This is a genomic window from Marinobacter sp. B-21 (assembly GCF_056857895.1).
This window is the reverse complement of sequence record NZ_JBSXNZ010000080.1, coordinates 1-57,671: the sequence shown is the minus strand read 5'-3', so window position 1 is coordinate 57,671 and position 57,671 is coordinate 1. Positions and strand designations below refer to the sequence as shown.

Below are 57,671 nucleotides of genomic sequence, written 5' to 3'. Positions count from 1 at the left end.
GGTGGGCGGAACCCGATCCACGGTCATCAACCAGGCGATCCTGTGGACCAGGACCCGGGTTTTGCCACTACCTGCGCCCGCTAGCACCAGCAGGTGGTCGTTTTGGGCGGTGACAGCTTCGCGCTGGGCATCGTTCAACGGATCGATGATGTGGGAGACGTCCATAAAGAATCGGTTCGCTACTGGTTAAATAAACAGGTTTGTGAGTATAACAGGAGAAAAGCGGGATTTGTGTTGGGCTTGGGTTAGCCCTCTTCTTTCGGAGGCGTAGCACGAGGGCGGGCCCCTGTTCAGGACACGCTACGAGCACATCCATGTGCGCTTGGCTGTGGCCATCCATGGCCACAGACAGTCCTGAACAGGGGCCCGCCCCCGTACTTATCTTGCTTGGGAGAAAGCTTTTCTATCAGAAACCTCTGGGGACCGTCTGAGCTTCTACAAACTCAAATAGCCCTTCAAGGCCGCCCTCCCGGCCGATGCCGGACGCCTTCATGCCACCGAACGGCGCTTCCGGCGTCGGGCCGGTGCCGGTGTTCCAGCCGCAGTGGCCGAAACGGAGGCCGGCGGCAACACGCTGGGCGCGCTCGGCATCGCTGGTGAACACATAGGATGCCAGGCCGAACTCCGTATCGTTACCGGCTTCGATGACCTCTTCTTCCGTGCGGAACAGGGCCATGGGCACCAGCGGGCCGAAGGTTTCTTCCCGATAGCAAAGCATATCCCGGTTCACGCCATGCACCACCGTGGGCGGGAAGAACAGACTCTCGTCGAGTTCGCCGGGCTGCTTGCCTGCAACCAGTTTCGCGCCTTTGTCGAGAGCATCTTCCAGGTGACGCTTCACTTTGTCGAAGCCGGCCTGGTTGATCAGCGGGCCGAGATCGACATCACCGTTGATGCCATCACCCACGGTCATCCTGTTCACGCGCTCAGCAAGCTTCTGGCCAAAGGCATCGGCCACTTTCTCGTGCACGAAGATGCGGTTGGCACAGACGCAGGTCTGGCCGCCGCCACGAAATTTGTTGGCGATCAGGTTATCGGCGGCGGCGTCCAGATCGGCGTCGTCAAAGACAATAAACGGCGCGTTGCCACCCAGTTCCAGAGCCAGCTTCTTGACCTGATCGGCGGTATCGAGGATCAGCTTGCGACCCACTTCGGTGGAGCCGGTGAAGCTGAGCATGGGCACGTCCGGGCTTTCGCACAGCACCTTGCCGATCACGCTGGCCTTGCCCATCACGAGGTTAACCATGCCATCGGGCAAATCGGTGTGTTTGTCCATCAGGGTGAACAGGGCAATCATGGTCAGCGGGGTTTCGCTGGCCGGTTTGATCACCGACGGGCAGCCTGCTGCCAGGGCTGCAGAGAGTTTCTTGGCGATCATGCCGATGGGAAAGTTCCAGGGCGTGATCAGGCCGGTAACACCAATCGGCCGGTAGTGGACGGTCCAGGTGCAGTCTTTCGGCTTTTCCGGGATGGTGTGGGCATCCAGGGCCTGGATGTGCTTCGAGCAGTAATCGAAGAAGCCTGCGGCGTAATCCACTTCGCCCTGGGCTTCCTGCAGCGGTTTGCCGTGCTCCATGCACAGAATCCGACCAACCTCTTCCTTATTGGCCTTGAGCGCATCCCGGATGTCTTCCAGCCATTTTCGGCGGGTTTCGATCGGGTAGGGACTGGTCAGTTTCAGGGCCGACTTGCCGGCGGCCACGGCCGCCAGAATGTCCTGCTCCGGCATTGACGGCACTTGCGCGATGACTTTACCGGTGGCGGGATTGTAGACATCAAAGGTGTTGCCGTCGGCGTTGTCTGTCCAGCGACCGCCAATGTAGCCAGTCATCTTTTTCAACAGGGGTGACTCGATCATCTTGGCTCCTTTTCGGTAGTTGGCGGCGTCCCTTACGGGACGGCATTGCGTCAGTAGCTTAGGTCTTTCATAGTGAGTGTTGTAGCGCAGCCTGTAAAGTCAAGGGCGGACTATTGATCATCCTCCGACTGTGCCTATACTCGGAGAACCAGACATTCAGGAGGCCGGACAATGAAAGCATTTTTCCATCCCGCACAGGACCAGCACATTCCACAGACTTACTTTACCCGGGGCCAGATGCGTCAGCCCCAGGAAGTGCCGGATCGTACCGGGCAGATGCTGGATGGCCTGAAGGAGATGGGCGTGTCAGTGCTTCAGCCGGCGGATCAGGGCGCCGGCCCAATCTCGAAGGTTCACGATCTGGGTTACCTCCGCTTTCTGGAATCCGCCCATCGTCGCTGGAAACAGATGGATGACTGGGGCGACGAGGTCATCTCCAATATATTCGTCCGCGCTCCCAATCACCTGACCGGCATTCTCGCCGAAGCAGCCCGTTACCAGGCCGATGGCAGCTGTCCGATTGGCGAGCATACCTGGCATGCCGCCTACTGGTCCGCCCAAAGTGCCCTCGGAGCGGCCGATGCCCTGATTGCGGGTGATCGTACCTCCTACGCCGTGTGTCGCCCACCCGGCCATCACGCGCGGAGGGATGCCGCAGGCGGCTTCTGCTACCTGAACAATGCCGCCATTGCCGCCGAGCACATGAAAACCCGGTTCCCGAAGATCGTGATTCTCGATACCGACATGCACCACGGCCAAGGCATTCAGGAGATCTTCTACGATCGCAGCGACGTGCTCTATATCTCGATCCACGGCGACCCCACCAATTTCTATCCGGTGGTCACCGGCTTCGGGACCGAGCGGGGCGAAGGCGAAGGCTTCGGTTACAACATCAATATGCCAATGCCCCACGGTTCATCCGAGGACGATTTCTTTGCGAAGCTGGACGAAGCCCTGACCGCCATCAAACTGTTCCAGCCGGATGCCCTGATCCTCGCCCTTGGCTTTGATATCTACAAGAACGACCCCCAGGCCAAGGTATCTGTGTCGTCAGAAGGCTTCTGCAAGCTCAGTACCCACGTGCGAAAGCTGGGGCTGCCGACGCTGGTGGTTCAGGAAGGGGGCTATGATCTGGACACGCTCAGCGAGAATGTCCAGCAGTTCTTCAAAGGCCTGGAGGGCTGAAATTTCAGACGGCGGGCGCGTAAACCTTCACGTTTTCGTGCCCTTCGGCTTTCAGGTGCCCCGCGTGCATGCGGCTCATGGTGCCGCGATCGCAGTACAGCAGATACTGTCGATTCCCCGGCAGGTCCGCCATCTGCCGGTTAAGTTCGTAGAACGGAATCTGCAGGATTTCATTGCTGGTCAGTTCCAGGGGTGCCTGCTCCCCCTCTGAGGGATGGCGCACGTCGATAATCACGTCATCCACTGCCGGCGTCTGCACCAGCTCGACCTCCTCCGGCGTAACGGTCGTTTCCAGCAGGCGGTTTACCGGGGTTTCCTCCCGGGCGTCAATGGCATTCGCCAGAACGGCCGCGTTCATCTGGGCTTCATCTTCTTCCACCCGGTGCAGTTTGGCGCGGGTTGCAGGCTTCCGGGAGATAACGCCGCAGTATTCCGGCATGGTGCGGGCGTAGGATTCGGTGCCAATTTCCCGGGCAATCCGGATGATGGATTCCTTGTCCATGGACACCAGCGGGCGCAGGACCACTTCGTCAGTGGCACGGTCCACTACATTCAGATTGCTCAGGGTCTGACTGGACACCTGGGCCACGGCATCGCCGGTCACCAGGCCAATGGCATTGTTCTTCCGGGCAATCTCGGCTGCGGCCACCAGCATCTGCCGCTTCAGTACCACACCCCAGTGTCGCTGGCTGACCGAACGCATGATCTCGGCCACCACACCCTCAAACGGCACGGCGATAAACTTGGCGCTGTGGGAGGCGCCGTAGCGGTCCCAGAGGTAATGCACCACCTGGCGCACGCCAACTTCGTGGGCGGTACCACCCAGACTGAAAAACAGAAAGTGATTGCGAAGCCCCCGCCGCATCATCAGGTAGGCCGCGACCGAGGAGTCGTAACCACCCGAGATCAGGGTCAGAACGTTCTCGACACTGCCCAGCGGGTAGCCACCCAGGCCCCGATGCTTGCGGTGGGCAATATGGAACTGATCGCCCTGAACTTCGATGCGCACCTCAACCTGGGGTGACTTCAGATCAACCCCGGTGGCGCCGGATGCCTGCATGAGTGCAGCGCCGACCATCCGCTCCAGGTCAATGGAGCGGAAGCTGTGCTCGCCATGGCGACGGGCCCTGACTGCGAAGGTCTTGCCATTCAGGCGCCCGGAGAAGGCCTCAACGGCCTTTTCGGCAACATCCTCAAGGCTGACAAGCGGAAACGCCCCGATTTCCTGGATGGTGGAGATGCCCGGAATGCGCAGAAGCGCTTCAACTACCGGGCCGGACAGACGGCGACCATCCGGCACCTCCACGTCGACCCGGTCCCAGCTGCCTTCCACCCGGATTTCCGGATCCACCCGGACAAGGAGCTTGCGTATGTTCTGCCTCAGATGACGCATCTGTTGGCGGCGGACGGGCTTGCTTTTGATGGCTACTTCCGGGGCGGGACGAATCAACAGTTTCATAAATCGGAATTTTGTCGGGTGGCGTATGAAAGGGAAAGCGCTTAGTGTACCGTTTTGACTCCGTGCCTCAAAATCAGGCATTGCCGCAACATTCAGGAGCTTCACCGTTAATGCAGGAAATGACCATCAATGCCCTGGTCTCCCCCGAGGGCAGCCTTGAAATTCTTTCCAATCACGAGGTCAACCGGCTCAAGGACCGCAGCGAAGGCGGCCTGTATCGCTTGTTCCGCCAGTGCGCACTGGCGGTTCTGAACACCGGCATAGAAACCGATGACTGCAAGGCCCTGATGGAATCCCATGCGGAGTTTGACGTCCGGCTGGTACCGCAACCACGTGGCCTGAAGCTGGAGCTGATCAATGCCCCTGCCCACGCCTTTGTCGACGGCCAGATGCTCAGGGCAATCCGGGAGCATCTGTTTTCCGTTCTGAGGGATATTATCTATTCACACTCGATCCCCCAGTCCGCCGCCGGTTTTCGCCGGGACGATCCTGAAGACCTCACCAATTACGTATTCCACATCCTGCGGAACGCCCGCGTCATGCAGGCGGGGCGGCAGCCGGATCTTGTCGTTTGCTGGGGCGGCCACTCCATCAGCCACGCGGAATACCAGTACAGCAAGGAAGTGGGCCATCAGTTGGGCCTGAGAGCCCTGAGCATCTGCACCGGTTGCGGGCCAGGCGCCATGAAGGGTCCGATGAAGGGTGCCACCATCGGCCATGCCAAGCAGCGGGTAAAAAACGGCCGCTATATTGGCATCACCGAGCCCGGGATCATTGGGGCAGAGGCGCCGAACCCCATCGTCAACGAACTGGTGATCATGCCGGACATCGAGAAACGTCTGGAGGCGTTTGTCCGCTGTGGCCACGGAGTGATTGTGTTCCCGGGCGGTGTCGGCACCGCCGAGGAAATTCTCTACCTGCTGGGCATCCTGCTGCACCCGGACAACGCCGACCTGCCCTTCCCGGTGGTGTTCACCGGCCAGCAGGAGAATGCCGAATATTTCGAGATGATCGACAAGTTCATCCGCCACGCCCTGGGCGATGAAGCGGCGAGCAAGTATGAAATCATCATCGACGATCCGGTGCGTGTGGCGCAGACCATGAAAACAGGCATGAAGGAGGTGGAAACCTTCCGGCGCGCCATGCAGGACGCCTATTATTTCAACTGGATGCTGAAAATCGACCCGGTGTTCCAGTTACCCTTCGAGCCGAATCACGACAACATGCGCGCCCTTGAGCTGCACCGGGACCAACCGGTACATCTGATTGCCGCCAATCTGCGTAAGGCTTTCAGCGGTATCGTTGCCGGGAACGTCAAGGAGGGAGGAATCCGTCAGGTTCAGGAGAAGGGACCGTTCGAAATTGCCGGCGACCCGAGCCTGATCAAGCCACTTGAAGCGATGCTGGAACAATTCGTGGCGCAGAACCGGATGAAGTTGCCGGGCTCTTCGGCCTATCGACCCAGCTATCGGATTGTCAGCGGGGCGGCCTGAGCCGCACCGCTGACGCGGCAGATGGCTTACTTGCCGCCGTCCGACGGCAGGCTGGAGAAGTATGCCGCCAGGTTTGCGATGTCCGTATCGCTCAGGGCCGCAGCCTGGCCCTGCATAATGGCCGCCTGACCACCAGAGCGTTCCTTGTTCTTGTAGGCCTTCAGTGCCGAGACAAGGTATTGCTCGTTCTGGCCCGCCAGGTTCGGATAGGTCGGGATCTGTGCCAGGCCGTTCTGGCCGTGACACGCAGCACAGACTGCCGCCTTGGCCTTGCCTGCCGCGGCGTCTGCCGCAGAAACCACAGCAGGAACTGCAGCGCTGAACGCAAAGATTCCCACAATAGCGTAGTGTTTCAGATTCATTGCCATTACCCTCTCATCATCGTTTTCGGATTTTCGACCGGCACCTTGAACCGGACGGTAAACTGACTAGCATTTATAGCACAGAGCCCCGGAACCTCAAATGTGATAGATCAAGGGCCTTCCTCCGACGTTGGTCCTCTTTACCTGTCCTGGCTATTTAGGTGACAGTACGACCGATTCCGTGCCAAGGATTATTTTCATTTTCCGGAGATACCCTCAATGTCTGTAGAGGCCCAGGAACTTGCCTGTCGCGAAGGCCACATCGGCCTGCTGACACTGAATTCACCCGGCACCCTCAATGCGCTTTCCGACAGCATGATTGAGCAGGCCCAGAGCACCCTGGACCGCTGGGCCGGGGACGACCGGATCTGCCTTGTTGTCCTGCAGGGCACCGGTAACCGGGCGTTCTGTGCCGGCGGGGATATCCGGCAGCTCTACGATGCCATCATTGATCCCACCGATCCCGAAAAGCCGGCCCGCTTCTTTACCCGCGAATACCGGCTGGATTACAGCCTTCACCGCTTCCCGAAACCGGTGGTTGGCATTGCCCAGGGCGTGGTTATGGGCGGCGGCCTTGGCCTGTTTTCCGGCTGCCGTTATCGTCTGGTTACTCCGGACATTACGCTGGCCATGCCGGAAATCGCCATTGGCCTGTTCCCGGACGTGGGCGCCAGCTGGTTTCTGAACCGGCTTCCCGGACGCCTCGGCCTGTTCATGGGATTGACCGGCGCTCGCCTGAATGCCACGGACACCCTCCGCGTCGGCCTCGCCGATCTGGCAATCCGGCCGGAGGACCGTGACAACCTGATGGCGCGGCTACAGGAAGAACGCTGGACCGGCAAGGCCGCCGCCAATGACAACCGCCTGTTCCGGCTGCTCAGCCGGGTCCAGACCCCCGATTACCGGGCGCTGCCGGTCAGCCAGTTGGAGCAGCATGAGCAATACATCGCCCGGCTGAGTTCCGGCGACGAACTGCCGGAGATCGTCGATCAGCTGTTGTCGGCAGAGGTCGGCAGTGAGTGGTGGAATACCTGTATGAAAACCCTCAGGACTGGCTGCCCGGTGTCGGCATGGCTGGTGTGGACACAGCTGAAGAAGGCCCAGCAGATGTCACTCAGGGATATTTTCCGGATGGAGCTGGCGATGGCATCGGAGTGCACCCGCAGACCTGATCTGAAAGAGGGCATCCGGGCCCTGGCCATCGACAAGGACCGCAACCCACGGTGGTCCTATGAGCGGATTGCCGATGTGCCCGAGGAGGTGGTTGCGGCCCATTTCATGCCGGAATGGAACGATGAAACCGATCCGATGGGGCTGGAATAGTCCTGCGGGACATCGACTAGAGCGTAGCGCCCGCCTGTACCAGCAGCATCTCCAGATCCCGGTTGTTGGTGGCGCGGGCAATGTCCAGCGCCGTCTTGCCGCTGTCAGCCCGGTAATTCACATCGGCGCCGGCGGCCACCAGCATTTCAGCCGTCAGCAAATCACCCCTGGCGACAATCTTCATGAGCAGGGATTCTCCACCCTGGCTGACATTGACATTGGCACCGGCCGACAGCAACACCTTGACCACAGACAGATGCCCGTTCTCAGCGGCGCGCATCACCGGGGTATAGCCCTCACGATCGCTGGTGTTCACATTGGCACCGGCCGACAGCAACAACTGTACACGCCTTTTTTCGCCATTACCGGCGGCTGAAACCAGAAGCACATCGGCCTCGGCCAGGGCCTGCTGGGTGAGATTTACCGGCTGGCTTTGGGAAGCGCAGGCAGATAAAAAAGTGAACAGCGTGAGCAAAATCAGCAAAGAGCGGGGAGAGCCGGTTCCCTTGGCCATAACAAACAATCTCGGTGGAAGGATAGGTGCGCCTATTCTGGGCAGCCAACGCCGGGAATTAAATCGAGCGGTTCACAACTCCGGCCCGTTTTCCATAAGATCGTGAACCAGTTGCCGCAAACGGTCTTCGCCATCCTTTTGCCCCCGGCAAAGCTTCTCAGCCTGAAGTGAGGACCATGGCCGGCCCTGGAGTACCGCCCGACACCACAAGGCCAGTGGCTCCTGATCTGCCAGCCACGCCATGATCCCCGGTGTCCGGCTCAGTTTCCGCAACACCGGGACGGTCATCTGGAATCCCCGATGACCGTTGGCGAAGTTGTGCAAATCCCGCAGGTCGTCGTTATCGGGCGGCGGCCCCGGTGGCAGATCGGCGCTGATGCCGGCGAGCAACCGCGGTTCAAACTCCGGCCAGTTTGCCGGCACCAGCGTCAGCCAGTGCCCTCCCAGCCGCTGACGGATACGCTCCGCCAATTCCGAGCCTGCCGGGCTGGTACCCCGGATCATCTGCAAGGGGTATTCACCGCTTGACGCCTCCTGCTGCAGGCCCGCCCGCACCACCTGCAAGCCACAACTCTGCCAGAAGGCCAGCAGATCGGTGCTACCACCAAAACTGGTGCCGAGATAATCCCGTCCCTGCTCGCTGGCAAAAGCCTTTGCTGCCTCAACCAGACGGTTCCCGATACCCAGCCGCCTCGACTCGTCCGATACCGCGATACGGACCACCCGGAGACACCCCAGAGAGGCTGCTTCCGGATAACCGCTATGACTGGCCAGTGACTGGGGCAACAGATGGCCGCGGATACGACGGGTACCGAGGCTGACCTGTTCCGCCAGTGCCGGCTCAAGCCCGCCTTCCAGTGCACACCAGAGCACGCCCACCGTCTGGTCGCCAATTCGTGCCCGCCAACTGCGGGCCGCCGGGTCGTCCAGCCATTGCCGGAGATCGGCCGGGGCAGTCCGGTAATGGGCATCCACCAGCAGGCCGAAGGCATCAGACAGCTCCGGATCATGTGCCTCTGCCGGCTGCCACGGCTGAATGATCAGTTCGTCCGAACTGGCAGCAGGACCTGGGGATTTACCACCACCGTCCGCCGCCAGCATGAACAATTCTGAGACCAGGGCTTCCAGCGGATCGCCCTGGGCCCAGCGCACCGGCTCGGTCAGGCTGAGGGATTGCCAGTGGGGCGCTGACTGCTCCAGCACCTGACGGAAACGTATGGAAAACCCCCTTCCTGCCCCCTCATAGCCGTGAACCGTGGTGGAAAACGCCACCCGGGGCCAGCCCAGGAGAACGGCCTTGAGCAGGGGGGCGGGAATGGCGGCGGCCTCATCCACCATGACCACCTCGGCCTCCGGGCGCGAGGCCAGCAGTTCCCGGATCGGGAGGTACCTGAGGCGCCCTCCGCCGCGGGTCGTCAGTTCCCCGGATCTGGCGCTGGCCAGTTGATCCCCCAGTGCTTCGCGGGCATGTCGAAACAGGGTTTCCACGCTCTGTTCCGACGGGGCAGAAACAAGGATGTCCTGTCTGCCGTGTTGCAGCAGTTGCGCCGCTGCCATACCCAGGGCCGCGGATTTACCCCGACCCCGGTCCGCAGTCACGATCACCGGTCGGCGTCGGCGGCCGAGGCCAAAGCGAACCAGACGCTGGATCAGTTGTTCCTGATCGGGCGTGGTTTTAATGGTAAAGGCAGTCTCCGGAATGGTTAGAGAGGGTAAAAGCGAGGAGGACGCACCGTCCGGCGTGATTCGGATCGCCGCCTCGTGATTCCTCAGAATTCTGGCCATGCGGGCAGCAAAGATGTGCCCGCCCTCATGGTCCAGGCCAGTTCTGGAATAGTCCGGATCTGCAAATTGGCGCCACTGCTCAAGGGGCGGCATCAGCCAGAACAGCAAACCGCCCGCGGTAAGTGCTCCGGAAAGCGCGGCGAAGGCATCCGGCGGATTGCCCTGCCAGCCGTCCCAGACAATCACCGGGAGTTCACGGCCCAGCCATTTCCGGGCCGCTGATGGTGCAAGCCGGGGCAGGCGATTGTCGGGAGTGTCCGCAGCCGGACCGGTCCAGACGCCGGTCTGGAAGTCCAGGCCTGGCAGCAAGCCGGCCAGCCACCGGATCGCGGCATCACGGGTGCCTTCCAGCAAAACAAGCCGGCGTTCGCCGCGGGCAGCGAGGCTTTGCTGGAGGTTGCGCCAGGCTTTTGTGCACGGCGCGGTGTTGATGCCGGTATGGCTCATCAGCTGAGGTCAGTGCCCTGGGTCTTGAGGTCGTCGAGGGCGCACTTTTCCAGGGCGGCCTGGTGGGTGGCCCGCAGGCGCACTCTTGGTGCGCAGCCGGCGTCGAAGGCTTCCTGCCAGCGGGCGGCGCACAGGCACCAGCTGTCTCCGGCTTTGAGGCCTTCGAAGCCGAATTCGGGTCTGGGGGTGCTGAGGTCGTTGCCACGGGCTTTGGAGAATTCGAGGAATTCGTCGGTTACTACGGCGCAGACGGCGTGGAGGCCGAAGTCATCTGGGCCTACGTTGCAGCAGCCATCACGGTAGAAGCCGGTGATCGGGTCTTTGCCGCAGGTTTCCAGTTTTTCGCCTAGTACGTTTATGGATTCTGACATTTGCATCTTTATCTGGGCCTTCTAACTTTGGAGTTAGCGGGACATTGGGGGCAGCCAGTTGGTGAGGGGCCTTCCAAAACACGCTCCTTGCGGCACATCCCTGTGGCGCTTGGGCTCCGCCATCCATGGCTCCGCACAGTTTTGGAAGGCCCCTCACCAACTGGCTGTCATACCTGGGAGTTAACGTCCTCACACCTCGAACTTTGTCAATTATGCGGTAGCGGTATCCGCTCTACCAGCAGCCCGTTACAATACCGGCCATGCCGACCGAATCCCAAATCCCTGATACCCCCAACCTTCCGGATTATCTCACCGATGAGCAGCGGGCGATTATTACTGCCGGCTATGAACATGCGGTGATCACCGCCGTGGCCGGGAGCGGCAAGACGTCGACGCTGGCGTGGCGGATACGATATCTGCTTGAACAGGGGCATGACCCGGACCGGATGCTGGTGTTGATGTTCAATCGCAGTGCCCGGGTGGATTTCGAGCGGAAGTTGCAGGAGGTGGGCGGTCAGAGCGGGCTGGCGTTGCCGGAGATCCGGACCTATCACGCCATGGGGCTGCGTTTGTACAGGCGGTTTGTCCGGGAGGGGTACCTGCCGGGGTTTTCGGAGAAGATCCTGACGGATCAGGAGATCAGTTTTCAGGCTTGGCAGCTGACGCGGCGGCTGGCGCCGGAGGATCTGGCGGACGAGATCCGGCGGAGCAAGAAGGATTTTGTGGAGACGGCGACGGGCTTTATTGACCTGGTGAAGACGACGCTGTCGCCGGCGGAGGTTGTGTTTGAGGAGTTGGGGTATTCGGACAAGCACCGGTATCTGATTGATCTGTTCCACAGCTTCGAGCAGTGGCGTAAGGGCCAGGGGCGGATCAGTTATGCGGATATGCTGTATGAGCCGGTGATGGCGATCCATCAGAATCCGCCGTTGCAGCGGCTGGTGGGCAACAAGATGGATCTGATTCTGGTGGATGAGTACCAGGACACCAATGAGGTCCAGCATCTGTTGCTGCGCTATGTGGCCGGGGACCGGGCCCGGGTGACGGTGGTGGGGGATCCGGACCAGACGATTTACGAGTTCCGGGGCGCCAGGCCGGAGTTTATTCTCAAGCGCTTCAGCGATGAGTTCGAGAGCCCGCTGGAGCAGACGCTGAGTTACACCTTCCGCTACGGTCACCGGGTGGCCCTGCTGGCGAATCATCTGATCTGTCACAACACCGGTCGCAAGGATGTGCTGTGCCATTCCCACCCGTCCACGCCTCAGACGGAGATTACCCTGCACCGGGTGGAGAGCGATGCCGATACGGTGTTGCAGATTCTGCAAAACCAGACCGAGCCGGCTTTGGCAGGCTCCGCCATTCTGTTCCGGGTGTGGAGCCAGAGTGTGCCGATCGAGCTGAAGCTGCTGGCACAGCGGATTCCCTACCGGATTGATGCCGGCAAGGGCGCCCTGTTCAGCCGGGAGGTGCAGGCCATTACTGCGCTGTTGATGGTGGTGACCGGGAAGCTCGAAAACCTTCCGGACGAAGACCGGCTGGAGCAGGCCCGGCAGTTGTTGCGGTTTCCCCATATTGGCCTGAAAGAGCCGGAGCTGGAGCAGCTGGCGCGGTTTCTTTCGGGCTTTTCCAGCGGCTGGCACGAGCGGTTGCTGGCGATGGATTTTGACGCCCTGGCGCCGATGGCGGCGCGCAAACTGCGGAAACTGGGCGAAGTACTCGCGCAGCTGCGCAGTTACGGCGGGCCGGTGGCGGGGCTGATCAGCGTCTACGCCGAACATACGGACCTCTATGAGGGTATCCGGAGCCTGGCGCTGACCCATGAAGGTGCCGAGGAACGGATCGATACTATCCAGGGTTTCCGGCAGTACCTGAAAAGTCTGGACGTAACCGCCGAGGGCGCCCTGGCGCACCTGAAGGCCCTGAAGCAACAGGCCGGCGCGAAACAGCAAGATGGTGTTCTGTTGTCTACCATTCACCGCACCAAGGGGCTGGAATGGCCCACGGTGATCATTCCCGGCCTGCAGGAAAAGTACCTGCCCTACAGCCCGCGGCCCCAGGACGATGCCCGAGGGTTTCTGGAAAGTGAGCGGCGACTGCTGTACGTGGCCATGACCCGTACCCGCCAGCACCTTCACCTGATCACCCGGCCTGCCAGCGCACAACCGCACCTGGACGGCGATCAGGGCCCCAGCCGGTTTGTGGGGGAGTGCTGTTTCGAGCTGGCCGGGGAATTCGGGCGATGGCTCGATGAGCGCAGCCCGGCCGGAACCGGCACTATCCGGCTGACCGCCCCTCTTACGCCGGTCAGCCAGCGCTATGCCACCCGGGAGAACGTCACTCTGGAAGGTCAGGCCGCACAATCGGCGAGTTCGACGGAACCGCTCTGGCACCACAGGCGCCTGAGCCACGCGATTTTTGGCACCGGCTCCGTGGTTGCCGAGGATGAAAGCTCGTTTGAGGTGCATTTCGACAATGGTGAAACCCTGAATTTCAGCAAGAAAAGTGCGCACCTGTATTTCACTGCTCTGGTCTGAACCGACTTCCGGCACGTAAACGTCAGCCAGGTACAGTTGCTGACGTAACAACTTGTATCATTATTTTGTCTTTTTTGGCCTACTGGCCTAAATTCCGAGTATACAAGCACTTTTCATGGGAAAGTGTGGTACCACAACGACAATGAACAGGAGGTTCTGCATGAACATCATGCGTCCGGTTACCGTGGCCGCCCTGGCCACTGTTCTGGCAACCCCGGCCCTGGCCGATCGCCAGGAAACCGTCTACATCAACCCGTTTGCCGGCTTTCAGCTGTTTGACGACAAGCGTGATCTGAGCGAAACCGGCACTTTGGGTGTCGGCGTGGAATACCGCTTCCAGCCCCACTGGTCCGTGGAAGCGCTGTACTCCAGAGCCGATGCTGACCGCAAGTACGTACCCGGCGAGTCGGAGTTTGAGGAAGTACGGGTGGATGGCACCTATTACTTTGCAGGTCCGGACGAAGCCTGGAACCCGTATGTGTCCCTCGGTGCCGGCTATGCAGATTTCGGCACTGATACAAGCGGCGTACGAACGGCCGGCAGCAATCACGATGAAACCCGGGTCAACGTGGGTACCGGTTTCCGCTACAACGTCAGTGACACGGTTTCTTTGCGCGGAGACCTCCGTGAGTTCCACGGCATTGATGAAAGTACCTTCGATACCCAGGTTTCTCTGGGGATCAGCTTTGCCTTTACCCGGACCATTGCCCAGGCAGCTCCTGAACCCGTGGATTCCGACGGTGACGGTGTTCCCGATTCCCGGGATCAGTGCCCGGGCACGCCCGCAGGCACGACCGTTGACAGCACCGGCTGTGAACCGGATGCCGATCGCGATGGCGTTGTCGATAGTCGCGACGATTGCCCGAACACGCCTCCCGGTGCCGAGGTGGACAGCCGTGGTTGCGAACTGGACAGTGATAACGACGGCATCGTCAACAGCCAGGACCTGTGCCCGAACACTGCCGCCGGCGCCGAAGTTGACGAGACCGGTTGTGAGGGTGTCGTCGAGACTATCGAGACCTTCACCATCGAAGTACAGTTCCCGACCAACAGCTCTGTTATCGGTAATGCCTTCGATTCAGAGATCCGCCGGGTGGCCGATTTCCTGAAGGCAAACCCTGAAACCATCGTGGAAATTGCCGGCCATTCCGACAGCCGCGGTACTGCCGACTACAACCGTGCGCTTTCCCAGCGCCGGGCTGAAGCCGTTGCCGGCCGCCTGACCGGACCTCTGGGTGTTGATCCGTCCCGGGTAAACGCCGTAGGTTATGGTGAAGAGGCCCCGATCGCTTCCAACGACACTGTGGATGGCCGTGCCGCTAACCGTCGGGTAGAGGCGCGTATTCAGATTCGCCGTTAAGTACCGGTCGAAATCTTAGTGGATGGAAAAGGCGCCTGCATGAACGGGCCTACGTGTATTTCAGGGAAGGCTGTGTTGAACGGGTGGAGTACCGGGAACCCTGACGGCATCGATCAGCAGGTTGCGGGGTGTCAGTGCCCGTTCACAGAAATGGCCCAGCCGTACCCGATAGCCCTGCTCTTCCAGGAAAATCGCGTAATCCAGAACTACCCACAGTTCCAGCGGGCGCCGGAACAGATGCCGCACCAGATCATGGCGGCGAACCTGCGCCAGGCGCTGCGCACCAAGGTCCAGCCAGGCATCAAAATCCGTATTCCCGGGCAAAGCCAGCTGTTTCCTGTCCGCCGCCCAGCGGCAGAAGGCCGCAAACCCTTCGTTCATCAGCCGGGCCGGATGGGAAGGCACCGGGAGATATTCGTCGCACCCTCGCAGGTGGCGCTGCAAGCCATCAAAACCCAGGCGCCACTGGCTCACCAGCCGGGTCTGTTCACGCACTCGTGCCGGAGCCGTGACGGTTTCCTGAACCGCCAGCCGCAAGTCAATCCGGCTCGGTTGAAGCAGCGTGTCATGGCCGGTCGCTCGCTCCGAAAGCGGTCGATAAAGGTCTTCGCCGGTCAGATGGTAGCAGCAGGGTGACACGCTCAACCTGGGCAGCCCCATTTCGCTGCCTCGGCGCAGTAACTGCCGGTGCAGATCCCCACACGCATGCAGGGCAACGCCGTGGAGATTGTCTGGAAGCGTGAGTTCCGAAGCCATGACATCCTGGCATGAGATCGACACCGGGTCCCCGAACTGCCGGGCCAGGCGATTGCCGTCGCGGACCAGTTCCGGATTCCATTCGTAACCCTGTGTCCCAGGGCAAAACGGTGCCAGTGTCCGTGACAGATGCCCCTTGCCGCAGCACCAGTCAAGGGCCGGATATTCCAGAGGCGCCAGTGAGGCTGCAAAGGCGCCGGACTGGAGCCGCTTTCGACCCGGCATATCGGTTGCCCGGACTTCCGGAAGAGTCGCTTCTGCCACCTTGTCCCCGGAGGGCGAGAGCTGCGGCACCTGGACCAGTTCGGCATAACCTGTCAGCGACGGCACAAACCGGGATGCCTGCCTCGCCAGTTCATCCGGGGCCTCATCCAGATGTTCGCAGTCGCTATCAGAAAGCCCCGCCACCATGGCGGCCAGTTCCGGATAACGCCGGGTCCAGGCCGGTTCCGGATTCATGAACGGGGCCGGTTGCCAGAACTCGCGGTGCTGCAACAGCCAGTCGTTCAGCTGTTGCCATCGCTGGTAAAAAGATGCCGCGCCGTGGTGTAAACTCGCCGCCGGAGGTAACGTCATGCAACTGGCCTTTGTACTTGTTGAACCCAAGGTTCCGGAAAATGTCGGAGCGGCCGCCCGGGCCCTTTGCACCATGGGCTTCGGCGAGCTCTGGCTGGTCAACTCCGACCTGCACACCCGGCCGGAGGCCCACTGGCTGGCCCATGGCAGCGATCATATCCTGGACAGTGCGCGCATTTTCCCCGATCTGGCCGCGGTAAGAAACTCCGTGGACCTGCTGATGGGCACCTCCGCCAAGCCAAGGCACCAGCGGCGGGACTGGCACGCGCCCGCGCAACTGCGGGAGCTTCTGGCCAGCAAGGGCACCTCTGTTGCCCGGGCCGCACTGGTGTTTGGCCGTGAGGACCGGGGGCTGTCCAATGAGGAACTGGCGCTCTGCGACCTGCTGACCGGCATTCCCATGAAGGTGGCCTACCCCTCCCTGAACCTCGCCCAGTCGGTGATGCTCTATGCCTGGGAAATGTCGGGGCTTTCCGAGGCCTATGGTGTCCAGCACGAACACGCCGAAGAAAGCCGTCTCGGTGCGCTCAGGAGCCGGCTTGAGTCGTTACTGCCGAAGCTGGACACGCCGCCTGAGGGAAAACTGTCCCACTGGGTTTTCGAACGGCTGCCGTTGTTGTCCGATCGGGATATCGGGTTTGTTCATACGCTGTGCTCTAACGTCGAGCGCGCGCTTGGCTCTCAGGCGCGCTCAGCTTCTGAGAAGAAGCCAGCCGGATAAGCCCTCCCGGGCCTTTTGCGCGCACCGATTTATTGAAACTACTCCTGGAATCTTCCTGGGCGGAAGGCATCCAGACAGATGGCTGGTTCCTCGCCCTCGATTACCTGGGCGATGACATCTGCACTGCCGGCGGACAGGGTCCAACCGAACGTGCCGTGGCCGGTGTTGAGGTAGAGGTTGTCTCGGGGACCTCGTCCAATGATCGCCGGGCCGTCCGGCGTCATGGGGCGAAAGCCGGTCCAGGTTTCTGCGGCGTCGAGGTCGGCGCAGCCGGGGAACCGGGATTCGACCGACTTTCTGATAGTTGCCAGTCGGGCTTCGGGAATATCCCGGTTGAAATCGGCCAGCTCGACAAAGCCGGTGGCGCGTAAACGATTCCCCAGACGGGTGGACACCACTTTGTAGTTGTCGTCATGAATGGTGGAGGCCGGGCCTCGTTCCGGGTCTTTCAACGGAACCGTCAGGCTGTAACCTTTCACCGGATAGATGGGCAGTTCCAGGCCCATGGGCTGAACCAGATGATTGGACCAGCATCCGGCGCTGATCACAACGGCATCCGCTTCCAGGGTTTCCATACCCCCATCGCTTGTCCTGACTGAAACTGCACTGACCTTGTGGTCATCGGCGATCAGCTTTTCCGCTTCCACGTTGTAGCGAACGACCACCCCCTTTTCCTCACAGGCTTTCGCCAGCTCCCGGGCGAACAGGTGGCAATCGCCGGTGCCATCGGTGTCGTAGCTCAGGGCGCCGTAGAGGGGGCCGTTGCCGGCCATGCCGGGTTCCGCTTCACGGACCTGCTCGGGAGTAAGCAAACGGGATGGGATGCCCAGCTCGTTCAGCAAATCGTGGGTGGCCCGGTAGCCTTCCAGTGCCTCCGGCGTACTGGCCAGGTGCAGCAGACCCTGGTGGGCGCCGTCGAACGCCAGACCGAGCTCCCTCTCCAGTGTCAGAAAACGTTCACGGCTGTGGATACCGAGGCGTAGCATGGCGCGCCGGTTCAGCCCGAACAGCCCCGGAGACCAGGCGTAACGAAGGGTGGCGAACAGGAATCTGAGTGTTTCCACCGAAGGTGGCACCCGCAGTTTCAGGGGGCCATCCTGCTTGAATAGCCAGGGCAGCGCCTTGAATACCATGGCGGGATCTGCCCAGGGGTAGACCACACCGTAGGAACGCTGGGCCGCGTTGCCCTTGCTGGTTTCGTTTCCCGCAATGCTGTGGCGCTCCAGTACCGTAACCTTGTGACCCCGGCGATTCAGCTCATAGGCGGTGGTCATTCCCACTACGCCGCCACCGACAACAACAATGTGCATGTGCCTCTCCGTCTTGTTTACTTCACGCCGTTTTTGGCCAACAGGCGGCGGTATTCGTCCAGCACGCCCTCGTCTTCTTTCGGGTATTCCGGAGCCAGCCGCTGCAACTGTTCCGCCAGCACGGCTGCAACGACGGCCCGGGCCTGGGGTTTCCTGTCACCGGGCACGATGAACCAAGGCGCTTTCCCGGTGTGGGTCGCGGCCATGGCTTCTTCGGCAAAGGCCTCGTATTGGCCCCGCTTCTCCCAGCCATCGATATCCGACTTATCGAACTTCCAGCGTTTGCGGGGTTTGTCGAGACGTTTTAGAAGCCGTTGGCGATGCTCGTCTTCGGACAGGTTGAGCCAGATTTTGATCAGCGTGGTGCCCTCCTCCACCAGGTGGCCCTCGAAGTTCCGGATGGAGTGGTACCGGTTCTGCCAGTTGTAGCTTTCCGGCTCGTGAACCGGCCACACCCTTTCGGCGATGACCGCCTCGTGATGGCTACGATTGAACGCCACCATCTCGCCGAAGCCCGGTAAAAATGGCATTACCCGCCAGAGAAAATCATGGCGGGTTTCCGCGCCCTGGGGCCGGCTGAACGACCAGGCGTGAAAACCGGCAGGATCCGCGTAGGTTGCCAGTGTACGGATCAGGCTGTCCTTGCCACTGGTGTCGGGGCCGTGTGCAACCAGTAGTAAGGCCCTTGCCCGATTGGCCCACAACCGGCGCTGGTATTCACCAATCTGCTCCAGGCTGGTTTCCAGCGCGGGAAGGTTCTCGCCATCATCCAATAGCGTCGGGTAATCCCGGAACCTGGGTTTGTTGGCGTCAAAAAGAAAGGAACGGGCAAACGCCGATAACGTCATCAAGATGCTCCGTGGAACTCCCTATCAATCTAATGCAGGCCGGCAATCGTACAAGCTGGTAAACTTGCGTGAGCCAATTCTCAGAATAGCAGCCTTAGCACCGGTTGTGATGGAGTGTAGTGCCCGGTAATGAGTAAAAAACGTCGTGAGATTCCCGTATTTGGTCACCCGATCATCGAGACCCACTGCCATCTGGATTATCTCAGGGAACGCCCCCTGGAGGAGACCCTGGAGCAGACGCAACAGGTCAACATCGAGAAAGTGATCACCATTGCCGTGTCCCCGGACAACCTTGCCCGTGTTCGTGAGCTCAGCCAGATTGCCGCCTGGGTCTATGGCACGCAAGGCATTCATCCCCATGACGCCGAAAGCTATTCTGATGAGGTGGAGGCCGAAATCCGCGCCCATGCCGGTGACGAGAAAATCGTGGCGATTGGTGAAATCGGACTGGATTACTTCTATGACAACGCCGACCGGGAAGTTCAGCGCCAGGTGTTCCGGCGCCAGCTTCAGATTGCCTGCGATACCGACCGCCCTGTGGTCATTCACAGCCGGGAGGCAGACGAGGACACCATCGCCATCCTCAGTGAGTTCGAGGCCAGCCTCAAACGCCGTGGCGTGATTCACAGCTTTACCTCCGGGCCAGGCCTGGCACGATACGCGCTGGATCAGGGCTGGTGCCTCGGTTTCAACGGCATCACCACCTTCAACAAGGCGGAAAACGTGCGAGACATTGTCCGCATGGCGCCCCTGGATCAGATCCTGCTGGAAACCGACTCACCGTTTCTCACCCCGGTCCCTTACCGTGGCAAAGAAAACGCGCCTTTTTACCTGCCGTTTGTCGCGGAAAAAATCGCAGAGGTGAAACACCTGCCGCTGGATGACGTGATTACCCGGACCTACAAAAACAGCCTGCAGACGTTTTTCCCCGGACAATGATCAAACGCATTCCTATCTCGGCATTGAAGGTCGGCATGTACATCAGCGACCTGAACAATGACTGGATTCCTCATAACACCCAGCGCAAGCGCGGCGTGATCAAAAAGGAGGAAACCATTGAGAAAATCCGCCGGATGGGGGTGCAGTTTGTCTATATCGACGCCTCTAAAGGTGCCGACACCCAGGACTCCGAAACCGCCTCCGAAGTGGATCGCCGAAACGAATCCGCCCTCCAGCGTGCGGGCGAGCAGGCGCCGGGTCTGCGTCCGCATGTTCCGCTTACTGAAGAAATTGTGATTGCCCGGAAAATTCACAGCCAGGCCCAGGGGCTGGTGGGCGATTTCATGAATAACGTCAAGATGAGCGCCGCCATCGACATTGCCCCGATCCACCAGTTGGCGGATGAACTCCAGCGTTCGGTTTTTCGGAATGCCAACGCCCTGAGCTGTCTCGGTCGCATTCGGGAGAAGGACAATTACCTCCTGGAACACTCGGTCAATCTGAGTGTTCTGATGTCACTGTTCGGAAATTACCGTGGCCTGCCAGCCGACGTTCTGCACCAGACCATTGTTGGCGCGCTGCTCCACGACCTGGGCAAGATCCTCACGCCAGATGAGATACTGCATAAACCCGGGCGCCTGACCCCTGAAGAATTCGAGGTCATGAAACTGCACGCACGGCATTCACGGGATATTCTCGCCGCCACCGAGGGCATTGGCGAACTGACTGTCATAACCGCCGCCCAGCATCATGAACGTATTGACGGCACTGGCTATCCCGAAGGACTGAAGGATAGTGAAATCTCGGAATATGGTCGAATGGTCGCCATCAGCGATGTCTATGACGCCATTACCGCTGACCGGGTCTACCATAAGGGCATGACGCCAACCCAGGGCATGAAGAAGCTTCTGGAGTGGAGCGGCGACCACCTGGATCCCGAGCTGGTAAAGCAGTTCATCCGCTGCATCGGTCTCTATCCGGTGGGCTCTATGGTGCTTCTGGAAAGTGGCCGTCTGGGCGTGGTGGTGGAAACCAGCGAAAGTGACCAGAGGCTGCCGACCGTCAGGGTTATGTTCCACACCAGGTTCCGTATGCCGATCCCCGTTGAAACCATTGACCTCGCCAAACCCGGTATCCAGGACCGCATACTGCGGTCTGTCGACCCGGACGAATATAAGATTGATATCCGGAAATTTCTTGTCTGACCACCGTTTAAATCCACGGAAGCTCTGCTAAGCTCAGCACAACGTCACTTTTAACGCAAATACCCGGAAATGACCGCAACCCTTTTCCAGATTCTGGGCGGCCTCGCCCTGTTCCTGCTGGCCATGGAAATGATGACCAACGGCCTGAAAAGCGCTGCGGGACAGCAGTTGCGCCACATGCTCGGCCACTGGACCAAGACGCCACTAAGAGGGTTCGCGGCAGGCGTTCTAATCACCGGGATCGTTCAGTCTTCCAGCGCCGTCACGGTTGCCACCATCGGGTTTGTCAACGCCGGCTTACTGAGCCTTGCGCAATCACTTGGCGTTGTCTTTGGCGCAAACGTCGGCACCACTATGACCGGCTGGCTGGTAAGCCTGGTGGGGTTTGGCTTCAAGATTGAGGCTTTTGCCATGCCTCTTCTGGCCGCCGGGATGGCGATGAAATTACTGGGCCGAGAACAGCGAAACCGGTCCCTGGGGGAAGCACTGGCGGGGTTCGCGCTGTTTTTCCTGGGGCTCTCGATACTCAAGGAATCCCTCGGCCAGTTAACCCTCGGCTTTGACAGCACAGAGGTCCTCGACAGTGGTTTCGGCCTGCCACTTTTCATTCTCTTCGGGTTTCTCGCCACCGTTCTGATGCAATCCTCAAGCGCAGCCCTGGCCATCATACTCAGTGCGGCAGCCAGCGACCTCTTATCACTACAGGACGCTGCCGCTGCCGTCATCGGAGCCAATCTCGGCACCACTTCCACCGCGGCCATTGCCGTTCTCAAGGCAACAGCCAACGCCAGACGCCTTGCCCTGGGCCACGTTATTTTCAATCTGGTAACCGGCACTATTGCGGTGCTGATTCTACCGCTGATGCTTTGGCTGGTGACCACCGTTACAATCTGGCTGGCACTCGACACCAACGCCGCCATGTCCCTTGCCATTTTTCACACCCTTTTCAATCTGCTTGGCGCTGCCATCATGCTTCCGCTGTTGCCGAGGTTTGCGCGGATTCTTGGCCGCCGGTTTCGGAGCCGGGAGGAAGATAGCGCCGAACCTCGCTTCCTGGACAATACCCTGATAACAACGCCTGAGTTGGCTGTTGGCGCGGTAGACCAGGAAATGAAGCGTCTGCTGGGCATGAGCCGGGGATTGTTGCGGGTATGCCTGGACCGGGAAGATCTGATGCCGGATCAGATCCGCGCCAAGTCAGAAGCCGTTCTGAGTCTTAACAACGCGATTACCGAGTATGTCTCCCGGCTGCGCGCTGAAAAAATGCTGCCATTAACCGTGGATACCCTGACCCAGACCATTCGCACCTGTCGGTATCTCGCCGAGGCCACGAATCTGGCTCCGGCACTCCTCCAGTTGCGGCGCGCCTGGAAACTGCCGCAGTTAACCCCGCTCTCGGCAGAAACGGAACGTTTTATGGGGCTGCTCCGGGATATGGTAGCCTCGGAGGCAGTATCAGCGGAGACGTTCGGGGAAACCGAAAAGGTCTACCACGTACTCAAATCCCGAATGCTTGCCATGATCGTGACACGGGAATTACCTGCGATTGCCGGGGAGCGAACCCTGGACGATCTGAGCTCGGTGCGGCGGCTCTTTGATCAGTGGTACAAGTCCCAGGCCTGGCGCCCTTCGTCCGTTCTGCTCAACGGCGATTTTCAGTCAGAGGGACCGGAAAACCGGACGTAACAGTTACGCCCCCTCTGTTTGGCCTGGTACATGGCCTGATCCGCCTGGCGCAAAAGCTGGTCACCTTCCAGATCAGCGGCTTGCGAGAATAGTGTGTAGCCAATACTGCCCGATACTTCCACGCTGTGATCCATCACCCACGTGGGCTCCGCTATCCGGCCAAGCAGACGTACCAGCAAACCCTGTAGCGCTGCCTCATCCTGGACATTCATGACGATGGCCGCGAACTCGTCACCTCCCAATCGGGCCAGGGTGTCCTCTTCCCTGAGCACAGCGCGCATTCGTGAGGCAATCTCAACCAGCAACTGGTCGCCTGCCTCGTGGCCGAAAGCATCATTGACCGGCTTGAACTCGTCAAGATCAATATAGATCACCGCAAGTTTGCCACTCTGCCGGCGAGTCAGGGCCATGGCCTGCTGCAGGCGGTCGGAAAACAGCACCCGGTTTGGCAGCCCCGTCAGGGCATCGTAGTGGGCCATGATCCGAAGTTTCCGCTCCTGCTCCTTCAGGCGCGTAATATCGCTGAAGATTCCGACAAAATGGGAGACTTTGCCGTGATCGTCACGAACGCTGCTGATCGTCATCGAAAGGACCAGGGGCTCACCGCTGTGACGCCTGGCGGCAAACTCACCGGACCAGAACCCCTGTGCACAGGCACTGGAAAAAACGCCACTGCCCTCATCCAGCGGCAAGGGTGGTAAACGCTGAATGGTCCGCTTCCGTGGGCGACCTGTGATGGCAAGATAGGCATCGTTGGTATCGATCACCATACCGTGGCTGTCCGTAATGAAGATCGCCTCACGGGCGTATTCAAACACACTCGCGGCAAGGCGCTGACGCTGCTCGGCCTGTTTCCTCGTTGTGATGTTGTACCAGGAGCAAAGGATAAAGGTTTCCTGCTCACCCTCACCGTGAACCGGCGCCATGGTGACATCCACCCAGACCTCAGAACCGTCGGAGCGGTGGAGCAGCCACTCAAACTGCTCTACATGGCCATCACCCACCCGGGTATTTATCTGCTCCATTTTCTGCCGGGATATCTGCCCATCAGGCTGAAATTCGGGAGAGAAGACCGCAAGATCCTTCCCGTACAGTGAAACGCTTGTGGTGTACCCCAGCAGATCGGCCGCTGCACGGTTGGTATCGACAAAGACACCCCCCTTTATAAGCAACGCCGGCTGTGGCCAACCAGAAATCAGCCGTCTCAGACGTTTCTGTTCCGACGCGAGCCGACGCTTGCTCTTGCCGAGCCATAAGGAGCTGGCAAGCAACAGAATAACCAGAACCGCAACCGTGAAAACCCAGAGACGATACTGGTGCAGAACATCCAGCCAGGTGACCCGTGGCATCTGGTCGTAGGGTGCCACGCGCAGCGTTCGGGCCAGGTATTCCACGGACTGATAATCCGCGGGCGGGGAAAACCCGGTAATGCCGGCCGCCACCGCAACTTCGTCTTCCGGCTCAATGGCAAACAGCGCCGATGCAACCCGGCGGACAACTCGTTCGTCTACGTGGGGCAAAGCCACCAGCGGCCACTCCGGGTAGAGGCGTGTGGAGACAACGTAGGGAAAACCCGCCAATTCCTGCCGATTCAGGATTTTGATTTGCGTAAAAAGATCGGGGTTGGCTTTCGCCATTTGCTCCAGAATGCCGGTGCGCACAAAACCGACATCCGCATCGCCTGCCAATACCGCCCGGACCACCCTGTCGTGAGTACCGAGAAACCGAACCAGATTCACCTTGCGGATATCAATGCCGTTATCCTGCAATTCCAGAACCTGAGCCTGGTATCCACCCAGAAAATGCATCCCCGGCGCGGCAATGCTTTTGCTCCGCAGATCCTCAAGGCTGTTGATGTCCTGGTGCCGAGCGCCGGTGAAAATGACGCCGCCAAGGCTGGAAGTGGAACGGTTTCCGGAACGTCGGACGAGAGTAGCCAATACGCCGGTCAGGCTGCGTTCACTGCGGATCAACAGGAAGTGACTCGGATTGGTCAGAAAAAAGTCCAGCTCGTTCGCGGCAACTGCGCGATTCATATTGCCCTGACTGAGCACTTCCAACCTTACCTCTGAGCCCACCTCGCCGGAGAGGTAACGGGCCAGAGGCTCAAAGCGCTCACGGATAATGTTGTCGGGCCGATAGGCAAAGATACCGAATGTCAGTGTTTCCCGGGCACTGGCAACGGTGGCGGTCAGGCACCCGGTGGCAACCAGTAGCATCGGGATCAGCGAACAGCGGCGAGCCTTCAAGGCAGACTCCTGGGGAGAAAAGACGGGTCACTCAAACGCTCAAAGCCGGGCTCGTTCCGGATCATTCCCGTTCTGAGCATCAGCTTCGACAGAGAACGGGCCATGGTTTCCACCCGCCCTCCCTGGGAAAGATAACGCTGGTTCGCTGCGAGGTCCGGCAGCATCACAGTCGCCAGCGCACTCTGAACATCCTCCGGTCGTATACCCTGATGGTCTGCAACCCGATACACCGCATCGTGCATGCTACGAACCAGATGCCGTAACCCTCTGAAGTGGGCCATGACAAGATCCCGAACGGCATCCGGGTTTCCGTCCGCTGTTTCCCGGGTGACCACCAACAGATCAAAAATGGTTTCCGGAATATCACTGCTGTCAAAAAGCCGGATCCCACCTTCCCGCTCCAGTCGGGTCGCAGTCGGCTCATAAGATACCGATGCGTCGACATCACCCCGGGACCAGGCCTCCGCATGCTCGCTGACAGGCAAATCGACCGGGACGACATCGCTCCGGCCAAGACCTGCCAGCTCAAGAATTTTCAGCAACATGATGCCGGAGACTCCATTGACTTCAACGGCGATCCGTTTACCCCGGAGTTCCGCCAGCCCGGTAATAGAAGGCCGGGTAATCAGGGCATCCGCACCGGCAGACACATCGGTTACGGCAACAACAACCAGCTCGGTACCTTCCGACCAGACCCGGATGGTCTCATCCAGCGTTAGCGCTGCGCCATGGAGCTTGCCTGACAATAGTCCGGCCATGGAATCCTTGGAGGAGGCGCCGGAACTCAGAACCACAGACCCCGGCATCCAGCCGAAGTCCCGGGCCAGATACAACGGTTCGTACCCAATCCATGGATGGACCCCGAAGGCCAGGGGATCGGACCTGTGGCAACCGGACAGTCCGGTCGCAAAGAGACCGGCGGCTATCGATAAACCAAGAAAGTCACGGCGCAGCATCGGGTTTCCGGGCAAAGTGGAGACAGTTAACTTTTGTCGATGGACGGTAGTTTACTGTGTGACATATTACCGGCAAAACCGCAACTTGCCTTGCAACGTGTCAATTTATCCCAGAGCCAGAAACACCCCCATCAGCACTGGCGACAGAAACGAGAGCAGAAAGCCGGAGGCAATGGCCACTGGAACGCAGGCCAGGCCACCGCTGCTTCGGATCACCGGTAATGTGAAATCCATGGCTGTTGCACCGCCGTAGCCAATCGCCATTGCCGGCCGGCCGGCAATCAGCAGGGGAATGATGGCGAGTGCGACAATCTCCCTGAGAACGTCATTCAGGAAAGCAACACCGCCCCAGGCCGGACCCAGGGCATCGCCAATCACGATACCGGACAGCGAATACCAGCCGAAACCGGACACCAGGGCCAGGGTATCGTGCCAGGACAGGCCCAGCCACGGCATCAGCGCAACTCCTGCCACCAGTGAGCTTAGCGTCAGAGTAAGCGCGATACCCAGACCCTGGCGGTTCATCAGCAGCTTGCGCAGTGACAGGCCGGCGTTGCGCAACTGGAGCCCGATGAGAAAAAGCAGCAGCATCAGAGCCCAGGTGGCTACCTGTTCCGCCATCGGCATGTCCGGCAACAGGTAATATCCGGCAAGCAGGCCGGCCATCACCGCCAGCAAGGGTTTCAGGCCGGCGAGAAACAGCCGGCGGTAACCCGGACTGACATCGCCCTCCGGACGCTCAACCGCCATCGGCTGCCAGCGGTGGAACAGCCAAAGACCAACCATGTTTGCGACAAACAGGACCAGCACCAGTGCCAAAACCTGTGTTGCCATGCCACCAAGCTGGGCCGCCAGGCCCTCCATCTGGCCGAGGCCAAGGCCGAGCAGCGCCAGGATGAAACAGACCAGTGTCTCGACCGTATAATGAATCACCGTCATGAGCCTGCGATTTTCAAGGGAAAGGGCAAACCCCAGGAACAGGGGCGCCAGGATAAGCAATGCTCCGGTCAGCATGGTGTCCTCGAAAGGGGGAAAGGAGGCTATCAGGCCAGGGGATCGAACTGGTCGGAATCGGCGTCAGGTCTGCCTGCCTGCTCGCCCCCGGCCGTCCCGATCCTTCGGGCCAATCGCTGGGCAGTAACGGACCAGACGGCATAATCGCCAGGGCGGGGCTCATAACCCTTGCCCATCATAGTGCCCGCGACACTGCGCAATACCGATTCGGCACGGGCCTGGGTTTTCCAGGGGCCACGGCAGAATTGGCCGTCGGGGCGACCCTGGTCTGGCCCTGCCAAAGCCACCAGCCCCCAGAGACCGTTGCCGACAGGGCGGATGTGCAGCTCTATACGATGGCCATCCCTGACCATCACAAGCTCCCTGAGCGGGCCGCGACCGTGAAAATAGTGGAGTTTCATGGTGCCGGCCGATCAGTGCAGAACATGGCCGGACCGTTCCTGAACCAGCACCCAGGGCGCGACAACCACCGCCCATAGTTCGGCATTGCGGTCGTACCAGGCTTGCGCGATGTCAGGCGCAACCTCGCCAACCTGGCCCTCAGTCATCCACTGTTCAAAACGGGGCTTGTTGTCGGCTGCCAGTTCGGTAGCGACCTTCAGCAGATCCAGCTCCGGGGCCACCATCACCACCTGGCCCCGGGCAAAATAGGTTTGCAGGTCATGCCAGTGGATGCGGGAGGTCTCGAGATTCAGTTTCGCTTTCAGTTCGTCCCGGGACGGGGAGGATGACATAATTACCTCTTTCATCAAACGATGGAAACGATGGCTCAGACCGGCCAGACTACCGGAAATTGTCCCCTGCCGCATCTGCCAGAATCTCGGCGATCTGTTCTGCCAGGGTCATGGGGTCGAATGGCTTGGGATCTGGCCGCTGCCCCAAGCTCCGGCAAGCCAAAAGTGCCCGCCGAACCAGAGAGCCGAGACATCGCCGCTTATCTGTGAAGCGAAGCCAAATCAATTCTCCTGATGAAGGTGTTTTGCCACACATGCAAAATCCACTATTCTCCGCCCAATGAAACCAGGTTTGTGCCCGCCCGGATCTGACTGGAGCCGGCACCGGTCTTGGCCTGGCCATTACCCGGGAGCTGGCCACGCTGATGGATGGCGAGGTGGGCTACTATTATCAGCAGGGCGCGCACTTCCGGGTGGAGCTGCCCGTAACGGATACTGAAACGCCGGAAAGCGGAGGCCACCATGAAAACGCCTGATCTGCCGCACGATGAAGCGCATCGCCTGTCAGCCCTTGATGAGCTTGCGCTTCTCGATACACCGCCGGAGGAGCGATTTGATCGGCTTACCCGGCTTGCGGCCCGGACTTTCGGCGTTCCGGTCGCCCTGGTGTCGCTGGTCGACCGTAACCGACAATGGTTCAAGTCACGGTATGGACTGGAAACCCCGGAAACCGCCCGGGATATTTCCTTTTGCGGCCATGCCATTCTTCGCGAGGAACCCCTGGTTATCGAAAACGCCCTGAACGATGAGCGGTTCGCCGATAACCCATTGGTGACAGGGAATCCGAACATCCGATTCTACGCCGGTGCTCCGCTGCACGACCGGCACGGTCACCGGGTAGGCACCCTGTGCGTAATCGATAACAGACCGAGGACCTTCACCGGGGGCGATAAAGCCACCCTGCGGGATCTGGCCGATCTGGTTGAACGCGAATTCGGGCTCGGGGAACTGGGCAACTACTACGAAGAGCGCAATCGGGCCCTGAACATTCTGACCGAGGTCGCCCTGGATACGGAGGGCGATGCCGGCCAGAGAGCCACCAGAGCATTGGAAATTGCCTGCGACTACCTAGGCCTTGAGACCGGGATCGTCAGCCGGATTACCGGCCGCGCTAACACCGTTCACTGGCATTTCACGCGCCTGGAAGGAACCCTTGCCAATGGCAACACGCTTCCCCTGGAGCGCACTTATTGCTCGCTGATGCTGGAAACCGGACAGGTTCTCGCCATAGACAACATGGGCCAGTCGCCTTATCACGCTCACACGTGCTATCAGGTCTTCGGCCTGGAAAGCTACCTGGCTGCGCCCGTCTGGATTGACGGCGAAATTTTCGGGACCATCAACTTCTCCGCCCGGCACCCCAGAAGCCGGCCGTTCAGTGCCACCGAGAAAATGTTCGTCACCCTGCTGGCACGCTGGGTTGCCGATACCATCTATCAGCAGCAGCATTCGGAAACCCTGAACAAGCTGGTAACCCAGACACCCGGCATGCTTTACCAATACCGGCTCTGGCCCGGCGGCCACAGCACCTTTCCCTACACCAGCCCCGGCATTCAGGACATTTATGACGTCACTGCGGAGGAAGCCGCGACAGATGCAGCTCCAGTATTCGGGCGAATTCACCCGGAGGACCTTGCCGGCGTTTCAGAATCCATTCGGGTCTCCGCTGAAACCCTCGGTAACTGGCAACATCAATACCGCATACGCTGGAAAACCGGGGGCTGGCACTGGGTTGAAGATCAGGCCAAGCCCGAAAAGCTGCCCGACGGCAGCGTCCTCTGGCACGGCTACATTGCCGACATTAACGAGCGCCACAAGATCGATGAAATGAAAAACCAGTTCATCTCCACCGTGAGTCATGAACTGCGGACACCGCTTACTTCGATTTCAGGATCACTGGATCTGATTCTGGGCGGTGTCACCGGGCCGCTGACCGAAAAAACCATCCAGATGCTGGACATTGTCCGGCGCAACAGCGATCAGCTCAGACACCTGATAGACGACCTGCCCGATATCGAAAAGCTGTGGAGGTGAGGCATCAGGGGCCCGGTGTGCCGGAGAATAATGTCCGGGACCGGGCATTCCAGAAGTTTGCCCAGGCGAACGCTGCCGGTTTTTTGTAAGCCAGCCAATCTTCAGGCTGGCTTACGCTCAGGCAGACTTGAGCATTTCCCGCACCACATAGTGCAGGATACCGCCATGCCGGTAATATACCGCCTCGTTGGCGGTATCGATCCGTGACTTCAGCTCACAGGTCTCGGTTGAACCATCCTTGTATTCCACGGTCATCTTCAGGGTCTGGCCCGGCTTGATATCGCCCGACAAGCCTTCGATGCTGATGGTCTCCTCACCGGTCAGTTTCAGGCTCTTGCGGTCCGTGCCTTCGGGGAACTGCAACGGCATTACGCCCATCCCGATCAGGTTGGAGCGGTGGATGCGCTCATAGGATTCGGCCACTACGGCTTTCACGCCCAACAGGCGAGTGCCCTTGGCGGCCCAGTCCCGGCTGGAACCGGTGCCGTATTCCTTGCCGGCAATCACCACCAGCGGCGTACCCTGCTCCAGGTACTTCATGGCAGCGTCGTAGATCGGCATTTGATCGCCGGTGGGCACGAATTTGGTGAAACCGCCTTCCACGCCATCGAGCATCTCATTCCGGATCCGTACGTTGGCGAAGGTGCCACGCATCATGACTTCGTGGTTGCCCCGGCGGGAACCGTAGGAGTTGAAGTCTTTCGGCTCGACGCCATGCTCCTGCAGGTATTTACCGGCAGGGGTGTCCGGCTTGAAGGAACCGGCCGGCGAGATGTGGTCGGTGGTTACCGAATCGCCCAGCAGCGCCAGGATGTTGGCGTTCCTGATATCCTCGATGGCTTCCGGCTCTTCACCCAGGCCTTCGAAGAACGGCGGATGCTGGATGTAGGTGGACTTGTCGGACCACTCATACACCTTGCTTTCCGGCACCTTGATCGATTTCCAGGTGGCGTCGCCGTCGAAGACTTCCGCATACTCCTTGCGGAACATGTCGGTTTTCACCTTCTCCACGGCCTCGGCAATCTCCTGCTGGCTGGGCCAGAGGTCTTTCAGGTACACCGGATTGCCGTCCTTGTCCGTGCCCAGGGAATCCTTCGACAGATCCAGACGGACGTTGCCGGCCAGCGCATAGGCCACCACCAGGGGCGGCGAGGCCAGCCAGTTGGTCTTCACCAGCGGATGCACCCGGCCCTCGAAGTTGCGGTTGCCGGAAAGCACCGAGGCCACGGTCAGGTTGCCATCGTCAATCGCCTGCTCCACTTCCTCGGGCAGCGGCCCCGAGTTACCGATACAGGTGGTGCAGCCGTAACCCACCAGGTTGAACCCCAGTTTGTCCAGATCGTCTTGGAACCCCCCTACCCGAAGGTAGTCGGTGACCACCTTGGAACCGGGTGCCAGTGAGGTCTTCACCCAGGGCTTGGTGCTCAGACCTTTCTCGACGGCTTTCTGGGCGATGAGGCCCGCGGCCATCATCACGCTCGGATTGGAGGTGTTGGTACAGGAGGTAATAGCGGCAATCACCACCGCGCCCGGGTCCAGCCGGAACTTTTCCCCGTTCATGTGAAGCGGCTGACTGGACGGGTGCTCAAAGTAAGCGTCCTGGGCGCCAACGGCTGTTCCACCGCCCTCGGACTCAAGATTGGCCTCACGGTTCTCGGCAGGCCCTTCGGCAGTCTCCATCAGCAGCTCGAAAGACGATTTCATATTCTTCAGGGCGACCCGGTCCTGGGGCCGCTTGGGCCCGGCAAGGCTGGCCTCCACCTCGCCCATGTCGAGCTCCAGGCTGTCGGTGTACACCGGCTCATGGCCCGGCTCTCGCCACAGCCCCTGGGCCTTGGCGTAGGCTTCCACCAACTCGAGCTGGTCGTCCTCACGGCCGGTCAGACGCATGTACTTGATGGTTTGCTCATCCACCGGGAAAAAACCGCAGGTGGCGCCATATTCCGGAGCCATGTTGGCAATGGTGGCCCGGTCTGCCACCGGCATGTCTTTCAGGCCGTCGCCGTAGAATTCCACAAACTTGCCCACCACGCCTTTCTTGCGCAGCATTTCAGTCACGGTGAGCACCAGATCGGTGGCGGTGATGCCTTCACGCAGCTTGCCGGTGACCTTGAAGCCCACCACTTCCGGAATCAGCATGGAGACCGGCTGGCCCAGCATGGCCGCTTCGGCTTCGATACCGCCGACACCCCAGCCGAGGATGCCGAGGCCGTTGATCATGGTGGTGTGCGAGTCAGTTCCCACCAGGGTATCCGGGTAGGCAATGGTCTTGCCACCCTGCTCATTGTGCCACACGGTCTTGCCAAGGTATTCCAGGTTTACCTGGTGACAGATACCCGTACCCGGCGGCACCACACGGAAGTTGTCAAAGGCCTGCTGTCCCCAGCGCAGGAACTCGTAGCGTTCCTGGTTGCGCTCCATTTCGATGGCCACGTTGTCCCTGAACGAGGACGCATCACCAAACCTGTCCACCATCACCGAATGGTCGATCACCAGATCCACCGGCGACAGCGGGTTAATCATGGCCGGGTCCTTGCCCGCGGCCTTAACCGCTTCCCGCATGGCGGCCAGGTCGACAACCCCGGGCACGCCGGTGAAATCCTGCATCAGGACACGGGCCGGCCGGAACTGGATTTCGGTCTCGGAATGGCGGTCTTTAAGCCACTGCACCATGGCATCGATGTGGCTCCGGTCGACCGTAGTACCGTCTTCGTTGCGCAGCAGGTTCTCCATCAGCACTTTCAGGGAAAAAGGCAGACGGTTGAGATCGCCTAGGGTGTCCGCTGCCTTGGGCAGGCTGTAGTAGTGGAAGGTCTTACCGCCAGCATCGAGGCTGGAAAGGGTATTCAGGCTGTCTTTGCTGAGACTTTCATTCGACATGTGGTGCCTCCTTTTTCGTCGTTGTCCGCGCACTCCGGAAGGCTTGTTGAGAAGCCCTTTCATCAGCGTCCCTGCCGGAAAGCCGCCCCGGAACCGGACAACAGACTGATGGAAGGACTCCCGAAGGAATAGCCATCTTTAACTATTGCAGCAATTTGCGAGAGTTCAACCGCTGGCTGCTGAATGTTCGGAATGCGTACGGTGAATATCAGACCAATGTCGGACAACCTGCCGGGTTGAATACGCCCGGAATCTGACAATAGCCTGCCTGTTAACTGGTTTGCTGCGATCACCCGCGACATCTGTCATCATGAGCTACCGATTTTCTGATGGACCGGGACACGCGCACCTGTGAAACACGATTGCCACTACCACCCGGGCGACCCCGCCAAATGGCACTGTGGAGAGTGCCAGATTCACTACTGCAGCCGCTGTATGCCCGATGCCGACACCCGGCAGCGCCGCGCACTCTGCCCCCACTGCAACAAGGCCATGCGTTACCTGGGGGCGGCTACTGAAGTGGTACCCTTTTGGCAACGACTCGGTGCGTTTTTCCGTTATCCCTTTCATACCGATCCACTGATCGTTGTCTCCATTTTCACCCTGGTGCCGGTGATCGCGCCGGCCAACCTGATTGGTATTGTGATCTGGCTGGTGCTCGCGCTTGCCCTGTTCAAGTACACCTATGCGGTCATCAATCACACCGCGGAAGGCCACCTGAAACCACCCCCGGTGTCCGTCGCGTTCACCGGCAGCGGTTTTGACATTGTCATCCTGCAGCTATTGGTTTTCGTTCTGATGGGCGGACTGGTGACTGCTGCGACCATGCTCGGCGGCCCGATCCTGATGCTGCTGGCCCTGGCTTTTGTGATCCTGGCGCTGCCGGCCAGCATCATGGTGCTGGCCATGGAGCGCTCGGTGGGGGCGGCGGTGAATCCGATGAATCTGGCGGTGCTGATCTCCAGGATTGGCTCACCGTATTTTCTGCTCTACGGTTACCTGATCCTGCTGACCCTCGCCTCCGGCGCCGCCCAGGACTTTGCCGTCAGTCATTTCCCGGTGTGGGCGGCCCGGCCCCTGGCCGGCTTCCTGAACAGTACCTTCACCCTGATCCTGTTCCACATGCTCGGTTACCTGCTGTTCCAGTATCAGGAAGAGCTGGGATTTGCCTCGGACATTCAGGATGAAGCCGCCGGCCAGGATACCCATCAGCGGGATCGTACCGCACGTTTCGACGCAGACATCGACATGAACCTGAAAAACGGCAACTACGACCGGGTTCAGAGCATGCTGAAGGAAGCCCTGAAGCGGGACCGGGACAACGCCCTGCGGATCGGCCAGCTGTATCAGCTGCTCACAGCACGCAACGATACCGCGGAGCTGTACCGCTATCACCCCAGAATCCTGGGCTGGCTGGCTGACCGCAACGACGGTGAAAGTATTGCGGCCCTGCTGAACACCCTGCAGCAGGCAGAACCGGGTCTCAAGGTTGAAGATCCCGAACTGTCCGTGCGCTGTGCCCGGTCTTTGTATAACCGGGGCCAGTTCAAACCGGCTTTGAGGCTGCTGCAGGATTTCCATAAGCGCTTCCCGGACAGCGAACAGCTGGCGCCGGCGTACCTGCTGGTGGCCCAGACTCTGGCGAACGGTTTATCCCAGTGGGAAAAGGCAACCGCCTTCCTGACATTTATCCAGAAGCGATGCGCTAGTCACCCACTACAGGAGCAGATTGCGACTTATCTCAGGCAGGCGGAGAACCGGGAACCCCTGAAGGGGCCAAAGGCCCGCTTCAGCGTGTCGGAGTGAGTGGATTCGGAAGCGACAATCAACGGAAACCGGTACCCCAGGATGGGGGAACCACGGACAGCTCAAGAGAGACACCGGACCTGCTTCACGAACCGCGCCCTGATGAGCTATTCTGGTTTTTTTGATATTTGGCAAGGCTGAGATCTGAGTGGTCGAATATTCTTTGCCCTTCCCGTAGCAGTAGGTGGCTTATGATTCGTAGTTCTCGCCTGAGGAATCTGGTGTTGGCGCTTGGCCTGACAACCTCCTCCCTCGCACTTGCGGGTTCGACAGACGATGCAATGGACCAGCTTAACGCCATCATGGCGGATGATGAGAAACGGCAGGCCAGCTACGAGGCGGGGCACGAGCGCATTCGATTCTGTGGTTATTGCCATGGCGAGGATGGCAATAGCAAGCGGGATTACATTCCGAATCTCGCGGCACAGCATCCGCTATACCTCTTCAACCAGTTTGAAAAGTTCCGGGCCGGCACCCGCGAAGACTATGTGATGTCGAAACTGGCGAAGACGCTTTCGCTGGAAGAGCGGATTAACATCGCGGTTTACTACAGCCAGCAGACTGCCAAACCCCGGACCGGTAGCGACCCGGCCCTGGCAGAAACAGGCGGAAAGCTATTTGCTGGGCGGTGTGCGGCGTGCCATCAAAAAGACGCTCAGGGCTTTCGTGATATGCCGCGGCTTGCGGGGCAGCCGGCGGAGTATCTTGAGATTGCCTTGGAGCGGTTTCAGGACATGGATCCCGAGAAGCAAAGCACGCCCATGATTGGGATCGCCGCGACTTTGTCAGAGGGGGATATTAAGGCTTTGGCTGAGTATCTGACGGAGAGGTAAACCCGCGTAGCTCCATAATGAGCGGGTGGGAACGGAAAACCAGAAAACGCCCCCTGGGGATCGTTTTCTGGCCTGAAGTTAACACCAATTATGGCGGATCAGAACTTCACTCCGGCCCACAACCAGGCCTTGTCCGTATCGACACCAAAGTCATCGGCCGAGAAACTGGCGAACTTGGCGCCCACACTGCGGTTCTCATCAATGGCATACGTCGCCCGAAGACCGAGTTCGCTGCCATAATCAACACTATTCCTATCACTACTGAAGTCCCGATAGACCACCATCAGCTTGACCCCGTTGACCGAGGTCGCAACGGACGCATGGATATCCTGCAGGCCGTCCACCGGGGTTACCAGGAACTGATCGGTCCAGCCGTTCATGGCGTGAAGCGTCGCCAACGGTGTCTGGAACGCATTGCCGTCATCGGAGCCGAGGGTTTCCACACCCGCCTTAAACGTCACTCCCAAGGCTGCTAGTCCTGCGTCCAGGAGCCAGTAGTCCACATCAAAACTTTGGGGATTGTCCCCGTAGTCGCTCTGGCGCGCATACTCAAGTGTGTAAACGGCCTTAACCCCCTCGGTAATGGCCGTTCCTCCATCGAAACGCAAGCCAAGGGTCTGCGTAGACAAAGAGGGTAAATCGGTAAAGTCCAGCAGGTAGCCGTAACCCGTCACCGTGCCTGCTGCCAGCCCCTCATACTGAACATTGAGCACCGGAGCACGCATGCGGAAATCACCCACCGGACTCGCATCTGAAAAAATTCGATTGGCATTATACAAATAGCCTGCGGTTATCCGTGTATCCCGAAGCGAGGTGTTAATGGCGGTGAACCCGTCAAAGGTCTGCTCATTCTGACGCCAGCCAACGTTGCCGATAAAGCGATGGTTGTCCAGCGCAAGACGCTGACGGCCGTAGGTCAAGGTCGTATCCGCCAGACCGCGATAGCGCAGGTAGGCCTGGTTGACCTCGGTTTCTGTAGGGTCGGCCACCACCGAGTGGTCAACGGTGCCGTTGACGGTGCTGTTGTAGTTCTCATCACCTACCGCAGTGACGTTCTCAGCCTCCATGAATAACTCGAACCCCTGATACTGAGCAGTGCGGTAACCCAGGCGTGTGCGGATGGTGGAGGCTTGGGCATTATCAAGCGGGTTGTCCTGGTCGACAAACTCGTAGCGATAACGAATATCAGCCGACGCTGTGCCAGAGGTCAGCGCATCGGTAATGCTTTGCGACGCCACCGGAGTCGCTGTCGAGACCAATAAAATGCCGAGCGGCAAAACCGGCAGCGACAGTTTCCGGGCGCGCGAACTGAAGAGCAGTGATCGTTTTTTCATCGGTATTGTACCTTGTGTGCTGGCTAACGGGTTGCTGACAAACAGAAGCGGATGAAGCTGTGCGAGTCTAGGGCGCTTCAAACCGTACCAACCTTGATGAAAGTCAGCCGAGAGCTCTGACCACCCGGTAAACGGCATATAACAGACCAAAATACCTATAAATAATAACAACCTACCCACATGGTGGTACTTGTTTTAACCTCTCAATCGCTCGTGATGATTAATATCTGCGGATAAGTCCTCAAAAATGCGCGGCTTCCAGAATCTGCTGATAGTGGCGGGCCTTGGGCGTCATCTGGCGTTTCTCAAATTCTTCAGCCAGTAGCCGGCAGGCTTCAGTAGTGAGCAGTTCGTCACCGGTGCTTCTGAGCCGTTCAAAGGCTTTCTCCGCTGCTTTGAGATCATGCTGTTTCAGGCTGCTGAACAGCACCCGGTTATGATCTTCCGCCGTTAATGGATGGTGAGGTTCCCCTTTAGCCAGATACTCCTGCCAGATGGCAATCGTCTGCTCCGGCTGGCGACGGCCAAGGGCATCATTCATCAGCTCCCTGGCACGGTCGCGGTATTGCGGCAGGTCTGGCCGGAGTTTGGCCAGGTGGTAGAGATGTTCCAGCAGGATGGGCCGCTCCGGATAATGCTCACGCAAGGCTTCGAACTGGCGGCGGGCCAGATCAAACTCCATTCGGCCGAGGCTGGCCATGGCCTGGGCATAGCTGGTGGTGAAGCGGGCGTCCTGTTCCTCTTCTTTGGGCTCGAAGAATTCCTCGCGCACCTGCAGCCAGCTTTTGCCCAGCAGCCAGACCAGGCTCGCGCCGGCGATCAGGCCGCCGGCGTGGGCCATGTAGGCGATCCCCGTGGCACCGGCAAACCAGTAATCGTAGATTTCCTTGCCCAGCCAGACCGGCAGTATGGCGATGGCCGGCGCCCGGAAATAGTTGAAATAAACACCCAGGAAGTAGAAGAACCGGATTTTCCGCAAGCCGTAAATGGCCACGTACATGCCCATCAGCCCGGATATTGAGCCGGATGCTCCCACCAGAGGAACGTAGCTGCCGGTGGAGAACGCAGTGAACACCAGGCCGGACAGGGCGCCACACATCAGGTAGGCAAGCAGAAACTTACCCGGCCCCAGAGCCTTCTCAACCGTGAAGCCCAGCAGAAACAGGAACACCAGGTTACCGATGATATGGCCCCAGCCCCCATGCAGGAACTGGTAGGTAATCAGGGTATGGAGTGACAGATCAGCAGGTACCAGCCCGAGCTGGTTGGCACTCAGCTTCTGGAGGTAATTCAGCTCAATGGCACTGCGCTGCTCCTGCCAGTAGGCCCGCTCAGCCTGCGCCCAGATCACATCCTGGTTGCGCAGCAAGTATTGGTGGAACTCCCGGTCCAGCAACAGGTTGGCCGCCAGCCAGACGTTCTCGTTTGCCTCCCGGAGTTGCTGGAACCGCTGGAGTTCGTAAATCCGGCTCTGCTCACCTTCGAACCGGATCTGGCGTTGCAGATAATCCTCGTACGCCGGTGCTTCCAGAACGTGGAGCTCGGCATCCAGATATTGCTCAACCGCCAGTTCAAGCTTGCGGCTGTCGCCGCCCTGGTAGAACAGGAAAACCAGCAGGCTCGCCATCATCAGACCCAGGGTGACCCAGGGCGGGCGCTTCCAGTTGATCGCGTTTTCGGCGGGGATAATCAGCATGGGCGGTCACAATTCATCATAATCTGTCCCGGAAAGTGTGTTTTTTACCACAGCCACGCCTTCTTTTCGCGTTCAAATGGAATCCGGTGCAAAGGTCGCCCCGGGTCAATACCGGAAATGTGCACACTCCCTTATCGACCATTCGCCAATTGCCGTTATTCCTGCTCCCGCCAATAGTGAACAGGAATAACAAGAAAAACCGGATACCCGAAACAAGGATTCTTCAGATGACCATACTCGTATTGGACAACCCGGAGCTAATTGCCAAAGCAGCGATTGCAGCCGGCTTCACCCCTTCGGCCTTTGAGGCCGGGAGCAAGCGACCACACCGGATGAAGTTTCATTACGGCTTCAACAAGCACTCTCTGGACAGTGAAGACCTGGCGTTCCTGAAACAGCATGCCGCCTACCTCAGGCAGCATCCTTCAGTCAGTATCAGGGTCCATGGCCACTCGGACAACTTTGGCCCGGAAGACTACAACCGGTTCCTGTCCCGGTTGAGAGCAAACGCGGTGGCAAAAACCCTGGTGCGGGAAGGCGTCCCAGAGCACCGGATTCTGGTGGCCCATTGGGGCGCGGGTCGCCCACTGGCAACCCCGGAAGACCATGCGGCCAATCGACGCGTTGAACTGGAATACCTGACCCTGGATGTGGCGCAGGCTCTCTAGCAGCCTCTCGAACGAAAAGAAGGGGGCCTCGCCTCCTTCTCTGTAACTCCGCCTCTGTCGCTCCGCCGTTCCTGCCAGTGACCGTAGCTTCAGCCGTAAACCTGCCAGACATTCCACAGCAATAATACCGCAGCAACCAGTATCGCCAACCAGGTCAGCAGAATGCCGATCATCCGGGCCTTATGGAGTCCACCGCGGCCATTGATCATGCCCCAGGCATGGAGAAGGCGGCCGACGACCAGCGCCATACCTGTCCAGTAGATCAACCCACTGGCCACACCGTTGAGCTCTGCGATAGCCAGCATGATCAAACCCAGGGGGGCATACTCAATCAGGTTGGCATGAGCCCGCACCGCGGCCTCGAAATCCCGGTCATCAGCAACGCCAAGTCCCTTGCGGTATTTCAGGCGGAACCTGACAACCCGGGCCGACAATACCAGCAGAAGAATACCAATAACTGCGGCAAACACTCCGGTTACGGGTACGATCATGCTCAGGCCTTCTTGATTGCGCTAACGATGGCCAGCAGCAGGATTGCGCCAACGGTTGCCGTCACCAACTCACCGACGGCACCCTGGGCCGCCAGCCCCAGCAGGCGAAACACAAAGCCGCCGAGGAACGAGCCAACAATACCAATACCGATATTGGCCAGAACACCAAAGCCCCGGCCTTTCATGATAAGTCCGGCCAGCCAGCCGGCGACACCACCAATAATCAGAAACAGAATCAGATTCATCTCTTGCCTCTCCCTGAGGGTCGTTGAACGAAACGATTATTCCCGCAAAGACTGCCCTGTTTCCGCTGGTGCTTCAAGCACTTCCGGTGGCCGGATCAGAGGGTGGCAATGGCTTCCGCCATTTGCCGGTGACAGCGCGCCGTCAGCTCGGGAATATCCCCGATGGTCAGGCCTTCCGTCTCTACCGGAGGCAGAACCCGGACGGCGACCGACTCACGCCGGCCGCGCCAGCCAATGGCCTTATCACGGTACTGCTGGATGCATACCATGGTGATGGGGGCCCCGGATGCGACAGCGGCGTGAAAGGCACCTTTCTTGAATTTCTGGAGTCCGCGGCCCCGGCTACGGGTTCCTTCCGGGAACACCCAGAGGCTTTTCCGGTCTCCCGCGATGGCGCTGGCGGTGGCCTGCATGACGGCAACGGCTTTGTGGGACCGGCCCCGGTTGAGGATAACGTTGCCGCCGAGCCAGAACACCTGGCCAAAGAAAGGCACCCAGACCAGTGCGGATTTGCCAACAGTCACCGTGCGCGGTGGCAGCAGATCGCCTATCACGAACAGATCGTCATTGTGCTGGTGGTTGGCGATGACCACGGTGGGCCGGCCTGTCGGTATGTTCTCGCGCCCTTCGAGGGGCCTTTCCATGCCAAGAAGTGCCCTGCCCACCCGGGCCACAGCCCAGCCCAGCAAACGGTTGTTGTCCGGGTTGAATGGCCGGGCAACATACAGCACCATCGCAAACAGACAGATGACCGGCACGCTCAACCACGCCAGGAATTTTCTGATAACGCCCATGTAACACAACTCTGCAACCAAATTATGGCGCACAAGTGTACGCCAACCTTATATCCTGGTGACAGTGTCAATTTGTTCCCGGGGGGCCGTGATCCCGGCGGCTCGCGCCCGCACCACGTACCTGAGGGGGCCACCCGCATCGACACTGTTGAACGGATAGCAGGTCACCAGCAACAGGGTGCCACCCGGTAACCGCTGGGTGTCAATCAGCTCTGAACGGCTGTCCACCACACGCGTGTTTTCGACACGGTAACTGCGCCACCGGCCATTGCGGCCCTGAAGCCTGATTTCGTTGCCGGTCTCCAGCACATTGAGGCCACGAAAATGGGTGTCCCGGTGCCCGGCAATAATCACCGCCCCGTTGCCATCGTCGTCGCCGGCCAGCCGGCCGGGCCCGAACGCCAGGCTCTCGCCGTGAGTGTCGGCCAGAACGATCATCGAATCGTTCAGCTCCGGTATGGCCAGGCGGGCAACCGGCCAGGTGTCCGCCCAGGGCCAGGGCCGTGATTCCGTCTGCCGGGCCTGGCTCTCTGCCCAGGCAACCTCAAGCATTTCCTGGGCCAGCACCGCCTTGAGCGGAATCCACAACCCGAATACCAGCAAGGTAGCAGAGCTGGTCATCAGCAACAGCAGCAGCCTGGTCACGGAAACGCCCTCCTCTGCAGCAGCACAATCGCGACGGCGAACATCAGCCCGACAAGTCCAAGGGCGATCAGCACGGGCGCGGCGGTTGCGGTTTGCGGATACCGGAGCATTCCCGCCTCGCTCCCCGCCGGCAACAACGTGGGCAGGTTGTCCGGGGCCAATGGCGTTCCCGCATCCCGAACCGGGGTTGTATCCACTGCCACAAAACTGGTGTAGGCCGACATCAATCCATGAGCGACCGCCAGCTTCGTAATAGCCGCTTTGTCAGGCTCCTGGCCGGATACCCTGGCCTCATCCTGCAGACTATCGATTTTCTCTCTGGCCCAAAGGCGATATAGCCCGGTTCCCGGTGCTGCCTGCTGCAGATCCAGGGTTTTCCGCCAGTCCTCGCCACCCGGCAAACGACCCGACACCTTGAGTTCTCCCATGGCCGAAACACCACGCGCCACGTGAATCAGCGGTTCGCCCTGAAACAGATCGCCGGCGCGTCGGGGAAAACTCTCAACACCCGCCTCCTGGCCAGGCCACTGCACCTGGATATCCGTCAGAACCGGTGCTTCCATGGCCGAGAACAGCGCTTGCAGAGGCCCGCTCAGATCCGACGCCGAGTGAATCGCGGTATAGGTACCCCGGCCCCAGCGAGCGGCTTCCCGCATGAAGTGCCGGTTCGGGGCCGAACCGATGCCCACCGTAAACAACCTCTGGTCACCCAGCTGCTGACGGATCTGACGAAACAGGCCGGCTTCATCGCCCACCGCACCATCGGTGATAAAAATCACCTGGCGTACCCGTGGTGACTCCTCTTCCCTGCCCTCGCGATCCTGCAAAGCCAGCGACAGCGCCGGTGCCATTTCGGTGCCACCATCGGCCCTCAGGCGAGCCACATACTGACGGGCACGGGCAAGGTTATTGCCGGTGGCGACCTCCGGCTGCATGAACAGGGCGTGGGTCTGGCTGTTGAACCGGATCACATTGAACCTGTCCCGGGGTGTCAGGGTTTGCAGACCCGCCTGCAAGGCACTGCGGGCCTGGCGGATGGACTCCCCGGCCATGGACCCGGACGTGTCGATCACGAACACCAGCTCCCTGGGCAGAACGCGTTTGCCGATTTGACCCGGCACCAGCATAGCCAGCAGATAATCCTCTCCCTGCCATGACTGATGAAATACCGCCGCAGAAGGCTCCCGGCCCGCCCGCGGCCGCCAGCGCACCACAAAATCCCGATCCATCAGAATACTGCCCTCAGCGGGCCGCACCGTGACCGCCAGGCCATCCTGGCTGGCCTGGCTGGTTGTCAACTGGTGGGACGGACTGGAAACCTCCTCCAGCAGCAGTCCGGCATCAATCAACAACTCAATCGACGCCCGGTGGCTGTCCCCTGCCACATCGGCCGGCTTGACGGTAAAGGGGCTAATGGCATCGGCATCCGCCACCTCGGTCGTAGGCAAAGCCCAGCCACCCTGCCACTGATCCGTTGAAGCCCGGATGGGTGTTCCGGGCATATAACGGGGCGTCAGCGTGGTGGGAAGACTCAGCTCAAACACCCCGGCCTGATACCCCACCGGCTGCTGATAATTCAGCTCCACCGACACCGTCTCCCCCGGCGGAATATTGGCCACCCGGGCGGTGAACAGATTCGGGCGCTGCTGCTCAACATTCGCCGCATGCTGCCCGGCCTGTTTCGCTTTCTCATAGGTTCGCCGGGCCATCTCCTTCGGTTGCACCTTGCCCTCAATCGTCCGCTCCCCCACCTTCATCGTCAGGCCATACACACTGGCCTTCTCCGGCAACGGAAACACAAACACCCCCTCCCGCCACTGGTCACTGGTGTTCCGGAAACTGCGCACCAGCCGGGTGTCGGCAATCAACCCGCTGACCCGGATATCAAACTCACTGCCCAGCACCAGCGCCGGTTCCTGCCACTGACCCTGGCCATCGACAAAGTGAAGCTGGCCGACGTTGTCTGTTACATTCGCCTCGGCATAAAGAGGATGCACAAACAGCATCAGCAAGACAGCGAACCAGAGGCTTACCCCCTCCCAAACACGCCTGGAGTTAAGTTTCTGAAAGCGCGTAAAAACTGAGGCAAGTGCGCGGCTCTTTCCGAAAACGGGGGAGTAAAACCGTAAAAGGGAGTTAGAAAGCATCATGGCGGAATCCTTTTGACTGCATGACTGAGCGAAACACCCCCATTTCAGCAATCCGGAAAGGAACTCCCATGGCAGAATGCGACAAACCGGCCACAAAAAATGATGAATTATGGCAACAACGCCCTCCGCCCTTGTCATCAATACCTGCCGTGGTTAAATAGATACTCACCGGCCAGGGGAAACAGCCGACACCATGAAGAAACACCTTGTTCTGATTGAGGACGAACCCGCCATCCGCGACAACTACCGCGCCGCTTTCGAGCGCCGCGGCTACCGGGTATCTGCCCATGGCGACCGGGCATCGGCCTGGCAGGTGCTGCGACAATCGCTGCCGGATCTGGCCATTATTGATGTCGGCCTGGGAGACGAGCCGGAAGGCGGCTTTGCCCTGTGCCAGGACCTGCGCTCACTGTCGCAAACCCTGCCCATCATCTTCCTGACCGCCAGGGACAGCGACATCGATTCGGTGCACGGCCTGCGCCTGGGCGCCGACGATTACGTCACCAAAGACATGAGCCTGGACCACCTGCTGGCCCGGGTTACCGCCTTGCTGCGCCGGGCCGATGCCTGGGCCGAAGCCCTACAGAAGCCGGACGAAGTTCTGCAACGGGGCCAACTCGCCCTCAACGTGGATCGCATGACCGTCGCCTGGAACGATGCACCCATCGACCTGACCGTGACCGAATTCTGGATGCTGTATTCACTGGTTCAGCACCCGGGCCACGTCCGCAGCCGGGAACAGCTGATGGAAGCCGCCAGCACGGTGCTGGACGACAATACCGTGACCTCCCACATCAAACGCATCCGGCGCAAGTTCCTGCAGCTGGATGAAACCTTCGATGGCATCCAGACCGCCTACGGCATGGGCTATCGCTGGAATGCCCGTGAGGTCTGAGCCTTGAACCTGAAGCGCCAGCTGCTCGTTGCCAGCCTGCTGATGCTGCTGATTCCCTGGGCAGGTCTGCAGTTTGTCCTGGAGCTGGACGATGCCCTGCGACAACAGGCCCGGCAACACCTCCGGGAACAGGCCGAACGGCTGGCCGAGACCGCCGGCGATCTGATGATCGGCATGCCCGCAGTGGCCTCTGGTGAACCCGCGATTTACGTTGAACCTCTCACCGGTACCATCAACCTGGACGGCTATGGCGACGACTGGCCGGGCTATGACGAAGAAAACCCACTCCGGAATTGGCAGAGCAGCAACGCTTCCGGCTCCGGCCTGCCAACCCTGCATTGGCAGGCCGCCACCGACCAGCAAAACCTGTACCTGCTGGTCCGTGTCACTCCACGCCAGCCGGTGTTCTTCAACCCCGGTAATCCGGACCAGCCCCACGACCGGCTCAGACTGTGGCTGAAGCCCGACATCCAAAGCGTTTCGCCTGACCAGTCAGCACTTTCCTGGCTGATCCGCACACCAGCACCAGGGCAGGTTTATGGCCTGACCGGGGCCACCCTGAAACCGGACTACCGGCTTTCCAGCTTCTGGCAAGGTGCGGGCGATGGCTGGCAACTCGAGCTGAGGTTACCCATGCCCAAGGGCCGCAGTCGGCTTGGTTTTGCGGCCCTTTGGGGAGAGCGAGGGAGCGGGAACCGGGAAATGGCGGTCTCAACCCCGACCGACCCGCTGCCGGTACTGGTCAGCCGTAACCTGGCCCTTGAACGGCAACTTGAACCGCAGCTGAACCGGGGCCAGCGCGCCCGTCTGGTGGAACCGGCAGGCTGGGTTATTGCGAGGCAGAGTGCCGCTTCTACCCCGCCAGGTCCGAAATTCAACACCCTCAGCCCGCTTCAGGTGATGGAACAGATCAGTCTCAACGCACTCCGGGCGCTGGTGCGCTTTTACCAACCGGAGCCAACGGCCATCCAGACCGGCAGAAACCGGATAGACACCGACACACTCCCCGGCGAAGGCCTGGTTCGCCACGAGGATGACAGCGTCTGGCTACTGACCACCCGGCCGGTGTTCGGTGGCCGCACACTGATCCTGGAACAGTCCCTGGATCAGCTCCTGACGCTGTCCGGCTCTACGCTCGGCTCAGTCATTGCCCGCAGCACCCTCATTATCGTGGCCCTGACACTGGTGCTGCTCGGCTACGCCAGCTGGCTGTCGTGGCGCATTACCCGGCTGCAACGGGCGGTCAGCGCCAGTATTGACGAGGATGGGCGGATAACCGGTACGGTGCCGGACTCCCGTGCGAAGGATGAACTGGGCCAGTTGCAAAGGCATTTCAGCCTGATGGTGGATCGCCTCCATGGTTACAACCGCTACCTGGAAAGTTTTTCCCGGCGCCTCTCCCATGAACTGAAAACACCAGTTGCCGTGGTGCGCTCGTCACTGGAAAACCTCAGCCATTGCGATTCTGAGGCCGAGCGCAGGCAATACATTGAGCGGGCAGCCTCGGCCACCGAACGTCTCCGGCAGATACTCCATGGCATGAGTGAAGCCGCCCGGCTGGAACAGAGCCTGGACCACGCCGACAAGGAACCATTTGACCTGGCCGAGGTCGCAACCCAGGCCACCGCCGCCTACCAGGCACTGGATAGCGGCCATCGAATCCGTTATTCCGGTCCGGAAGCGGGCCTGCAGATGACCGGTTCGCCGGAGCTGATGGTGCAGCTGCTCGACAAACTGGTGGACAATGCCCGGGATTTCACACCGGAAAAAGGGCTGATTGAAGTCGGACTGGAAGCCACAACCGATGGCCTCTGCCTGTCGGTTTTCAACGAGGGCTCCGCCCTGCCGGAAAGCCCCGCCACAGACATCTTCAGCCCCTTCGTATCACTGCGGGAAGGGCAGGAACAGGGCCACCTGGGCCAGGGCCTGCTCATTGTCAGCCTGATTGCCGACTACCATGGTGGCCGTGTGGACGCACTGAACCGCACCCAAGGTGGCATTGACGGTGTATGCTTCCGCGTTATTATCCCCGCCATCCATTCTTGAAACAGGACTGCACCGCCGTGAGCGCACGACTGGACTCCCTCGACATTCATCCACTTCGCAACGAACTCTATAACGAGCTGCACTCGCGTCCCTTCCAGGTGCTGCCAACTCCGGCACGGGTCACCCAGATGGCGGTGCTGACCACCCCGGAACAGCGCCAGCAGCAGTTCCGGCACCTGCAGGAGCTGCACCGGGTGCTGGGCCAGCCGGTGCCGGAGCACGAAACAGGCTGTTTTGAGCACACGTTCGGTTCCCTCCGGGTACGCCGTGAAATGCACATGGAGTTTGCCTCCTACACCTTCATCAATCTGGCCGCCAGCAACAAGGCCCCCTTCACCGAAGCTGGCATTACACCGCTTCCGGAAGGCTGGCTGGAGCAGTTGTCCGGCACCGTGATCGCCGCCTTTCACCTGGAAATACGACCAGCCGCAGACGGAACCGAGGGGGATCTGGACTATGTCCGCAAACACTTTGAAGGCATGCGCCTGGTCGGCAGCAGCCCCCAGGAAGGCGCCGCCCGGGTGTGGGGCACCTTCAGGCTGCACAGCGACGGGTTTGGGCGATTCATGGTGATGAACCACCACATGTCCGACAGCCAACTCGGGCGCCTCACCCAGCGGCTGATGGAGATTGAGACCTATCGCCTGATGTCGCTGCTGGCGTTGCCGGTAGCCCGGAAAATCACCCCATCCCTGAATGATATGGACGAAAAGCTGGCGGTGATCACCCAGTCTCTTGCCGAGAATCAGGAAGTTGATGAAGAAAAGCTGCTCGCCCAACTGACCAATATCGCCGCCCGCATTGAGGCCTTCCGGGCCCACTCCACCTTCCGTTTCTCCGCCACCCGCGCCTATCATCGGCTGGTGCTGACCCGACTGGAGGAACTGCGGGAGGACGAACTGTCCGGCCACCTGACCCTCACCGAATTCATGACCCGCCGGCTGACACCGGCGGTAAAAACCTGCGAAGCGGTCAGCGAACGCCTGGAAGACCTGTCACGCCGGGTGGACCGGGCCTCGGACATGATGCGGACCCGGGTGGAACTGGCCATTCAGAGCCAGAACCAGCAACTGCTCAGTTCCATGGACCGACGCTCCAGGATCCAGCTGATGATGCAACACACCGTGGAAGGTTTCTCGGTGGTGGCCATTACCTACTACCTGATCGGGCTGCTCAAGTTTGGCCTGGATTCGATTTACGAGGCAGGCTTCGCCGTCAACAAAACACTGATTCTCGGCGTCGCCATTCCCGTGGTCATGACCCTGGTGTTCCTTGGCGTCCGGATGGTTCACCATCACTTCATCAAAATGGCGAAACAGCAGTAGCCGACACCAGCAGCCTGTCGGACTTAAGGCTGACAGGCTGCTAACTGCCGGCGCCCGCCTCTCCGGCAAACTGCCGGTAAAACTGCTGGGCCGTGCGGCCATTGCGGACACCCTTGGCGGTGGCGAAACGGATGGCCTCCCGGTGCAGGCTCTCCCTGTCGGCCACCTCCGGAAACAGGGCATCCACCGCTTGCAGGTAGATCTCCTGAGAAAACGCGTAGAACGACAGCTGCAGGCCGAAGCGATCCGCCAGCGACACCTGCTCCTCGATGGCTTCCGCCGGGTGTACTTCACCGTCGCGCATCTCGCTTTTGAGGTTGTCAGACATGAACTCCGGCATCAGGTGCCGGCGATTGGAGGTGGCATACACCCGCACATTCTCCGGCGGCAATTCCAGGGAGCCCTCCAGCACACTTTTCAGGGCCTTGTAGCCAGTCTCGCCGACATCAAACGACAGATCATCGCAAAAGATCACGAACCGGAACGGCAAATCGCAGATGTCATCGACGATTTCCGGCAGATTCACCAGATCATCCTTGTCCACCTCAATCATCCGCAGCCCGCGCTCCTGGTAGCGATTCAGCAGCGCCTTGATCAGAGACGACTTGCCCGTGCCCCGGGAGCCCCAAAGCAAAGCGTTGTTGGAAGGCTCACCGGCGAGAAAACGCTCAGTATTGCGGGCCAGTGCCTGTTGCTGCCGGCGGATGCCGGCGAGATCCTGCCATTGCACCGGATCGAGCCGGCGAATCGCCCGCAGACCGGAGCGGTGACGGCGCCAGACCGCCGCCGGCGTGGTTTGCCAGTCTATAGATACAGTTCCGGACATACACCTCTTTCCTATTCCGTCCCGTGTCAGCCTGTGAAACACTGAACACTCTGTTTATAACCGGTTGAAAAGGAGACTTTACCCCAAATGGCCGTAAAATCCGTTGCCCTGGTGGCACACGACAACAAGAAAAAGGAACTGGTGGACTGGGTCGCGGACAACCGCACCCGCTTTGCTCCGCTGAAACTCTATGCCACCGGCACCACCGGCCGGCTGTTGCGGGACAATCTGGAGCGGGACGACATTCATTGCCTGCTCAGTGGCCCGTTAGGGGGAGATCAGCAAATCGGCGCCAAGATTGCCGAGGGCGAAATCGATCTGCTGGTGTTTTTCTGGGACCCCCTCGAACCCCAGCCCCATGACCCCGACATCAAGGCCCTGCTAAGGATCGCGGCACTCTGGAACATTCCCGTGGCCTGTAACCGGGCAACGGCGGAATTCATCCTGACTTCTGCCTACATGACTGACGACCAGCACCAGCCGAAAAAACCGGATTTCTCCGATTACACCGGTCGCCCGGTCGGCGCCTGAGGCATTAGGCAAGGCCAGTGGTTATGACTACACTGATAAGGTAGCTGTAACGGACCGCCGGCACGCCAATGAATAGTCATGCCACTTTCCTCCAACATCGGTTTTTGAGCGTGGCCGTTGCTCTCTTCTGGGTTCTGTGTCTGCTGCCCGCATCGCCGCTGGCAACGGCAGAGCAGTCGAACGAAACGATAACTGTCGGCATTGTCGGTGATAACAAACCCTATTCCTTTGATGACGGTCCGGGGGCCTCCGGTTTTTCCGTCGATGTTCTCCGGGAGGTCGCCAGGCAGTCCGGTCTGAACTTCGTCTTCCGAGCTGGCAGTTGGCCGGAGATCTACGATGCGTTCCTGCGCGGAGAGCTTGATGTTATCGACGGAATTTCGTTCCATCCAGATCGCGCTGAAAAAATCCTGTTTACTGAGCCGTACCACCTGCGTCAGACCTTCCTGATGCACAATACCCAGACACCGATCGGAAAGATCAGCACGATAGAGGACCTCAAAGGCAGTCGAGTAGGTTTGGTACGTGACGTTTATTATCGCGATGCCCTGGCAGGTCAGGGTATTTCCATCACTACCTACGACTCTCTATACAGCCTTATCCGGGCACTCGCATTTGGCTGGGTGGATGTTATTGTCGGTCCAAGGCTGACTCTCCAGTACTACGCTAGCCAAGCTGGATTCGGCTTTCTCGAGATCGCCGGTGCGGCCCCCTTCGGAGAGCTCTCTAACGAGGATTTCCGCATTGGAGTTCTGAAAACCAACCAGGACCTCTTTCAAAAGATCAGTCGTGGCCTGCAACAGATTCCACAACCGCGAATACAGGAGTTGCTTGAGCGCTGGCGGGAATTCGGCGGCAACAACCTCAACAAAGTCACAGAATTTACCCTGACCCCGGAACAGCGCCGGTTTATTTCGGAAACCGGTCCGGTTCGCGTAGGTTTAATGCGGGATTATGCCCCTTACAGTTTTGAAAGCGGCACCCGTATTCACGGTTTGAGTATTGATGTGCTTAACCGCATATCGGACCTGACCGGATTGCAGGTGATTCCAGTCGAAGGGCAGTGGATCGAATTGTTACCGTTGTTCCGTGACGGCGAAATTGATCTTCTGGCCAACATGTCTTTCAGACCCGAACGTCAGACCTTCACTCGCTTTACCCAGCCTTACCACACGATTCCCAATGTTGCCTTTACCCATGACCCGTCCCTGAGACTGGAGACACTTGACGACCTCAGGGGGCAACGCGTAGCGCTGGGTTCCGGCATCTATTACGAAAAACCCGTCAGAGCTGCATTGGGTGACAATGCGAGGATATTCACAACGCAGGACGCCATGTTCCAGGCCCTGGCCAGAGACGAGGTCGATGTGGTTCTCGCCGCTTTGCCCAATGGCAATTTCTGGATACGGGAGCTGGGTATCCCCGGAGTACGAATCGCGGGTGAACTGATGCTGGAGGGCCAGGCTGGCGAAGATCTCCGTTTCGGGGTAAGGCCCGGACTCGCCCCGCTGGCCGACATTCTTGATCAGGCACTGTCAGCCATCAGCGCTGAAGAGATGCATGCGATCGAGAGCCGTTGGCTGGGAGCCAGCGTTGACCGGCAGGTAGCTGAAACGGGTGAGGTGACTCTGAATGCAATAGAGCTGGCCTGGCTGGAAGCCCATAACAGTCAGTTAAACATGTGTGTTGATCCACACTGGTTTCCACTTGAAGGCATAGACGCCGAAGGCAACCATACCGGATTGTCCGCCGAGGTGGCCCGCTTGTTCTCAAAACGTGCACCTGTGCGGTTTGAGCTGGTTCGCACAGACAGCTGGAAAGAATCCATGAGAGCCGCCAGACAAGGCAAGTGCGATATCTTCACGATGGCAATGAAGACCCCTGAACGGTCCCGATTCCTGAATTTTACCGAGCCGTACCTTGAGGTGCCGACTGTTGTTCTTGGCCGGATTGAAGCCCCCTTCATCGAGCGCGTGGGAGATCTGCGGGGCCAGAGGATTGGCGTTGTCGAGGATTACGCGTTCGCGGAGCTTTTGCAGAACCGCTACCCCTCTCTCAATCTTATCGAAGTCGGGAACGAACAAGACGGGCTAAGGAAACTGCAAAGCAATGAGCTGGACGGCTACATCACAACGCTGGCAACTGCCAGCTACTACATGCAGGAACTTGGCCTTGCCGATCTGAAAGTAATTGGCAGAGTTCCCGCAGACTGGTCACTCTCCGTGGCAACGAGAAAGGACGAGCCTGTTGTTCTGGGCATCATGCAAAAACTGGTTTCCAGCCTCACCGCCCAGGAGCGGAAAGACCTTGAACGGCAGTGGCGGAACTTACGGCTCAAGCAATCCGTGGACTACACCCTGACCTGGCAACTGCTGGTCGCTGGCGTGCTGATTACCGCTCTGCTGGTTCACTGGAACCGGAAACTCAACCGCCTCAATAAAGACCTGACTGATGCCAATGAGAGGCTCGCACGTCTAAGCGTAACGGACGACCTGACGCAATTAGGCAACCGAAGCTACTTTGACCAGGAGTTCCGCAAGAGCTTCCAGTGGTGTCAGCGCCACAATTCGGGCTTCGCGGTCGCAATGATAGACGCGGATCATTTCAAAAAAATCAACGACAGTTATGGCCACGAAGCCGGAGATCTTTGCCTGAAAACTCTGGCAAACACCATGCGCGAACACTTCCGGCGGGAAACAGACAGGCTCTCGCGTTTTGGGGGCGAGGAATTCGTCATTTTTGCCAGCTACGAGGACAGGAATGAAATACGTAACCGCCTGGAGCGTTTCCGGGAGGCTGTCGCAAATGCCTGCAGTATTTGCGATGGCAACGATATCAAGCTGACCATCAGCATTGGTCTGGCGACCGGTATTCCGGGGCCGGATGACTCACCGGCGGAATTTCTCAGACAGGCCGACCAGGCCCTGTACCAGGCCAAAGAAAATGGTCGGAACCGGCTGGAGGCGCGAGCGGTCAGTTCCTGAGTGGTGGTAAGATTGACACAAAACAAGGATAAGGAGAAAACCATGGCACGTATTTACGAGGACAACTCACTCTCCATCGGCAACACCCCGCTGGTAAAACTGAACCGGGTCAATGACGGCGCCACCATCTGGGCCAAGATTGAGGGCCGTAACCCGGCCTACTCCGTTAAGTGCCGGATCGGCTCGGCCATGATCTGGGACGCCGAAAAACGGGGCACCCTCAAACCGGGCATGACCATCGTGGAGCCCACCAGCGGCAACACCGGCATCGCACTGGCGTTCGTGGCTGCTGCCCGCGGCTACAAACTGATCCTGACCATGCCCGCCTCCATGAGCCTGGAACGCCGGAAGGTCCTGAAGGCCCTGGGGGCGGAACTGGTGCTTACAGAACCAGCCAAAGGCATGCCGGGCGCCATCGCCAGGGCGGAAGAGATTTTCGCCTCCGACCCGGACAACCATTTCCTGCCCCAGCAGTTCCAGAACCCTGCCAACCCACGGATTCACGAAGACACTACCGGCCCGGAGATCTGGAATGACACGGACGGTGAGGTGGACATCTTCGTGGCCGGTGTCGGTACCGGCGGCACGCTGACCGGTGTGTCCCGCTACATCAAGGACACCCGTGGCAAGAAGATCACCACCGTCGCCGTCGAGCCCACGGATTCACCGGTCATCACCCAGGTGATGAATGGGGAAGATCCCAAACCTGCGCCCCACAAGATTCAGGGCATTGGCGCCGGCTTTGTACCCAAGAATCTGGACCTGGAACTGGTTGACCAGGTGGAAACCGTTTCCAATGAGGAGTCCATGGACATGGCCCACCGGCTGATGCAGGAGGAAGGCATTCTCTGCGGCATTTCCTGCGGTGCCGCCGTTGTCGCGGCGGTCCGGGTGAGCAAGCAGCCGGAGCACAAAGGCAAGAACATCGTCGTGGTATTGCCGGATTCGGCAGAACGCTATCTTTCCTCAGCCCTGTTTGCTGACCAGTTTGGTGAGCTGGAGAACGTGCAGTAAGGAAAAAAAGGCGCAGCCTTGTGCTGCGCCTTGTGCTCATCAGAACTGGTACTTCAGGCCAACTCGGCCGGTATCAAACTCCGGCCCGCTGTTGGTCACCTGGCCGTTGAAATCTTCTTCATCAATGTCAACGTTGTAGCGGTTGTACTCCGCGAACGCCGTCAGCTGCTGCGTTACGCGGAAATCCACACCGGCACCCACAAAGGGCGTCACCTCATCGTAAGTCTCGCTCTCGTCGAAGGCGTCCACATCAAAGGCCGAGGCAAATACACCGGCTTTGCCGTATACACCAAAGCTGTCAGTCAACGGCAGACGACCAATCGCGCCCAGGCCAACTCCTTTGAGTTTGCCTTCCACATCATCTTCGCCGAAGTTCCCAAAATCGATGTACTCCGCTTCCAGAGCAAAAAACGGATTGAACTGGTAGCCAAGGGCTGCGCCAAGCAGGTCGTTCTCGTCCTCAAACTCTCCACCGTGGGCTTTGTAACCACCGTAGCTACCGCTGATGTATGGGCCTGACTGATCTCGCTCCTCGCTGCCCTGAGCCAGGGCGGCGGGGACAGAAAAGGCAGATGCTGTGAAAAATGCTGCACAGGCGAAACGGATTCCGGAATTCATAAGGCTTTCCTCCTGGTGAGTTCAGATGTCCTTCTCATTCCATGGGTAACCGAAAGCAGTCTCTCAATTACCCGAACTCACCCTACTAGGGGTTGTGCCTGAAGTGGGTTAAAACCGGCCTAAGAATTGGTAATCCTGGATTAACCAAAAAGGAGAAAGGCGATCAAGTCAAGGGGCCGTCCCTTGATCTGCCGGCGAGTTGTTATCTTGAGCAGAAGCCTCACCGGTGCCCGCGCTGTTATCAGTTACTCCGGAGTCCGCCCGTTTCATCAGAACCATGCCACCTTGCAGCAGCAATGATTTAAGTCGGGGGTCTCCCTGTTCCGCGATCCCCACAGCAAAAGCCATCAGGGCCGCCTCCAGAGGATTTTCCTTAATCAGGTCGCGAAGCACGTCAATACCGGAACCCGATTTGCCATTGGCCTCTTTACGGCGTTTGCCCGAAAAAGCTGGGCGAGTTAAACGCAGAAAAAAGAGCGCAAGGAAAAAGACACAGACGAACCCGACCAGCCCCATGGCTCCGGCCTCGCCAAGCAAGGGGGACAGTGCCAGGATTACTGCCTGAACCAGAAGATAAAACCCGGTAAGTAACAGGGTGGTGAGCAAGACCATCGCCAATACAAAGCCAATGAGGGCAGCGGCAGCCTTGCGCAACGCACCCTGAACCTGAGCAGAATCAAGCATGATCAGCGATCAAGCAGTTTGCCCACCAGAATACCGGCCAGGAACATGATAATAATGCTGAGGAACGGCCGTTCTTCAATTTTGTGCTCAACGTCATGAAAGGCTTTGTCTCCAGCATCCTTTGCGCGATGCAATACTTCATCGCCTTTCTGTTTGACCTGATCCAAGGCCTCACGGCTCTCGCGACGAATTTCATCTCTGAGGCTGCTGATGTTGCTTTTCTGGCTTTCCGAAACAGTCCGGGTCAGTTTGGACAAATCGTCCCGGAGCGCTTGCAGATCCCGCTTTACCTGGTCGTAGTCGTCCTGGGTAGATTTTGCTTCCATTTTCTTCTGCCTCCTTGAACAATCGATTTACCGCTGATGTGGCGTTTCCATAATACAGTACAACCTCTGCCAGTTATTGAACCCAACAACGTAACAGCGAAGCGCCTACCCCAAAATTAGCACAGTATATTCGAGCGCGCGTTACTGTAACTTAATCCATCGGTTCGTCATTGCGGACTCGCAGAAAACTGGCAAAACGGGGCAGACCAGTGGCCGTAAGACCATAATACTTGAATGTGATCGTGCTTCCGGGCTCTGGTGGGGACGCCCTCTCGGTATCGCTGAACCCGGAACCAATCCGGAACTGCCGGCCATTTTCGAGCTCGACCAGCAGTGACCCCATCATGCCCTCGTATTTGCCACTGCCCGGCAGGTGACGAACCACCACCGCTTCGGCATCCTGGTACGGCTTCACTTTCAGCAGGTCATTCGAGCGACCGCTTCGGTAACCACTGGCCCCCAGGTGCAGCATTAACCCCTCTGCCCCGCTGTCTACCACCTCTTCCAGACGCCGCATCAACTTCTCATGGGTGCTCGCCCGCTGCTGCTCCACAAGCACCATATAGGGTGATCCGACCCTATCGACCAATGCCCTCAGCCGGGCCAGACGCTGATCGAAAGTAGCCTCCTGATCCGGAAGATCAAATACCATGAAGCGAACCTGCCGCCACTGGGCAGCTACCGGAACCACCTGACGCACCGCCCCCGATAATTCCGCAAAACGGCCACGCCCCATCCAGAGCTCGCCATCCAGGGGACGCGCCGGAAACCCTTTGGTAAACCACCCGGGCGCCCGATACTCGTGACCACCACGGGAAAGAAAGCGCTCACCGGTCCAGTAGGCTCGCACCCCGTCGAGCTTTTCACTGACCCAGTAGCCCTCAAGCGGCATGCCTTTTTGATAGACATTGGCGAGTGTGAGCTTTGGTGGTTCCGCCCAGGCCACGGGGGAAGGCAAGAAGGAAGGCAGCACCAGAAGCACGGTACAAAACAATCGGGAAAGCATGGCAGCTCCTTTGCTCTACTGGGCCAGATATTCCGTTCCGGCCATAATGATCAACAGGTCGTTATTCGTTTCCGCAGGTGCTCCTCACCTTCTCCCGGAAATCCTCACGAATACGGGTATTCTCAGCCTCACTCACGAAGACCCTCTCACCCTGATCGTTGAGGTCATAAAAAGTTGAGACGCTGGCCAGATACTTGAGACGCGCCCGAAGTTTTCGGCAAACATCGGCACGCTTCTCCGCTTTCTCCTTAGCCTTGGCATCAGCCGCCCGCCGCGCCTTGCGTTCCGCCTGCTGCTGCTCCAGAAATTCCGTCATTTTCTGATGGCGTTCCCGGGCACCCGTATCCGCATTGGCCGGAGCGGCATTAACCGCAACTTCACTTGATGTCGCCTGGGCCGGTGGGCGATCTCCGAAATGGGTTTGGCCGTTGGCATCCACCCATTTGTAGACACCCGCGTTTGCGGAGAGGGGGATGGAGCAGAGGAACATTAAAACCACTAATGCTTTCACACAGAAATCCTTTTCAACTATTTGCTTCCTTGGCGCCTTTACCAACGAAAGGCTTTCACGATAGGCGAAAACTCTATCACCGCAGCCCCCGCCAACACCATGAACGACGCAACAAAAACCGCCATTTGGGGCGCTTCCAGGTTTGTAGGCTACCCTGCAGGTATGAACGGACTGCCGCAGTTATACGAACGCGTTCGCAAAACTCCAAAACACCGAGTGTGAAAATAAGGTAACTATCTGATAGGGTTGAAAAGTTGGAACAGGAAGGGCGGAGTTATACGCCCATGACCAAGAGCGGGAGTGGCTCAGGAATGAGCGTATAACTCCGGCGGTAGCCATGGTAAATGGTTCTCAAGACTCTGTTTTTGAGAGAGAATCAGGCGTTTTCCTGAGAAATCTTGAGTGGAGTTTTACGAACGGGTGATATACGAACGCGTTCGTATAATTAGCTGTTGAACTAGCCGCGCAAGCGCGGGGAGCGCGCCTGAGATCTTTGTTGATCATCGATTACTGAGTAGGGTTTTCAAGGATGAAGACGATACTACAAGAGGTGATGGGCCGGGGGTATCCGGCCCTGGCGGAGAAGACGCCTCTGCCACCGCATGTTCATCGCGCGGCCAGGGCGATGGTGCTGTGCCGCACGGCGGCACTGGGCGGTCACATACAGGGCTGCCCCGAGGGGCATGTCCAGCGGGTCTGGTACAACTCCTGCCGCCACCGCAGTTGCCCGCAATGCAACCGGATTCAGCTTGAGCGTTGGCTGGAGGGCCAGAAGTCACGCCTGATTGATCACCCCCATCGCCATGTGATCTTTACCCTGCCGCACGAATTGCATCCGTACTGGCGCCGCAACACCGACCGGATGACTCGCTGGTTGTTCCAGTCCGTGCGAGAGACGCTGATGTGTTTTTTGAGCGATCCGGCGTACCTGGGGGCCCAACCTGGCATTCTGAGCGTTTTGCACACCTGGGGGCGGTCGCTCACGTTGCACCCCCATATTCATTGCGCCATTACCGAGGGTGGTCTGGACGATCAGGGGCTGTGGCGGTTGCCGGTCAGGAACTGTTTTCTGCCGATCCGGGCGGTCATGTTCAAGTATCGTGGGCACTTCCTGGCGCAGCTGAAATCCGCCGTGGATTGCGGGGAGTTGTCGCTACCGGACGGTGAGACACCGACGAGCAGCCACAACCTGTTTAACCGATTGGGACGTAAGCCCTGGAATGTGAACCTTCGAGAGCGTTATGACAACGCGGAAGGCGTGGTGGAATACCTGGCCCGCTACGTGCGGGGCGGGCCGATGCGCCCGAGTCAGTTGTCAAGGTTCCGGACCGACCAGAACGATGTCCTGTTCCGCTACCATGCGCACCGGGACAACCCGGATGGCGGACGTAAACGGTGCCGGAAGGAACGCCTGAGTACGGGCGAATTTGCCGGGCGGTTACTGCAGCATGTGCCCCGCAAGGGGCTGAACATTGTGCGCAGTTATGGTCTGTATGCGGTTGCCTGCCGGGGCAAGCTGGACCAGGCCCGGGCGGACGTGGGGCAAGCGCCGGTTCGCCAACCGAAGCCGGTTCGGTGGCAAGGTTATCTTGGCCGTTTTCCCGACAGTCAGAAGCAGACCCACTGCTCGGTCTGTGAGCGGCA

General features: G+C 59.3%; 50 protein-coding genes (1 of these 50 running past the window's edge). 21 read left to right on the top strand and 29 right to left on the bottom strand.

Features of this window, described 5'->3' with window-relative positions; genetic code table 11:
• Nucleotides 1–165, bottom strand: the 5' end (the start) of a protein-coding gene (uvrD, locus tag AC13C0_RS13155) for a DNA helicase II (protein WP_482954530.1). Its footprint begins 2,001 nt before the window's first position; the window shows 165 of its 2,166 coding nt (coding positions 1–165); its start codon is at nucleotides 163–165; the stop codon falls past the left edge of the window.
• A 241-nt stretch (nucleotides 166–406) separates the two neighbouring features.
• Nucleotides 407–1,858, bottom strand: a complete 1,452-nt coding sequence (locus AC13C0_RS13150) for an NAD-dependent succinate-semialdehyde dehydrogenase (RefSeq protein WP_117618704.1) — start codon at nucleotides 1,856–1,858, stop codon at nucleotides 407–409.
• Between the two features lie 171 nt (nucleotides 1,859–2,029).
• Here AC13C0_RS13150 and AC13C0_RS13145 point away from each other — a divergent pair, with 171 nt between their 5' ends.
• A complete protein-coding gene (locus AC13C0_RS13145) occupies nucleotides 2,030–3,043 on the top strand; it encodes a histone deacetylase family protein (RefSeq protein WP_117618705.1) in 1,014 nt (337 codons plus the stop codon).
• Between the two features lie 4 nt (nucleotides 3,044–3,047).
• Here the strand turns inward: AC13C0_RS13145 and thiI are convergent, their stop codons facing one another.
• Nucleotides 3,048–4,502, bottom strand: a complete 1,455-nt coding sequence (thiI, locus tag AC13C0_RS13140) for a tRNA uracil 4-sulfurtransferase ThiI (protein WP_482954529.1) — start codon at nucleotides 4,500–4,502, stop codon at nucleotides 3,048–3,050.
• A gap of 110 nt (nucleotides 4,503–4,612) precedes the next feature.
• Between thiI and ppnN the strand changes: the two genes are divergently transcribed.
• A complete protein-coding gene (ppnN, locus tag AC13C0_RS13135) occupies nucleotides 4,613–5,995 on the top strand; it encodes a nucleotide 5'-monophosphate nucleosidase PpnN (protein WP_482954528.1) in 1,383 nt (460 codons plus the stop codon).
• 26 nt (nucleotides 5,996–6,021) lie between these two features.
• Here ppnN and AC13C0_RS13130 read toward each other — a convergent pair whose 3' ends face one another.
• Nucleotides 6,022–6,357, bottom strand: a complete 336-nt coding sequence (locus AC13C0_RS13130) for a c-type cytochrome (protein ID WP_482954543.1) — start codon at nucleotides 6,355–6,357, stop codon at nucleotides 6,022–6,024.
• A 219-nt stretch (nucleotides 6,358–6,576) separates the two neighbouring features.
• On the opposite strand from AC13C0_RS13130, the gene AC13C0_RS13125 reads away from it, so the two are divergent.
• Nucleotides 6,577–7,680: an enoyl-CoA hydratase/isomerase family protein gene (locus AC13C0_RS13125; protein ID WP_482954527.1), complete on the top strand. Its 1,104-nt coding sequence runs from the start codon at nucleotides 6,577–6,579 to the stop codon at nucleotides 7,678–7,680.
• Between the two features lie 16 nt (nucleotides 7,681–7,696).
• On the opposite strand, the gene AC13C0_RS13120 is transcribed toward AC13C0_RS13125, so the two are convergent.
• From AC13C0_RS13120 to AC13C0_RS13110, 3 genes are all read right to left on the bottom strand, one after another.
• Nucleotides 7,697–8,194 carry an ankyrin repeat domain-containing protein gene (locus AC13C0_RS13120; protein WP_341580801.1) on the bottom strand — a complete coding sequence of 166 codons (498 nt, stop codon included), beginning with the start codon at nucleotides 8,192–8,194 and terminating at the stop codon, nucleotides 7,697–7,699.
• Between the two features lie 72 nt (nucleotides 8,195–8,266).
• Nucleotides 8,267–10,426 (bottom strand): tRNA(Met) cytidine acetyltransferase TmcA, encoded by a 2,160-nt coding sequence (locus AC13C0_RS13115; protein ID WP_341580802.1) that lies wholly within the window; start codon nucleotides 10,424–10,426, stop codon nucleotides 8,267–8,269.
• Entirely contained in the window at nucleotides 10,426–10,797 is a 372-nt protein-coding gene (locus AC13C0_RS13110; protein ID WP_227539263.1) for a DUF2237 family protein, read from the bottom strand. Before AC13C0_RS13110 ends, AC13C0_RS13115 begins: the two co-directional genes overlap by 1 nt.
• Before the next feature lie 260 nt (nucleotides 10,798–11,057).
• On the opposite strand from AC13C0_RS13110, the gene AC13C0_RS13105 reads away from it, so the two are divergent.
• Both AC13C0_RS13105 and AC13C0_RS13100 read left to right on the top strand, forming a co-directional pair.
• Nucleotides 11,058–13,331, top strand: coding sequence for an ATP-dependent helicase (locus AC13C0_RS13105; protein ID WP_482954526.1), 2,274 nt, complete (start codon nucleotides 11,058–11,060; stop codon nucleotides 13,329–13,331).
• 160 nt (nucleotides 13,332–13,491) lie between these two features.
• Nucleotides 13,492–14,691, top strand: a complete 1,200-nt coding sequence (locus AC13C0_RS13100; protein ID WP_117618713.1) for an OmpA family protein — start codon at nucleotides 13,492–13,494, stop codon at nucleotides 14,689–14,691.
• Between the two features lie 60 nt (nucleotides 14,692–14,751).
• Here AC13C0_RS13100 and AC13C0_RS13095 read toward each other — a convergent pair whose 3' ends face one another.
• On the bottom strand, nucleotides 14,752–16,023 hold the full coding sequence (locus AC13C0_RS13095; RefSeq protein ID WP_482954525.1) for a methyltransferase: 1,272 nt from the start codon (nucleotides 16,021–16,023) through the stop codon (nucleotides 14,752–14,754).
• Here AC13C0_RS13095 and AC13C0_RS13090 point away from each other — a divergent pair.
• The gene (locus AC13C0_RS13090) at nucleotides 16,022–16,744 is read left to right on the top strand and encodes a tRNA/rRNA methyltransferase (protein ID WP_117618715.1); all 723 of its coding nucleotides are present in this window, start codon (nucleotides 16,022–16,024) and stop codon (nucleotides 16,742–16,744) included. The genes AC13C0_RS13095 and AC13C0_RS13090 overlap by 2 nt on opposite strands.
• Nucleotides 16,745–16,782: 38 nt before the next feature.
• On the opposite strand, the gene AC13C0_RS13085 is transcribed toward AC13C0_RS13090, so the two are convergent.
• Nucleotides 16,783–18,054 (bottom strand): D-amino acid dehydrogenase, encoded by a 1,272-nt coding sequence (locus AC13C0_RS13085; protein ID WP_117618716.1) that lies wholly within the window; start codon nucleotides 18,052–18,054, stop codon nucleotides 16,783–16,785.
• 17 nt (nucleotides 18,055–18,071) lie between these two features.
• Nucleotides 18,072–18,902 carry a polyphosphate kinase 2 family protein gene (locus AC13C0_RS13080; protein WP_117618717.1) on the bottom strand — a complete coding sequence of 277 codons (831 nt, stop codon included), beginning with the start codon at nucleotides 18,900–18,902 and terminating at the stop codon, nucleotides 18,072–18,074.
• 129 nt (nucleotides 18,903–19,031) lie between these two features.
• Between AC13C0_RS13080 and AC13C0_RS13075 the strand changes: the two genes are divergently transcribed.
• The 3 genes from AC13C0_RS13075 to AC13C0_RS13065 all read left to right on the top strand — a co-directional run bounded on the left by AC13C0_RS13075 (nucleotide 19,032) and on the right by AC13C0_RS13065 (nucleotide 22,732).
• A complete protein-coding gene (locus tag AC13C0_RS13075) occupies nucleotides 19,032–19,841 on the top strand; it encodes a TatD family hydrolase (RefSeq protein ID WP_117618718.1) in 810 nt (269 codons plus the stop codon).
• Complete coding sequence (locus tag AC13C0_RS13070; protein WP_117618719.1) at nucleotides 19,838–21,046, top strand: cyclic di-GMP phosphodiesterase; 1,209 nt, start codon at nucleotides 19,838–19,840, stop codon at nucleotides 21,044–21,046. The genes AC13C0_RS13075 and AC13C0_RS13070 overlap by 4 nt, the downstream gene beginning before the upstream one ends.
• Nucleotides 21,047–21,115: 69 nt before the next feature.
• Nucleotides 21,116–22,732, top strand: a complete 1,617-nt coding sequence (locus tag AC13C0_RS13065) for a Na/Pi cotransporter family protein (protein WP_482954524.1) — start codon at nucleotides 21,116–21,118, stop codon at nucleotides 22,730–22,732.
• Here the strand turns inward: AC13C0_RS13065 and AC13C0_RS13060 are convergent.
• The 5 genes from AC13C0_RS13060 to AC13C0_RS13040 form a co-directional block, all read right to left on the bottom strand.
• Nucleotides 22,702–24,981 carry a PhnD/SsuA/transferrin family substrate-binding protein gene (locus AC13C0_RS13060; RefSeq protein WP_227539264.1) on the bottom strand — a complete coding sequence of 760 codons (2,280 nt, stop codon included), beginning with the start codon at nucleotides 24,979–24,981 and terminating at the stop codon, nucleotides 22,702–22,704. The genes AC13C0_RS13065 and AC13C0_RS13060 overlap by 31 nt on opposite strands.
• Entirely contained in the window at nucleotides 24,978–25,937 is a 960-nt protein-coding gene (locus tag AC13C0_RS13055) for an ABC transporter substrate-binding protein (RefSeq protein ID WP_117618721.1), read from the bottom strand. The genes AC13C0_RS13060 and AC13C0_RS13055 overlap by 4 nt, the downstream gene beginning before the upstream one ends.
• Before the next feature lie 105 nt (nucleotides 25,938–26,042).
• Nucleotides 26,043–26,951, bottom strand: a complete 909-nt coding sequence (locus AC13C0_RS13050; RefSeq protein ID WP_117618722.1) for a LysO family transporter — start codon at nucleotides 26,949–26,951, stop codon at nucleotides 26,043–26,045.
• Nucleotides 26,952–26,980: 29 nt separating this feature from the next.
• Nucleotides 26,981–27,352, bottom strand: coding sequence for a PA4575 family protein (locus tag AC13C0_RS13045; protein ID WP_117618723.1), 372 nt, complete (start codon nucleotides 27,350–27,352; stop codon nucleotides 26,981–26,983).
• A 12-nt stretch (nucleotides 27,353–27,364) separates the two neighbouring features.
• The gene (locus tag AC13C0_RS13040) at nucleotides 27,365–27,685 is read right to left on the bottom strand and encodes a DUF2288 domain-containing protein (RefSeq protein WP_117618724.1); all 321 of its coding nucleotides are present in this window, start codon (nucleotides 27,683–27,685) and stop codon (nucleotides 27,365–27,367) included.
• 365 nt (nucleotides 27,686–28,050) lie between these two features.
• Here AC13C0_RS13040 and AC13C0_RS13035 point away from each other — a divergent pair, with 365 nt between their 5' ends.
• Nucleotides 28,051–28,161, top strand: a complete 111-nt coding sequence (locus AC13C0_RS13035) for a hypothetical protein (protein WP_341580806.1) — start codon at nucleotides 28,051–28,053, stop codon at nucleotides 28,159–28,161.
• Complete coding sequence (locus AC13C0_RS13030; protein WP_482954523.1) at nucleotides 28,148–29,719, top strand: GAF domain-containing protein; 1,572 nt, start codon at nucleotides 28,148–28,150, stop codon at nucleotides 29,717–29,719. Before AC13C0_RS13035 ends, AC13C0_RS13030 begins: the two co-directional genes overlap by 14 nt.
• A 117-nt stretch (nucleotides 29,720–29,836) precedes the next feature.
• On the opposite strand, the gene acnA is transcribed toward AC13C0_RS13030, so the two are convergent.
• On the bottom strand, nucleotides 29,837–32,599 hold the full coding sequence (gene acnA, locus AC13C0_RS13025) for an aconitate hydratase AcnA (RefSeq protein WP_117618726.1): 2,763 nt from the start codon (nucleotides 32,597–32,599) through the stop codon (nucleotides 29,837–29,839).
• Between the two features lie 351 nt (nucleotides 32,600–32,950).
• Here acnA and AC13C0_RS13020 point away from each other — a divergent pair, with 351 nt between their 5' ends.
• Nucleotides 32,951–34,405, top strand: coding sequence for a hypothetical protein (locus AC13C0_RS13020; RefSeq protein WP_482954522.1), 1,455 nt, complete (start codon nucleotides 32,951–32,953; stop codon nucleotides 34,403–34,405).
• A 191-nt stretch (nucleotides 34,406–34,596) separates the two neighbouring features.
• Nucleotides 34,597–35,238, top strand: a complete 642-nt coding sequence (locus AC13C0_RS13015; RefSeq protein WP_341580810.1) for a c-type cytochrome — start codon at nucleotides 34,597–34,599, stop codon at nucleotides 35,236–35,238.
• Between the two features lie 98 nt (nucleotides 35,239–35,336).
• Here AC13C0_RS13015 and AC13C0_RS13010 read toward each other — a convergent pair whose 3' ends face one another.
• Nucleotides 35,337–36,572, bottom strand: a complete 1,236-nt coding sequence (locus AC13C0_RS13010; RefSeq protein WP_227539265.1) for an alginate export family protein — start codon at nucleotides 36,570–36,572, stop codon at nucleotides 35,337–35,339.
• Nucleotides 36,573–36,813: 241 nt separating this feature from the next.
• Nucleotides 36,814–38,268, bottom strand: coding sequence for a rhomboid family intramembrane serine protease (locus tag AC13C0_RS13005; protein ID WP_117618729.1), 1,455 nt, complete (start codon nucleotides 38,266–38,268; stop codon nucleotides 36,814–36,816).
• Between the two features lie 227 nt (nucleotides 38,269–38,495).
• Here AC13C0_RS13005 and AC13C0_RS13000 point away from each other — a divergent pair, with 227 nt between their 5' ends.
• Nucleotides 38,496–38,936, top strand: coding sequence for an OmpA family protein (locus tag AC13C0_RS13000; protein ID WP_482954521.1), 441 nt, complete (start codon nucleotides 38,496–38,498; stop codon nucleotides 38,934–38,936).
• A gap of 89 nt (nucleotides 38,937–39,025) precedes the next feature.
• On the opposite strand, the gene AC13C0_RS12995 is transcribed toward AC13C0_RS13000, so the two are convergent.
• The 5 genes from AC13C0_RS12995 to AC13C0_RS12975 form a co-directional block, all read right to left on the bottom strand.
• Nucleotides 39,026–39,427 (bottom strand): MAPEG family protein, encoded by a 402-nt coding sequence (locus AC13C0_RS12995; protein ID WP_117618731.1) that lies wholly within the window; start codon nucleotides 39,425–39,427, stop codon nucleotides 39,026–39,028.
• Between the two features lie 2 nt (nucleotides 39,428–39,429).
• Nucleotides 39,430–39,672 (bottom strand): GlsB/YeaQ/YmgE family stress response membrane protein, encoded by a 243-nt coding sequence (locus AC13C0_RS12990; RefSeq protein ID WP_117618732.1) that lies wholly within the window; start codon nucleotides 39,670–39,672, stop codon nucleotides 39,430–39,432.
• A gap of 95 nt (nucleotides 39,673–39,767) precedes the next feature.
• Nucleotides 39,768–40,466, bottom strand: coding sequence for a lysophospholipid acyltransferase family protein (locus AC13C0_RS12985; RefSeq protein WP_117620370.1), 699 nt, complete (start codon nucleotides 40,464–40,466; stop codon nucleotides 39,768–39,770).
• Between the two features lie 48 nt (nucleotides 40,467–40,514).
• Nucleotides 40,515–41,111 (bottom strand): class GN sortase, encoded by a 597-nt coding sequence (locus AC13C0_RS12980; protein ID WP_117618733.1) that lies wholly within the window; start codon nucleotides 41,109–41,111, stop codon nucleotides 40,515–40,517.
• The gene (locus AC13C0_RS12975; RefSeq protein WP_482954542.1) at nucleotides 41,108–43,117 is read right to left on the bottom strand and encodes a marine proteobacterial sortase target protein; all 2,010 of its coding nucleotides are present in this window, start codon (nucleotides 43,115–43,117) and stop codon (nucleotides 41,108–41,110) included. Before AC13C0_RS12975 ends, AC13C0_RS12980 begins: the two co-directional genes overlap by 4 nt.
• 337 nt (nucleotides 43,118–43,454) lie before the next feature.
• Here AC13C0_RS12975 and pdsR point away from each other — a divergent pair, with 337 nt between their 5' ends.
• From pdsR to AC13C0_RS12960, 3 genes are read left to right on the top strand one after another with little or no spacing between them, the layout of a single operon-like run.
• Nucleotides 43,455–44,156: a proteobacterial dedicated sortase system response regulator gene (gene pdsR, locus AC13C0_RS12970; RefSeq protein ID WP_117618734.1), complete on the top strand. Its 702-nt coding sequence runs from the start codon at nucleotides 43,455–43,457 to the stop codon at nucleotides 44,154–44,156.
• Nucleotides 44,157–44,159: 3 nt separating this feature from the next.
• Complete coding sequence (locus tag AC13C0_RS12965) at nucleotides 44,160–46,202, top strand: ATP-binding protein (RefSeq protein ID WP_482954520.1); 2,043 nt, start codon at nucleotides 44,160–44,162, stop codon at nucleotides 46,200–46,202.
• A gap of 17 nt (nucleotides 46,203–46,219) precedes the next feature.
• A complete protein-coding gene (locus AC13C0_RS12960) occupies nucleotides 46,220–47,527 on the top strand; it encodes a DUF3422 family protein (protein WP_117618736.1) in 1,308 nt (435 codons plus the stop codon).
• A 40-nt stretch (nucleotides 47,528–47,567) separates the two neighbouring features.
• On the opposite strand, the gene AC13C0_RS12955 is transcribed toward AC13C0_RS12960, so the two are convergent.
• Nucleotides 47,568–48,353, bottom strand: coding sequence for an ATP-binding protein (locus AC13C0_RS12955; protein WP_117618737.1), 786 nt, complete (start codon nucleotides 48,351–48,353; stop codon nucleotides 47,568–47,570).
• Nucleotides 48,354–48,440: 87 nt separating this feature from the next.
• Between AC13C0_RS12955 and AC13C0_RS12950 the strand changes: the two genes are divergently transcribed.
• From AC13C0_RS12950 to cysK, 3 genes are all read left to right on the top strand, one after another.
• Complete coding sequence (locus tag AC13C0_RS12950) at nucleotides 48,441–48,884, top strand: methylglyoxal synthase (protein ID WP_117618738.1); 444 nt, start codon at nucleotides 48,441–48,443, stop codon at nucleotides 48,882–48,884.
• A gap of 110 nt (nucleotides 48,885–48,994) precedes the next feature.
• The gene (locus AC13C0_RS12945; protein WP_482954519.1) at nucleotides 48,995–51,868 is read left to right on the top strand and encodes a transporter substrate-binding domain-containing diguanylate cyclase; all 2,874 of its coding nucleotides are present in this window, start codon (nucleotides 48,995–48,997) and stop codon (nucleotides 51,866–51,868) included.
• Between the two features lie 42 nt (nucleotides 51,869–51,910).
• A complete protein-coding gene (gene cysK, locus AC13C0_RS12940) occupies nucleotides 51,911–52,882 on the top strand; it encodes a cysteine synthase A (protein WP_482954518.1) in 972 nt (323 codons plus the stop codon).
• Nucleotides 52,883–52,921: 39 nt separating this feature from the next.
• Here cysK and AC13C0_RS12935 read toward each other — a convergent pair whose 3' ends face one another.
• The 5 genes from AC13C0_RS12935 to AC13C0_RS12915 form a co-directional block, all read right to left on the bottom strand.
• Entirely contained in the window at nucleotides 52,922–53,500 is a 579-nt protein-coding gene (locus tag AC13C0_RS12935) for a porin family protein (protein WP_341580817.1), read from the bottom strand.
• Between the two features lie 168 nt (nucleotides 53,501–53,668).
• Entirely contained in the window at nucleotides 53,669–54,154 is a 486-nt protein-coding gene (locus AC13C0_RS12930; protein WP_341580818.1) for a hypothetical protein, read from the bottom strand.
• A 32-nt stretch (nucleotides 54,155–54,186) separates the two neighbouring features.
• Nucleotides 54,187–54,510 carry an ElaB/YgaM/YqjD family protein gene (locus AC13C0_RS12925; protein ID WP_341580819.1) on the bottom strand — a complete coding sequence of 108 codons (324 nt, stop codon included), beginning with the start codon at nucleotides 54,508–54,510 and terminating at the stop codon, nucleotides 54,187–54,189.
• Between the two features lie 151 nt (nucleotides 54,511–54,661).
• Nucleotides 54,662–55,516 carry a DNA ligase gene (locus AC13C0_RS12920; RefSeq protein WP_341580820.1) on the bottom strand — a complete coding sequence of 285 codons (855 nt, stop codon included), beginning with the start codon at nucleotides 55,514–55,516 and terminating at the stop codon, nucleotides 54,662–54,664.
• 61 nt (nucleotides 55,517–55,577) lie between these two features.
• A complete protein-coding gene (locus AC13C0_RS12915) occupies nucleotides 55,578–56,027 on the bottom strand; it encodes a DUF4124 domain-containing protein (RefSeq protein ID WP_227539267.1) in 450 nt (149 codons plus the stop codon).
• A gap of 529 nt (nucleotides 56,028–56,556) precedes the next feature.
• Between AC13C0_RS12915 and AC13C0_RS12910 the strand changes: the two genes are divergently transcribed.
• On the top strand, nucleotides 56,557–57,671 hold a 1,115-nt coding region (locus AC13C0_RS12910), incomplete at its 3' end, for an IS91 family transposase (protein ID WP_482954517.1).

What these genes read in the sequence shown, in the direction of transcription:
- AC13C0_RS12920 (WP_341580820.1), bottom strand. Translation starts at nt 55,516, where the DNA reads ATGCTTTCCCGATTGTTTTGTACCGTGCTTCTGGTGCTGCCTTCCTTC.
- AC13C0_RS13040 (WP_117618724.1), bottom strand. Translation starts at nt 27,685, where the DNA reads ATGTCATCCTCCCCGTCCCGGGACGAACTGAAAGCGAAACTGAATCTC.
- AC13C0_RS13005 (WP_117618729.1), bottom strand. Translation starts at nt 38,268, where the DNA reads ATGCTGATTATCCCCGCCGAAAACGCGATCAACTGGAAGCGCCCGCCC.
- AC13C0_RS12990 (WP_117618732.1), bottom strand. Translation starts at nt 39,672, where the DNA reads ATGAATCTGATTCTGTTTCTGATTATTGGTGGTGTCGCCGGCTGGCTG.
- AC13C0_RS12955 (WP_117618737.1), bottom strand. Translation starts at nt 48,353, where the DNA reads ATGTCCGGAACTGTATCTATAGACTGGCAAACCACGCCGGCGGCGGTC.
- AC13C0_RS13145 (WP_117618705.1), top strand. Translation starts at nt 2,030, where the DNA reads ATGAAAGCATTTTTCCATCCCGCACAGGACCAGCACATTCCACAGACT.
- AC13C0_RS13030 (WP_482954523.1), top strand. Translation starts at nt 28,148, where the DNA reads ATGAAAACGCCTGATCTGCCGCACGATGAAGCGCATCGCCTGTCAGCC.
- AC13C0_RS12975 (WP_482954542.1), bottom strand. Translation starts at nt 43,117, where the DNA reads ATGCTGTTTGTGCATCCTCTTTATGCCGAGGCGAATGTAACAGACAAC.
- acnA (WP_117618726.1), bottom strand. Translation starts at nt 32,599, where the DNA reads ATGTCGAATGAAAGTCTCAGCAAAGACAGCCTGAATACCCTTTCCAGC.
- thiI (WP_482954529.1), bottom strand. Translation starts at nt 4,502, where the DNA reads ATGAAACTGTTGATTCGTCCCGCCCCGGAAGTAGCCATCAAAAGCAAG.
- AC13C0_RS13130 (WP_482954543.1), bottom strand. Translation starts at nt 6,357, where the DNA reads ATGAATCTGAAACACTACGCTATTGTGGGAATCTTTGCGTTCAGCGCT.
- AC13C0_RS13010 (WP_227539265.1), bottom strand. Translation starts at nt 36,572, where the DNA reads ATGAAAAAACGATCACTGCTCTTCAGTTCGCGCGCCCGGAAACTGTCG.
- AC13C0_RS13120 (WP_341580801.1), bottom strand. Translation starts at nt 8,194, where the DNA reads ATGGCCAAGGGAACCGGCTCTCCCCGCTCTTTGCTGATTTTGCTCACG.
- AC13C0_RS13035 (WP_341580806.1), top strand. Translation starts at nt 28,051, where the DNA reads ATGGATGGCGAGGTGGGCTACTATTATCAGCAGGGCGCGCACTTCCGG.
- AC13C0_RS13080 (WP_117618717.1), bottom strand. Translation starts at nt 18,902, where the DNA reads ATGACGTTATCGGCGTTTGCCCGTTCCTTTCTTTTTGACGCCAACAAA.
- AC13C0_RS13085 (WP_117618716.1), bottom strand. Translation starts at nt 18,054, where the DNA reads ATGCACATTGTTGTTGTCGGTGGCGGCGTAGTGGGAATGACCACCGCC.
- AC13C0_RS13110 (WP_227539263.1), bottom strand. Translation starts at nt 10,797, where the DNA reads ATGTCAGAATCCATAAACGTACTAGGCGAAAAACTGGAAACCTGCGGC.
- AC13C0_RS13105 (WP_482954526.1), top strand. Translation starts at nt 11,058, where the DNA reads ATGCCGACCGAATCCCAAATCCCTGATACCCCCAACCTTCCGGATTAT.
- ppnN (WP_482954528.1), top strand. Translation starts at nt 4,613, where the DNA reads ATGCAGGAAATGACCATCAATGCCCTGGTCTCCCCCGAGGGCAGCCTT.
- pdsR (WP_117618734.1), top strand. Translation starts at nt 43,455, where the DNA reads ATGAAGAAACACCTTGTTCTGATTGAGGACGAACCCGCCATCCGCGAC.
- AC13C0_RS12950 (WP_117618738.1), top strand. Translation starts at nt 48,441, where the DNA reads ATGGCCGTAAAATCCGTTGCCCTGGTGGCACACGACAACAAGAAAAAG.
- AC13C0_RS13045 (WP_117618723.1), bottom strand. Translation starts at nt 27,352, where the DNA reads ATGAAACTCCACTATTTTCACGGTCGCGGCCCGCTCAGGGAGCTTGTG.
- AC13C0_RS13015 (WP_341580810.1), top strand. Translation starts at nt 34,597, where the DNA reads ATGATTCGTAGTTCTCGCCTGAGGAATCTGGTGTTGGCGCTTGGCCTG.
- AC13C0_RS13050 (WP_117618722.1), bottom strand. Translation starts at nt 26,951, where the DNA reads ATGCTGACCGGAGCATTGCTTATCCTGGCGCCCCTGTTCCTGGGGTTT.
- AC13C0_RS13055 (WP_117618721.1), bottom strand. Translation starts at nt 25,937, where the DNA reads ATGCTGCGCCGTGACTTTCTTGGTTTATCGATAGCCGCCGGTCTCTTT.
- AC13C0_RS13115 (WP_341580802.1), bottom strand. Translation starts at nt 10,426, where the DNA reads ATGAGCCATACCGGCATCAACACCGCGCCGTGCACAAAAGCCTGGCGC.
- AC13C0_RS13075 (WP_117618718.1), top strand. Translation starts at nt 19,032, where the DNA reads ATGAGTAAAAAACGTCGTGAGATTCCCGTATTTGGTCACCCGATCATC.
- AC13C0_RS12935 (WP_341580817.1), bottom strand. Translation starts at nt 53,500, where the DNA reads ATGAATTCCGGAATCCGTTTCGCCTGTGCAGCATTTTTCACAGCATCT.
- AC13C0_RS13150 (WP_117618704.1), bottom strand. Translation starts at nt 1,858, where the DNA reads ATGATCGAGTCACCCCTGTTGAAAAAGATGACTGGCTACATTGGCGGT.
- cysK (WP_482954518.1), top strand. Translation starts at nt 51,911, where the DNA reads ATGGCACGTATTTACGAGGACAACTCACTCTCCATCGGCAACACCCCG.
- AC13C0_RS12985 (WP_117620370.1), bottom strand. Translation starts at nt 40,466, where the DNA reads ATGGGCGTTATCAGAAAATTCCTGGCGTGGTTGAGCGTGCCGGTCATC.
- AC13C0_RS12925 (WP_341580819.1), bottom strand. Translation starts at nt 54,510, where the DNA reads ATGGAAGCAAAATCTACCCAGGACGACTACGACCAGGTAAAGCGGGAT.
- AC13C0_RS13090 (WP_117618715.1), top strand. Translation starts at nt 16,022, where the DNA reads ATGCAACTGGCCTTTGTACTTGTTGAACCCAAGGTTCCGGAAAATGTC.
- AC13C0_RS13000 (WP_482954521.1), top strand. Translation starts at nt 38,496, where the DNA reads ATGACCATACTCGTATTGGACAACCCGGAGCTAATTGCCAAAGCAGCG.
- AC13C0_RS13070 (WP_117618719.1), top strand. Translation starts at nt 19,838, where the DNA reads ATGATCAAACGCATTCCTATCTCGGCATTGAAGGTCGGCATGTACATC.
- AC13C0_RS13125 (WP_482954527.1), top strand. Translation starts at nt 6,577, where the DNA reads ATGTCTGTAGAGGCCCAGGAACTTGCCTGTCGCGAAGGCCACATCGGC.
- AC13C0_RS13095 (WP_482954525.1), bottom strand. Translation starts at nt 16,023, where the DNA reads ATGACGTTACCTCCGGCGGCGAGTTTACACCACGGCGCGGCATCTTTT.
- AC13C0_RS13100 (WP_117618713.1), top strand. Translation starts at nt 13,492, where the DNA reads ATGAACATCATGCGTCCGGTTACCGTGGCCGCCCTGGCCACTGTTCTG.
- AC13C0_RS13065 (WP_482954524.1), top strand. Translation starts at nt 21,116, where the DNA reads ATGACCGCAACCCTTTTCCAGATTCTGGGCGGCCTCGCCCTGTTCCTG.
- AC13C0_RS12995 (WP_117618731.1), bottom strand. Translation starts at nt 39,427, where the DNA reads ATGATCGTACCCGTAACCGGAGTGTTTGCCGCAGTTATTGGTATTCTT.